The following is a 57,477-nucleotide window of genomic DNA, read 5'->3' as shown; positions in this document are numbered from 1 at the left end:
CGTCCGCTTCGCGCGCGGGCACCAGGAACCGCCCGACCACGACCGGCACCCCGTCGTCCGTCACCTCCGCGACGTCGTCCAGCACGTCCGCGCCCGAGCGGTGCGCTCCCCCGCCGAGCACCGCCCGGCCTGAGTGGTCCGCCGCTCGGGTCACGCGTCCTGCTCCGCCCTCGAACGGGGCGGGCCGGCAGTCCTGACGCCGGGCGAGCGGCACTGGTACGCGTACCGGGCGACGACGCCCAGGGCGACGACGGCCGGGATGAGCAGGTAGCGGCCCGCAGGGACGAGCAGCAGCGCGACCGCGGCGGTGGCGACGACCGACGACCACCACGACCGGCTCCAGGTCGGCAGCACCTTGATCCCGGCCGCGAGCCCGGCGACGTAGACCGGCACCTGCGAGCCGGCGCAGACGGACACGAGCTCACCGGTGCTGACCGACGTCAGGGCCGCGGCGGCGAGGCCGCCGGCGATGATGATCACCGGGACGACGAGGGCGCTCGCCCGGCCGGTCCGCGCCGCCCTCGCGCCCCGCGTCGGACGGGTGGTCGTGCCCATCTCGGCGAGGCTGCCGACGTAGGCGATGCTGTTCCCGGTGGCGATGACGACGGCGATGACGGCCGCCAGGACCGCACCTGCCGAGCCGGTGGCGATGCGCAGCATCGCGGCCACGGGAGCCTGCGTCCCGCCGGCGGTCGGCCCGAGCACGAGGATCTCGGGGACCGCGACGGCGGCGTAGAGGAGGGCGACGACCACGAGCGTCGCGCCGGTGACCCGCGGGAGCGTCCGCCGCGGGTCGCGCAGGACGTCGGTGAAGTTGGTGACGGCCTCCCAGCCCGTCAGCACCCAGGTGAGCACGAGGGCGGAGGCCGCCACCGCGGCGAGGCCGCCGGGTGCGAACGGCCTGAGGCTCGCGGTGTGCCCGTGCGGGAGCGCCACGACCGCGGTGCCGACGATCAGGACCGTGAGGGCGGCCGACAGGAGCAGCGTGAGCACACCGCTCCCCGGCCGGTGCAGGACGCTGGCCACGACGGCGACGGCGCAGATGCCGGCGGCGACGGTGACCGCGGTGGCCTTCCCCCCGCCGGTGGCCTCGGCGACGTACCCGCCGCCGATGAGACCGAGGGCGGGGACCCCGATGGGGACGCCAGAGCGGAACCAGGCCGAAACGAGGCGTCCGGCGAGCGGTCCGAAGGCGACCGTGGCGTAGCCGGCGACGCCCTTGGCGGCGGGCGCGGCGGCGTTCAGCGCGGCGAACGTGAAGGCGATGGGCGCCGAGACCGTCAGCAAGACCCCGAGGGTGACGAGCGAGGCCGGACCGGCCTCCCCGGCGGCGAGGGCGGGGAGGGTGAGGATCCCGGGCCCGACGATCGCCGCGACGAAGAGGGCGGTGCCGCGCACCGTCCCCACGCGGCTCTCGGTCACGCGGTCCGGGTGCAGCCCTGGAGCGGCGGCTCGGGCGGTGATGCGGGTCACGGTGCGGCTCCGGGGTCGGTGAGGGTCGCGAGCGGGGATCCGGTTCGGCGGACCAGCGCCCCTCGGTCAAGCCTGGCCACCGACAGGCCTCCCCAACAGTGGCTCGATCGCCACCGGCCAGCAGGATCGAGACAGTAGGGTCGGACGATGGACCCGCATCGCGTAGCCGTCCCGGTCCTGGACGGCATGCCGCTGTTCGAGATCGGCGTGGCGGGTGAGGTGTTCGGCATGCCGCGTCCCGACCTGCTCCTCCGGCCCTACCGCGTGCAGGTCTGCGCGGCCGGTCGGAGGCCCGTCCGCACCCAGGGCGCGGCGATCACCCTGACCGCCGACGCCGACTTCGACGAGGTCCGCCGCGCCGAGACCGTCGTGGTGCCCGCGCTCCCCTCCTTCGACGCCGCGGTGCCGCCCGAGCTCGTCGACGCGCTGCAGGACGCCGCCCGCCGTGGCGCCCGGATCGCGTCGGTCTGCACCGGCGCCTTCGCCCTGGCGGCGGCGGGCCTGCTCGACGGGCGCCGCGCCACCACCCACTGGATGTACGCGGCCGCCCTGGCCGAGCAGTACCCGGCGGTCGAGGTCGACCCCGCGGTCCTGTACGTCGTCGACGGCTCCGTGGCGACGTCGGCGGGGACCGCGGCCGGCCTCGACCTCTGCCTCGAGCTCCTCCGCCACGACCACGGCACGGCCGTGGCCGCGGAGGTCGCGCGCCGGCTCATCGTGCCGCCGCACCGCGAGGGAGGTCAGGCGCAGTACGTCTCCACGCCGCTCCCGGACCTGCCGGGCTCGGCCATCGGGCCCCTGCTCGACTGGGCGAGGTCGCGGCTCGACCGGGCTCTCACCCTCCGCCTGCTCGCGCAGCAGGCAGGCGTCACCACACGCACCCTCTCGCGCCGGTTCGCCGCCGAGGTCGGGATGCCCCCGCTGCAGTGGCTCACCGCCGAGCGGGTCCGCCGGGCTCGACAGCTCCTCGAGAGCACCACCCTGCCGGTGGAGCAGGTCGCCGAGCAGTGCGGGCTGGGCACCGCGGCCAACCTGCGCATCCACTTCGCCCGTCAGACCGGCGTCAGCCCGAGCGCGTACCGGGCGGCCTTCGCCGAGACGGGCGTGTGCGAGGGGCGGCCTGAGTCCTCACCAGCTGGTCGAGGCGACCGCCAGGTCGGCTGAGCCAGGTCGGCTGAACCGGCGAGCCGGGACGGCGAGGGACCTCAGTCAAGGAACGGGAGCACGTGCCCGGACAGCTCCTGGGGCTGCTCGTCGAACAGGTAGTGCCCCGCGTCCTCGATCACCACGCTGCGGACGTCCTCCGCGTAGCGGGCGAGCTGCTGCCCGACGGAGGCGCCGAGGCTGTCCGAGGCCCCGATGGCCAGCACCGGCATCGTGAGCGGCGTCCTCGCGTACGCGGCCATGTCGGCCATGTCGTGGACCAGCGCCCGGAAGGGACCGAAGCTCGCCGTCAGGTGCGCCTCGTCGGCGGCGAGGCAGCGGGCGTACTCCTCCAGGCTCCGCTCGTCGATCGCCTCCGGGCTCTTGGCCTGCGGGAGCATGTAGCCGCGCACCCACCCGAGCTCGCGGCCCCGCACCAGGCTCTCCGGGAAGTCGGGCACCTGGAACAGGCCGAAGTTCCAGTGGCCCGGCCCCTGCGGCGTCAGCACCGGCATGGAGTAGATGCCCTCGTCGGGGATCACGGCCTCGCAGAACACCAGCCGTTCCACGTCGTCGGAGTGCTGCGCGGCGTACGTGTAGGCCACCATCGAGCCGATGTCGTGGCCGACGACGCGGACGTTCCGGTCGAGCCCCAGCTGGACGAGCAGGCCGTGGACGTCACCGGCGAGGGTCTTCTTGTCGTAGCCGCCGGCCGGGGCGTCGCTGTCACCGGCGCCGCGCAAGTCCGGAGCCACGACGGTGTAGCGCTGCGCGAGCTCGGGCATCACCGCGTGCCACGCGTACCAGGTCTGGGGGTAGCCGTGCAGGAGCACGAGCGTCGGCCCCTCGCCGCCGCGTACGTAGTTGATCATCACGCCGTCGACGTCCGTCCGCTGCTCGGTGAACCCCTCCGGCGGACGACGGTCCCCCACTGCTGCCTTGCCCACGACCTGCTCCGTCCTCGTCCGTCTCGGTCGGCGCTCACGTCGTCGCGACGCCGTTCCGGCGCGGACGCTGTCGGTCCGCTGCCGTCCGACCAAGCGTGAAGCGAAACGCGTCGCTCGCCGATGGTGGCGACCACCGCGTTCGGCCCCGACCCGTGTGGGCGGCCACACCGGCTCGGCGGGCCTCGCCCGGTGCGCCGTGGTCGTGCTCGGCGGATGTGGGCCGCCACAGGCTGCGGGGCTCGACGCGGTGACCGACCCCATGGCCTGGTGGCCCGCGGGCCAGCAGCATCGACGCGGGCGCGTGGACCGAGCAGTCCTCCAACAGCTGGCCGCCCCACCCGAGCGGCAGACCACGAGCGGCAGACCACGAGACGGGACCTGAGGTGGGGCGGATGGGCGAGGAGCACGCGGCCACCGCGCGCCCCTGTCGGACCTCACCCGCGGACGAGGAGCGCGCCGTGCTCGTCGCCGCGGTCGACCGGTCGCTGGCGCGGCCGGGCGGACGGGCCCTGCTGGTCGGGGAACCGGGCGTCGGACGGACGACGGTCCTCGACCGCGTGGCCCGGCGCGCGGAGGAGGCCGGCGCCCGCGTGCTCCGGGTCCGGGGCCGGTCCTCTGCCCGCACACCCCTGGTCGGGCTGGCCGACCTCCTCTCCGCGATCACCGACGCCGAGCTCGACGGCCTCACCGTCACCCGGCGCGACGCCGTGGACTCCGTCCGCTCGCCCCGTCCCGGCCCTGCCCAGGTGCCGTCCGGCTTGCTGCTGCGGCTGGCGGTCGCGGACGCGTTGCGCGGCCTAAGCCGGCACGGGACCGTCGTCCTCTCCGTCGACGACTGGCCGCAGCTCGACCCGGAGTCCGCCGACGTCATCGGCTACGTCACCGGGCGGGGCGAGCGGGGACCGGCGCTCGTGGCGACCCAGGCCACCGACCCGCTCCTGTCCGGCCGCCCCTCCTCGATCGACCGGGCGCTCTTCCCGTCGGGCACGGTGCACCAGGTCCCGTCGTTGACCGCCCGCGCGCTGGGCGACGTCCTCGCGCAGCGGCGGGGACGGGCGACACCGCCCGACCTGCTCCTCGACGTCCACCGGGCGAGCGGGGGCAACCCGTCGTGGGCCCTGGAGCTCCTCGACCAGCAGCCCTCGCGTACGCCGCTGGCCCACCCCGGCCTCGGGCTGCCCGACTCGGTCGCCGGGACCGTGCTGGCCCGGGTGCGGCTGCTAGCGCCGCCGGTGGAGCGGGTGCTGGCGGTCTGCGCCGCCGTCGGCGGGGCGCCGGCACGGACGGTGGTGGCGCTCTCGGGGGCCGACCTCCTCGCCGTCGCGGCCGCCGTCGACGCGGGCGTGGTCGTCAGGGAGGACGAGCGGCTCGTCGTCGCGCACCCGCTGCTGGGCGCCGCGGCGCTCGGCGTCGTCGGCGTCGGCACCCAGCTCGGGATCCACGCCGGCGCCGCCGCCCTGACCACCGACCCGGCCGAGCGCGCCCGTCACCTCGACGCGGCGGTCCTGCCCGGGCCGGACGAGGTCGCCGCCGCCGCGCTCTACGCGGCGGCGGAGCAGGCGTGGGCCGAGGGGTCTCACGACGCGGCGCAGGCGTTCGCCGCCCGAGCGCTCGCCCGCACCGCACGCGGCGCGCCGCAGCGGGCGGGCAGGACCGTCAGGCTCGCCGAGCTGGCGGTCGCCTCGGCGTCCTCCGCCCGTGCCGTGACGGTCCTCGGCGACCTCGACCTCGTGGGGCTGGCACCGACCCTGCTGGACCGCGCACTCCCTGTCCTCGTCGCCGCCCTCACGGCGGCGGAAGGTGGTGCGGGGGCCCAGCCGGCCCTCGCGACGCTGGCGGCTCGCGCAAGGGTGGGCACCGTTCGTCGAGCCGTGATCGACGTCCACCTGATGCGCGAGTCGGAGCCGGCGGCGTACCGCGCCGCCCGGGCCTGCGAGGCCCTGCGGCTGCTGTCCGGGCGCGAGGACCTGCCGGCTGCGCAGCACAGGGCGCTGGCGGTGCTGCTCGTCGCCCGGTTGGACGCCGGGCAGGGCCTCGACCCGGTGGTCCTCGGGCGCATGCGCGCTCTCGAGGAGTCCCTGCCGACGCTCCCGCTCGTCGACACGGCGGACGCGGCGGTCGGTCTGCACGGCTACGAGGTCGGCGAAGTCGCCGCCTCCCGTGTCGCGCTCGAGGTGCTGGCGGACCGCGCCGAGCGACGCGGGGAGACGACGGTCGCCCAGACGTTCCGGAACCACCTCGCCGTGGTCGAGCTCCTGGGCGGGCGGCCGCAGCACGCCGCCGCGCTGCTGCAGCGGCTCGACGACGAGGGCGTCGGAGCGGGCGCACCGTCGCCGGTCGTCGTCCGTGCACGGGCGTCCCTGGCGCTGGTGCGCGACGACGAGGCGGCTCTGGAGGCGGCTCTGGAGGCGGGGACCGAGCACGCCGGGACGGTGTCCAACCGGGTCGCCCGACTGGTCCTGCGCGGGGCCTGGGCGGCGGCGTACGAGCGCTGGACCGAGGCCGTGCCCGCCCTGTCGGAGGCCATCGACCTGAGCGCGGAGCACGGGTGCGACGAGCCGGGCCGGCGCCTCGGGGCCGACACGCTGATCGGTCCGGGCCTGGTCGCGCTCGGTCGCCCGGAGGACGCCGGTCGGGTCGCCGACCACCTCGAGTCGGTGGCGCGCGGCACGGGACGGTCCCCCCTGATCGGGCACGCGCTGCGCGTACGGGGACTCGTGTCCGCCGGGGAGGCGGATCTCGAGCGCGCGCAGGCGCAGCTCCGCGGGGCGGCGGACCTCCTCGCGCAGGGGCCGGTGCCCGGGGACCACGCCCGCTGCCTGCTGGACCTGGGCCGGTTGCTGCGCCGCCGACGGGCTCGCGAGGAGAGCCGGCGCGTCCTGGTCGAGGCGCTGGCCGTCGCCCGTCGCACCGGGGACCGTCCCCTCCTCGCCCTCGTCGAGCGGGAGCTCGCCGGGGCCCGCCGGGCGGGGGCACCGGACGTCCTGACCGTGGCGGAGCAGCGGGTCGCCACGGCCGCGGCCGACGGGCTCCGCAACGCCGAGATCGCGGCCGCCTGCTTCGTGACCGTCCGGACGGTCGAGACGCAGCTGTCGAGCGTCTACCGCAAGCTCGGCGTGCGCTCGCGCGTCCAGCTGGCGACGCGGCTCCGCGGCGGGGTCCCGGCCGCGAGCGTGTGAGCGCGCGGGCGGGGCATCACCCCGCGTGGTCGCGCTTCGCCTCGGCGAGCTTCTGGCGCAGCTCCTCGGCAGTGAAGCGGGCGGCGTAGCCCGGGGTGCCCGGGCCGAACCGCCAGCCCTCGGCGAGGGGGCCGGCGTCGACCACGTCGAAGCCGAGCTGGTCGACGAGGTCGGCGACGATCCGCTTCGCGGCCGCGTCGTCACCCGCGATCGCCACGGCACGACGGCGCTCGGCCCCGGCGGGCTTCGCGTCCTTGGTGAGGAAGCGCGACCCGATGTGGTTGAACGCCTTCACGACCCGCGCGCCGACGAGGTGGTCCGCCAGCAGCTCCGAGGAGGTCGTGGTCCCCTCGTCCAGCGCCGCGACGTGCCCGTCGCGCTGCGGGTAGTAGTTGTTCGTGTCGACGACGACCTTCCCGGCGAGGAGGTCGACGGGGAGGGTGCCGACGGCCGCGAGCGGCGTGGACACGACGACGACGTCGCCCGCCGCGGCCGCCTCCGAGCGGGTGGCGGCGCGGGCGTGGTGGCCGAGCTCGGCGACCAGGTCGACGAGGGTCTCGGGGCCGCGCGAGTTGGCGAGGACGACGTCGTGCCCGGTGCGGACGGCGAGCCGGGCGAGCTGGGAGCCGATGTTCCCGGCTCCGATGAAGCCGATGGTCTGGTCAGGCATGGGGACGCCTCTCTGGCGGTGGCTGGGCTGGGCTGGGCTGCGTACGGGGGTCGTGCGGGCGTGCCCGCGGGCCAGGACCACTCGGTCCTGGCCCGCGGGGGTGTCGTTCGAGGAGCCGTTCGGCGCGGCTCAGGTGGTGGCGTGCACCGCCTGCAGGATCACCGAGGTGACCGTGTGCGGCCTCTTGATCATCGACAGGTGCGGGGCGTGCACCGTCGTGATGCGGGCGTGGGCGTTCCTGGCCATGGCCAGCTGCTCGGCGGGCGGGATGGCGTGGTCGGCGGTGCCGACGACGGCCCACGACGGGATGGTCTTCCACGCCGGGACGCCCGACACGTCGGTCAGGGCGACGGTCGCCAGCGGACGCTGCGCGGCGGCCAGCTGCCGGGCCTTCTTGAGGGGCAGCCCGTTGGCCATGCACCCGGGGAACGCGCTCTGCTTCAGGTACGCGGCCTGCGCACCCGCCGGGGCGCCGGGGTAGGGCGCGAAGGTCAGGTTGGGCCCGCCCGTGCAGCTGCCGGGCACCGCGGTGGCCAGCTGGGCGAGGGTCTGGCCCTGGTCGGGCACGAAGGCGTCCACGTAGACGAGCGCCTTGACGTTCGCGTTCCCGGTGGCCGCGTTGGTGATGACCTCGCCGCCGTACGAGTGGCCGACGAGGACCACCGGGCCCGAGATCGTGCCGAGGAAGTCCTTCAGCGTGGCGGTGTCGTACGCCAGCCCCAGCTGCGGGTTCGGCGGGGCGTCGACGGTGTAGCCGTCGTGCTGGAGCCGGCTGATCACCCCGTTCCAGCTCGAGCCGTCCGCCCAGGCGCCGTGCACCAGGACGATGGTCGGCTTGGCCCCGTTCTTCGCCGCGGGCTTCGCCGCGTGCTGGACCGCACCGGCGGTGGTGGTGCCGGGGGCGGCTGCGGGGGCTTTGGTGGTCGGTACGGAGGCCCCGGCCACCGCCGTCTGGCTCGTTGCGGCCGTCAGGGTGGCTGCGACCAGCGCCCCGGCCAGGGCGGTCGCGCGCAGGGCACGTCCCGCCGTCGTGATTCTGAACATCTGAGCTCTCCTGGACCGGGATGGCGATGGTGGAGGTCGCGGGCCGGTCAGTCCGCTCCCCGCGCTCCAGCCTGGTGCGACCGACGCCGCGCGCCGATGGTGTCGACCACCGCGTTCGGACCCGGTCCCTGTGGCGGGTCACAGCCGCCGGGACCCGTCAGACGCCGTCGGGCAGCGGCGGGTTCGCCTCGACGCTCTCGAGGGCGAGCAGGGTCTCCGCCGCCGCGCGCGGATCACCGAGCAGCCGCCCGGTGAGCCCCTCCAGCCGGCGCAGCCGCAGCCGCACGGTGTTGGGGTGGCAGAACAGCTGCTTGGACGTGGACTCCGTCGACCCGCCGTTGTCACGCCAGGCTGCGAGCGTGCTGAGCAGCACCGCCCGGTCCTCGCCGGGCAGGTCCAGGACGGGCCCGAGGACGGTCCGGACGATCCGGTCCATCGCCGCCGACGCGTTCACGGCGGCGACGCCCAAGGGGTGCTCGTCGAAGACCCGGACCTGGACCTCCCCCGGTGCGGCGGTGGCCAGCGCCATGCGCGCCAGCCGGAGGGCGACCGCCGTGTCGTTCAGCCGCGGGTACGCCGGGCTGATCCCGACCCGGCCGCGTGCCGTCTTGGCCAGCTCGTCGCTCAGCCGGTGCACCTGCGCCTCGTCGGTCAGCCGCACGATGCCGACGTGCAGGTCGGGCAGCAGCCGCCACGCCGAGCTCATCCCGCTCAGGCGCAGCCGAGTCTCGGCCCCGGGCACGGCCTCCTTCGCCAGCTCGGCCACCTCGGCCGCCACCACGACGAACGGGCCCTGGCCGGGCAGCCGGAGCAGGTCGGCCGCGTCCCAGCTGGTCAGCTCGTCGCTGATGCGGCCCTCCAGCAGGACCCCGACCAGGGCGGAACGTTCCTGCTCGGTGCGCAGCATCTCGCCGAAGACCGCGTGGCGGTAGCCGTCGGCCATCGCCTGGGAGAACGTGTCGTGCGCCGACCAGATCTGCGACGCCGCCTCCACCAGCGCGTCGCTGGTCACGCCGCCGCTGCGCGCGCGCTCCAGCAGCCGGGTCCAGATCTCGTGGAAGCCCACGCGGTAGGCGGCCATCACGATCGGCAGCGGGACGCCCTGCTCGCCCCGCTCCCGGCCGGTGGCCCGCGCGGCCGCCACGTCGGGCGGACCCTCGAAGACGAAGGACCGCAGGACGCTCTCGACGTTCGCGCCGACCCAGCGGTTGGTGTCGCCGAGCGCCAGGTGCTCGGGGCCGCCGTAGTACGGCACCCGGAGGCGGATCTGCTCCACGACGAGCTCGGTGAAGTCGTCCACCCCGCTCAGCAGCTCACGGGCGAGCTCGACCAGCTCCGGAGCGGGGTCCGGCGCGAGCTGCACCTGGGCCATGCGCGCACCCTAACCAACGCCCCGTCGCCCGGGAAGGGCCTCGGCTGCCGGTGACGACCGCGAACCTGATCATGGTGGTCCTGTTCGCGTCGAGCGGGACGGTGAGGCGGTACGGGGCCGCGCCGGCGTCGTGCGGCGCGGCCCCGGTCGGGTCCGTCAGGCGCTCGTCGCCCGCACAGCGTCGCGGAGGAGCTCCACGACGGTCTTGGGCTCGGCGAGCATGACGAGGTGGGAGGAGTCGACCTCCGTGACGTTCATGCCGGCGCGGGAGTAGCCGAACCGCTCGACCTCGGGGTTGATGGCGTGGTCGCTCGTGGCGACCAGGCCCCAGGACGGCCGGTCGCGCCACGCGGCGGTCGAGGCCTTCTCGCCGAAGGCCACTCCCGTGAGCGGGCGCTGCGACACGGCCAGCACCCTGGCCAGCTCCGGGTCGACCCCGCCGGCCATCACGTCGGGGAACCGGGCGACGTCGACGTACACGTCGGTGCCGTCGGCCTGCCCGGCCTGCGGGAAGGGCTTGTAGACCAGGGCGGCGGCGAGGGCCGGGTCGTCGAACCTGCCCTGCAGCTCGCCGAGGCTCTCGCCCTCGTCCAGCGCGTAGGCGGCCAGGTAGACCAGACCGACGACGTTCTCCTCGGCACCGGCGACGGTGATGACCGCGCCGCCGTACGAGTGGCCGACCAGCAGGACGGGGCCCGCGATCTGGCGCACGATCGAGGCGATGTAGGCCGAGTCCGCGACGAGGCTGCGGTTCGGCAGGGCCGGCGCGACGACGGACAGCCCGTCGTCGAGCAGGGCGGGCACGACGGGGCCGAAGCTCGAGGCGTCGGCGAAGGCGCCGTGCACGAGCACGACGGTGGGGGCGGTGGGCATGGGTGGGCTCCTGCTTCCTGGGTGCCGGCCGGGCGGCCGGGGAGGCTGCGTGCCGGGTGGACCGGACGCGATCGACGCTAGGAGCGGAGCGCCCTGCGGGCATCCGTGGTTCCCACGATCTTTCGGGCTCGGCGCGACCGGCCGGGTCGCCCGCCGACGTCCTCGGACTGCGACACTGCTGCGGTGTCCAGGAAGACGGGGGTCGTCCTCATCGTCGTCGGCGCGGTCCTCGTGCTGGTCTCGCTGGCCCTCGTCTACCTCTGACGAGCCGGCGACGCCCGTCGGCCTGGACGGCTCCTCGTCGGGCTCCGCACGACGGGTGTGAGGCGGCGACCGCCGGTGAGGATCGCGAGGAGAGGACGGACGGCCTGGTGTCGGGACGCCCGAGGCGCGCGCTGCCGGACGCCCGCGACGAGGCGTACCGGTGACGGCCTCTGCGGTGGTTCCGCGGCGGGCCTTCGGCCGGGCCTGGTCGCACCGCGGCTACCGGGGCGTCCTGCTCAGCCTCGTGCTGTCGGGGGTCTCGGTCTCCGCGTACGTGCCGCTGATGTCGCTGTACCTCGTGCAGACGCTGCGGGTGAGCGAGGGCACGGTCGGGCTGTTCGCGCTGACCTCGCTGGCCTCACCCGTCGTGGGGATCCTCGTCGGACGGCTGTCGGACCGGATCAGCAGCCGGCTGCGTCTGCTCGTGGTGGTGAGCGTCTGGCTCGCCGTCGGCCGCGTCGCCATGGGGCTCGCTCCGACGTTCACCGTCGCCGCCGTCGCCGGGATCGTGTTCGGGGCCTTCGGCGGGGTCGCCGCCGCGCAGGTCTTCGCGCTGCTGCGCGAGCTGCTCGAGCGGGAGCACGAACCGCGCCAGAGCACGATCACCAGCACCGTCCGGACCGGCTACTCGCTCGGCTGGGCCGTCGGCCCGGTGATCGGCACCGCGCTCGCCAGCGTGCTCGGCTACCGCGGAGCCCTCGTCGCGTCCGGGCTCTTCGTCCTGCTGCCGCTGGTCCCGCTGCGCTGGTTGCGCACGACCGGGCCGGGACGGGACGAGGGCCGCGACCGCACCGGCGCGGACGAGCAAGCCTCGGCGCGGACCGCGGCTCGCCCGGCCCCTGCCCTGGACGGGCCGGCCCGCACGTCCTGGGGCGCGAGGTCGCTGTGGCTCTTCGCGGTGGTCTGCCTGCTGGCCCTGACCGGCGAGTCGCTCCGCATCACCTACCTGCCGATCCTCGCGGTCGACCGCCTGGGCCTGTCGCTCTGGCTGTTCGGGATCGTGGTCTCGGTCGCGCCCGTGGTCGAGCTCGTGGCGATGCCGGCCGCCGGTGCGCTGGCCGACCGGTTCGGCCTGAAGCGCGTCATCGTCGTCGGGCTGGTCGTCGGCGCCGGGGGCTTCGCGGCCTTCGCCACCAGCTCGAGCGTCGTCGGCCTCCTCGTCGGCCAGCTCTGCAACGCCTGCTTCATCGCCGTCGTCCTCGGTCTCGGCGTGACGTACGCCCAGCGGCTGCACCCGGACGGCGCGGGCTTCGCCACGTCGGTGTTCTTCGCCGCGCAGAGCCTCACGATCGCGACCGGCGGTCTCCTCGGCCTGGCCCTGGCCGACCGGCCGTACGGCCTGCCCGAGCTGTTCCTGACCGCTGCCGCCCTCGACCTGGCCGCCGTCGTCCTGCTGCTCCTCACCACGCCGCCCCACGACCGGGCCGACCACCCTGGTGACGGATCGTCGGGGAGGTCCTGACCGGCTCCGCCTGCACCGAAAATGGCCGCGCTTCCTGAGGCGGTCGGGCGAGGATGCAGGGATGCCGCTGAACGACGTGCCGGGCCGTGCCGCGGACCTGGTCGGGGGTCCGCGTGGCCGTCAGGCGTGCTTCGAGGTGGCGCGCCTGGTCGATCCGCAGCTGCTGACGGCCGGGGACGCGACGGACGAGGTCGGTCGGACCCGCCTCGTCGAGCAGCTGGTGGGGATCGACGTCCGGGCGATCGCCGCGCTCCACGACCCGCTCTCGCTGGTCGACGTGCTCGCCACGTCCGTCGACTCGGCCCGCTACTGGCAGGAACCGTACGAGCACGACGCGGTGCTGGCCGACCCCCGGCTGGTCGGTCAGCTCCACCGCGTCGCGCGAGCCCTGGCCTCGGCGCCGGCAGCCGGGTGGTGGTGGTCCCCGGCCGACCTCACGCGGCAGTCCGTGGTGCGCTGGGACCACCGGCGTGGACGCACCGCGAAGCCACCCCTGCGCGGCGCCGCAGCACGGCTCGAGAAGTGGCGCGACGACACCCTCGCCGAGGAGGCCAGGGCGATCGTCGAGCGACCGGACGACCCGACGGCTTCCTGGACCGGACGCTGGTGGTCGACCCCCACCCACGCCGGCCTGGTCACCACGAGCCGGCAGCTCGGCCGGCTGCCCGCCGTCCAGCTCGAGCTCGTCGAGGACGGCATGGGCTGGGAAGAGGCACACGTGGCCGACGTCCGACCCACCGCCGACGCCCGGGTGCACGAGATCGCGACACCGTCGGACTGGGCCGCGCTGGTCACGAGCCACCCCCTCGACGTCGACCGGTCCCGGCGTCACGACTGGTACCGCACCACCGGCAGCACCGGCCCGTGGCAGATCCCGGACTGGGCCGCCGTCAGCCGCGACCACGACGCCGTCCACCTCACCGTCGCCGGCTACCTCGCCGCCGCCGGTCGAGCGCTCCCGACCGAGCACGGGTGGACCGTGCTCGCCGGCTTCGACCCCGACCTCACCTACTGGCTCACCGACAGCGTGGACTCGGTCGGGACGTTCGCCCCCTGGACCAGGACGACCGACGACCAGGGTCTGGGCGTGTGGGTGCGCGACACCACGCACTGAACGCCGGTCCCCGGCCGAGCCGCCCGTGCTCGCCAGAGGCCGCCCTGACGCTCGCCCCCAGCGCTCACCCAGGACCTTGACGGAACGCCTCCAGCTCGTCCGCGGCGCGGTGGCCGCGGGCGACCACGTCGGCGACGACGTCGTCGCGGCCGAGACGGGTCGACCACGCGAGCTGGAGCAGGACCTGCGTCGTGACCAGGACCGCCGCCCCCTCCCCGCCGACCAGGTCGACGATCCGCGTCCACAGGCGCCGACGCACGCCGTCGAGGGACCCGTCGAAGGTGTGCCACAGCAGGGTGGTGAGGTCGGTCGCCCGCGTGCCGCTGCCGGCGTTCTCGATGTCCACGACCGCGACGACCACCCCGTCCCGGACCAGGACGTTGCTCGGGTTGAGATCGGCGTGGACCATGTCGCGCGCATCCACGGGCGGGCGAGCGGCGCCGCGCAGGAGCGGGAGGCGGCGGACCAGGTCCGACACCGCGGGCGAGTACGCCGAGAGTCCCAGCACGGAGGCCTCCCGGCCGGTGGCCACCTGCCACGCGTACGCCCAGTGGTCGTAGGGCTCGGTGGCCTGGCCGGCCTGGAGGTCGTTGATCTCGATGAGCTGCACCACGACGGCCGGGGTCAGCGCTCGCACGGGAACGCCGTCGACCAGGTCCATCATGTGCCACACGTGGGTGGCGGTGGCGCCCATCCCCAGCCAGGCCGGCGTCGGGTAACCCCGTCCGCGCATGTGCTCGACGATGCGCCTCGCCCGCGACGTCGCCGCCAGCTCCTGGGGGCGGGTCGAGCGCGCCACCTTCAGGACGGCGTCGGCTCGCCCGGCGAGCCGGACGTGCACGGCGCCCGCGTTCGAGCCTCCGGCCAACCGCCCGACCACGGTCGCCTCGGCCCCGACCACAGCGGTCACGTCGTCCAGGACCTCGACCGGGACGTCCTCAGCAGGATCGGTGGTCACACGGCGACTCCGAGGGTGGGGCGGGTGGACGCGCGTTCAGGCGTCAAGCACGTGCTCGTAGTGCTCGACCGTGGGGAACGGTTCGTAGAAGTGGTGGAGCAGGTCGCGCCACTGCTGGTACTCGGCCGACCCACGGAACCCCTCGACGTGGTCCTGCAGGTCGCGCCACCGCACCAGCAGCAGGTAGGTGCTGGGACGCTCGACGCACCGGGAGAGCGTCAGCCCCTCGAAGCCCGGCACGCCGGCGATGATCGCCCTGGCCGACCCGAAAGCAGCCTCGAAGTCGGCCTCGGAGCCGGGCCGGACGGGAAGCAGCGCGTGCTCGAGGATCACCGGCCGATCCTCACAGACGTGCCGCGCGGACGTCGACCTGCCGCTACGCCGTGCGACGTCCGGGCCTGGTGCGCATCTCCGTCGGCGCGCGCCCCGGTCACGAGAGGCCGCCGCCGCTCGCGGAGGACGGTCGACGGGAACGGGGCTCCTGATACGGGCGACGTGGAGAACGGGGTCCAACTGGCGGCGGCACACGCTCGCCCAGAGGAGACGTCGTGCGGCTCGACCCGGTCAGCGAAGACTTTCGCCTGCGTGTCGACGACACCGCCGACGCGATGCGGCTCGTCGGCCGCTACGCCGCACGACGCGGGACGGTGCTGGAGGAGAGCGCGTCCCAGGTCGTCTTCCGCGTGGGCTCGCCTCTCCTCTTCCTGCTGCTCGACACGTTCTCCGCGCGGGGCCGCCGCTCGCTGCCGGTCAAGATCACGGTCAGCGTCCCGGCCCACCAGACGTCCCCGTGGCTGCACGTGACGATGGAGTCGCAGGAGCGGGGCTTCGTCGTCCGCGCGCGCTGGTTGGTCGCCGCCTTCCAGGGCTGCTTCTGCGTCCTCCACACTGAGCTCCAGGGCGTCACGAAGCCCGAGGCACCCGACGCCTGAACCGGCCTGCCGCCTGCCCTCCCGGTGCGCCGCACACGAGGGCCGGGCGCCGCGGTCAGGCCGTGCGGCGCGGGCGTCGCCGGGTGGTCGTGATGAGGGGCACCGACAGGTAGGCCACGGCGAAGCTCACCGCGGCGGCGACGAGCACGAGGGCGACGGCGGTCAGCAGCTGGAAGAGAGCGGCGGTCGCGACCACCGCGAGGGCTGCGGCCCCGCTCCCCGCGAGGCGCGCACGTCGAACGCCTCTCGGGCGCTGCCACTCCCACACCGCGACGGCGAGCAGGGCCGGCAGGAAGCCGACCGACGCACCGATCGGCACCGTGACCACCAGCCAGGACCACCACGTCACCGCGAACGACGCGTCTGACTCGGAGAGCGACCGTCCGACATCGGGCGGCAGGCCCATCAGCGCCCCGAGCAGGCCGCCTGCGCCCACGCCCACGAGGAGGGCACGCCACAGCACCGCCTTCGGCGGTCGCAGGTCGTCGGCACCGTCCGTCGCCGCCCCGTCGGATGGGCGATCCCGAGGCTCTGGCGGGGACACGGGGCGATCGTAGAGCGCCCCCTTGCGCCGGGGCTCGCCCCTGCCGCTGGTCAACCGGCGCGTCCCGCCCGACCGCTCGCGTGCTGCGCCCGTCCTCGATCACGACGTGCGGTCGCGGGGACCTCGTCGCGCGAAGCCGTGGCAGCGCGCCGGGCGGCTGCCACCCGGTGAGAAGCTCTGGGGCCTAGTCCTCGGACACGCCTGCGTCGCGCACGACCGTGACGCCATCGTCCGGCCGTGGGAGGAACCACCGTCGCCGGTCGTCTGGTGAGGGTCAGGTCTAGTCGGCGAAGATCCCGACGAAGCGGCCCCTGGCGGCGAGCAGGTCGTCGTAGCGTCCCTCCTCGACGACGCGTCCGTGGCCGAGGACGGAGGAGTGCCGAAGAATCAGGACCGGCTGAGGCGCGCCGTCGTCAGACGTCAGCCAAGGCGTCAGGTCACGAAGTCTGTCCACGAATTCTGGTCACGAAGTCTGGTCACGGCGCGCGTCGCGTGAGACCTGCTCGCGTCGGTCGAGGGGAGATCGCTCGGGCCCACGCGCGCCGCGGTGGAGCGCGACGGCCAGGAGCACGAGACCTGTGACCATCAGGCACAGGGCCCAGGTGGGCGCCCAGGGCAGTCCGACGTGGTGGAGGACGAAGGCGACCACCGTGGCTGCGGGGACGCCGACCGCCCACCAGGTCAGCGGGTACCTCCGCGTCGGATCGCGTCTCGCCATGGCGGCAGCATCGCGCAGGCGGGGGCCCGAGGTGCGTCGAACAGCGAAGGACTGCCGGACGTTTTCCCGATGAGCGGGCGGCGAGGCGCGGGTCTTCGTGAAGGACAGCCACCGGAAGTCAGGAGCAGCCCGTGGGCGCCACCGTCCTCTCCATGTCCATCTCCCTCGACGGTTTCGTCGCGGGGCCGAACGTACGACCCGACAACGGTTTGGGCGACGGCGGCCCGCGGCTCCACGAGTGGGTGCTCACCGGGGAGGAGGGAAGCCCCAGCGGTCCTCCCCCGCCCGTGTCCGGCGGCGTCAACGGCCAGGTCGTCGACGAGTTCCTGGCCACCGGTGCCGTCGTGGCCGGACGAGGCACGTTCGAGCCGGCGAACGGCTGGGGAGGTGATCATCACGACGGCGTCCCGATCTTCGTCCTCAGCCGTACCGGGCCGGGCATCGACATCACCGCCTGGCCCCGCGTCACCTACACCGACGACGTCGAGGTCGCCTTCGCCCGCGCACGCGAAGCGGCCGGCGAGCGGGACGTCCTGGTGCACGGGGCCGCGACCGCCCAGCTGGCCCTGGCCGCCGGCGTGCTCGACGAGCTCGAGCTGCACGTCGTCCCGGTCCTCTTCGGGCAGGGCCGCCGACTCTTCGACCACCTCCCGGCCGGCGTCGTCGAGCTGGAGCGGACGCGGGTCCTCGCGGGTGAGGACGGCGTCAACCACCTCCACTACCGTGTGCTCCGCTGAGCGCCGCGCGTTCCTGGCACCTCGACCCACGAGGAGGAGATGATCGGTCGTCAGCCGCGACGACCGACCGCGCCCGCGCGGTCACGGCCGAGCACGGTGGTACGCCTCGAGCGCCGCCGGGACGCCCTCGGACAGCATCTTCTTGCGCACGTCGCCGAGCAGCCTGGACATCGCGAAGCCGCCGATCCCGGTGAAGCCGGTGTGGTCCCAGGTGAAGCGGGTGCCCTGCGGGGTCTCCTCGAGCAGGTAGGTGACGTCGGTGACGGCGTCGCTGTGCTGGTCGCCCCGCCACGTGTAGTGCATCGAGCGGGGCGGGTCGACCGCGATCACCTCGCAGTGGACGACGCCGGCCCAGCCGAAGGTCGGCCGGCCGACGAACCGGAACCGGGTCCCCGGCACAGCCGCGAAGCCCTCCGGTCGGCCACCCCGTCCCGTCGTGGTCCACCGGGCGACCTGCTCCGGGTCGGTGAGGACCTGCCAGACCTCCTCGACGGGGTACGGGTACGTGCGGACGACGGTGTATCCAGCCATGCTCTCTCCTCGGTCTGCCGATTACCTACCAGTAGGTAGGTAAGTAGCCTAACGCTCGGTAGGTAGAGTTCGGCCATGGCGGAGAAGCAGAGCGCCCGGCCGGGTCCACGCGGTACGCAGACCCGCCGCCAGGCCCAGCGCGTGGCGCTGCGGCTGTTCACCGAGCAGGGCTACGAGGCGACCTCGCTGCGCCAGATCGCCGACGAGGTCGGGATCAACAAGGCGTCGCTGTACTACTACTTCGACGGCAAGGAAGCGATCGTGCAGTCCCTGCTCGACGAGCGGGGCGACGAGGCCGAGGCGCTGCTGGCGTGGGTCCGCGAGCAGCCACCGTCACCCGACCTGCTCGGCGCGGCCGTCCTCCGGTGGGTCGACACGTTCACCGAGGACAAGCTGCAGGGCATCCGGTTCCTCGCCGCCAACCCGCTCCTGCTCGCCAGCCTGACCCCGACCGACGAGGCGCCCCGCGTCGGCGCCGCCCTGACGCGGCTCGCCGACGAGCTGGGCACGCTGCAGCCCGCCCGTACGCCGGAGTCCGTCGTCCTGCTGCGCATGGCGCTGCTGTCGATCAACGCCGCCGTGCAGGCCGGCGCCGGCGCGGGCGTGCCGGACGGCGCCGTGGTCGCCGCCGCTCGTCAGGCGGCGCGCGCCCTGGTCGTCGAGCTCGCGCCCTCCGCCGGGGAGCGCTGAGGGCAGCGCCACGGTCCGCGCCGACTCGCTTAGGCCAGCACGCGCTGGAACATGCTTGCCACCGAGCCCGGCGCGTCGTCGCCGAAGAACTGCACCAGGTGGGACGCGCTCGCCGCGGCGAACGCCTCGCTGCGGGCGAAGAGGTCGCGTTCGTACGCGGCGATCGCCGCCTCCGCGTCGTCGGGCGAGTCGACGATCGCGCGGGCGAGCTCGGCCCCGTCGAGCAGGGCGAGGTTCGCGCCCTCGCCGGCGAAGGGCGACATCAGGTGGGCGGCGTCGCCGACCAGGGTCACGCCGGGCGTCCGAGCCCAGCTGATCCCCACGGGGAGGGCGTGGATCGCCCGGACGACCGGGGCGGCGTCGGACTCGGTCACCAGCGTGCGCAGCGGGGGCGCCCAGCCCTCGAACGCGGTCGCGATCTCGCCCTGGCCGCCGTCGGGGTCGTCGAGGTCGACCGACGCCAGCCACTCCGCCGGGCGGGTCACGGCCGCGTACGTGGTCAGGCTGCCGTCGGCGTGCTGGTGGGCGATGACCGCCTGCCCGGGGGACGGGGCGATGAGCGTCCCGTCACCGACCATCGTCGCGGCCTCCGGGAAGCGCCCGGGCCCGTCGGCGAGGGTGGTCTCGATGAACGTGACCCCGCTGTACTGGGGGCGGGCCTCGGTCAGCAGGGGCCGCACCCGCGACCAGGCACCGTCGGCGCCCACGAGCACCTCGGCGACGGCCCGGTGCCCGTTCGCGAACTGCAGCTCGCGGCGCCCGTCGGCGTCGACGCCGATCGCGGTGAGCTTGTGCCCCCAGCGGATCGTGCCGGGCTGCAGGGAGTCGACGAGCATGCGCCGCAGGTCGCCCCGGTCGATCTCCGGGCGGGTGCCGTCCGTGCTGCCGGGGTGGTCGAACAGCACGGTCCCGTCCCGGTCGACGACGCGCTTGGCGTCCTCGCCGGGGCGGACGAGGCCGGTGAACGTGTCCCACAGCCCCGCCGCGCGCACGGCGAGCTGGCCGTTGTACGCGTGGAGGTCGAGCAGGCCGCCCTGGGCGCGCGCGTCGATCGAGGGCTCGGCCTCGTAGACGACCACCTCGATGCCGGCCTGCCCGAGGATCCGGGCGAGGACGAGGCCGCCGAGGCCGGCGCCGATGACGGTGATGGGTGAAGGCACGGAAGCGCTCCTGATCTGGAGCTCGCGGGCGAGCTCCGAGCGTGGCCCACCAGGGCCACTGCGGGGAGACGCTGAACCGGGTCGGGTGACCTCGGCCTGCAGGCGACGGCCGTCGACGCGGCCGTCGTTTTTCGCGACTCCAGGAGCGTACACAACGGTGGTCCAGCCGCGCCCCCATCGAGGAGCGGGTGCCGGTGTGTTCTCGGCGACAGCCCTCAGCTGCCCGTGGTCTCCTCGCCGACCGGTGACTCGTCGACGAAGCCGATCACGTCGGCGACCAGGCGGTCTCGTTCCTCGAAGCTGAGCATGTGGCCCGAGCTCTCGTAGACCTCGAACCTGGCACCGGGCACACCCCGGGCGAGCTCCTCGCCGGCTGCGGGCGGGTTCAGCCCGTCCGAACGGCCGGACACGACCAGCGTCGGCGCCGTGATCCTCGCGAGGTCGGGCCGCAGGTCGAACCCGGCCAGGGACTCCTCGACCGCGGCTCGTTCGTCGACGCTCAGCAGGACCTGGTCCGGAGCCTGGGCGGAGGCCATGATCTCCTCCCGACGCTCCGCGGACGTCGCCGGTGACCAGACCGCCCCCGCCATGAACGACAGCTGCTCCTCGGGCGTGGCCGCGGCGAGGTCGAAGCCCATCCGCTGGGCGTAGGCGACCGACGACGACGACGTGCCGTGCGCCTTGGGGACGACGAGGACGAGCCGCGAGACGCGGTCCGGCTCCAGGACGGCTGCCTGTGCGGCGACGTAGGAGCCCATCGAGACCCCCACCAGCACCGCGCGGTCGTAGCCGAGGGCCGCGACGAGACCGTTCAGGGCGCGGCCCTGGTCGGCCAGGGTGAAGTGGCGCGGGTGGGTCGAGCGCCCGTGGCCGAGCATGTCCGGGGCCACGACACGGAAGCGGGCGGCGAGCGCGGTGGCGAGGTCCTGCACCGTCGTCGAGTCCCCGTAGAGGCCGTGGACCAGGAACAACGGCGGACTTCCCGCGTCGCCGGTCACCCGGTGGTAGATCGACGCGCCGTCGATCTCGGTCGTGCTCATGCGCGCAGGCTCCTTCGACGTCCGTCGGTACGGCGTCCCTCACGTCCGAGCGTAGGGACCCGCCTCCTGCTCCCCGCGAGCCTCATCGACCCTGGTCGCGGCCGGCGAGGATCTGCTCGCGGAGGATGTCCGCGTGCCCGCAGTGCTGCGCGAGCTCGCGCAGCACCTGGAGGTAGACCCAGCGCAGCGGCAGCGGACCGCGACGGTTGCCGCGCAGCACGTCGTCGAGGTCGAGGCCCGCCACCGCTCGCCGTGAGGCGGCGCACGCCTGGACGTGGGCGCTGCGGACCGAGGTGATGGTGTCGTCGTCGACCAGGTCGAAGGACTCGTCCGGGCCGGCCTGGATCCCGAGCTCCTCGCGGGAACGGCCGGTGACGGCCTCGCCGAACCACACCTTCTCGACGAACGTCGCGTGCTTGACCAGGCCGAGCAGGGTCGTCTTCGACTCCACGAGGCGGCGCCGTGCCTGCTCCTCGTCGAGCCCGTCCAGGCAGTCGTCGAGCCCAGCCCGGTGCTCGTCGAGGAACGCCTCGATCTGGACCTTGGCCGGCTCGCCGATCACGTCGAGAGCCGTCGGGTTCGGGGAGGTGGGCACGCCCCGATGGTCCCAGACGGGGACGCGCCTCCGTTCGACGGCCGGGGTGGCCGACGGGCCCGGTGCCCCGGACTCCTCTCGTGACCTCGCCGAACCCTCAGCCGGGGGTATCAGCGGGGCTGCTCAGCGCTCCTGTCTGCCAGCAACCAGCCGCCGTCGGAAGGACAGAGCCGTGACCGACAACCCGTACGTGGGGACCGAGTGGGAGACGTCGTGGCAGGACGGTCACGACGCCGGCCTCGCCCAGCCCGGCAGCCAGGTCGATCCGCCCGCGGTGCTGGAGGAGAACCAGGCGCAGGCCTACCGCGAGGGCGTCCTGGCCGGGCAGCAGGACGCCGCGGCGGAGGGCACACCGATCCAGATCAACCCGATCACCCCGGCGGAGCCGGAGGACGGCAAGGGTGTCGAGCTGGCGGCCACCGCGGTCTTCGCCTTCGCCGGCTGGGCGGCCGAGTGGGCTGACGCGGGGTTGTCCGGGGGCATCGGGGTCGCCGTGCACCTGCTGATCGCGGTCGGGATCCCCGAGGGCGAGCCGCTCCCGGACCTGAGCGACCCTGCCGAGCTCGCAGCGGCGAACACGCGTTCCGTCCGAGCCATGGGCGCCGACGAGCTGTTCCTGCCCTTCTGCCAGAACCCGCAGCACTCGGCGACCGGCGACCAGGTCACCGAGCAGGGTTTCTGGCACGGCAACGCCTTCACCGACTACTGGGCGGCCTTTCCCGTGGCCGAGGAGCACCTCAAGGCCGAGCCGGACTCGCTCAGCCAGGTCGGCCTGCTCCACGCCAGGGCGGACTCCGACGGCGTGGAGTGGATCGAGCTCACCTGACCGGCGCACGGACCCCATCACCCTGACCTCGAGGAGCCGACCATGGCCATCCAGCAGATCCCGGTCCCGTACCGGACGGGCTACGACGTCGGACTGGGCGCCGACCTGCTCTCCGGCAGCCCGATGGCGACCGCCGTGACGGGCGCCGTGACCGGCGTCGACCGCGCCCAGGGCGCCACGGTGAACTTCACCGTGTCGCGCATCCACACGACCAGCGACCTCGAGCAGTCGCTCGGCATCGACGTCGACGCGAGCTACGGCTGCGCCGCCTTCGGGGCGGGCGTGTCCAACCGCTTCAGCTTCGCCCAGAGCTCGAAGGTGCAGTCCAGCTCGCTGTTCATGACGGTCACCGTGACCGTCGAGCTGGAGTTCCTCCAGATCGACGTCCCGACCCTGACGTCGGACGCCGCCGCCCTCGTCGACCGCCCCGATCTCTTCGAGTCGCGCTACGGCAACGTCTTCGTCCGCGGCCTGCAGCGGGGCGGCATGTTCGTCGGCGTCCTGCGGGTGGACACCCGCAGCTCGGAGGACACCGAGCACATCTCCGACGACCTGCAGGGCAGCTACGGGCTCTTCTCCGCCGAGGCCAAGCTCAACTTCAACAGCGTGCTGAAGAAGTACCAGAGCGAGGTCTTCGTGCAGATGTACCACGAGGGCGGTCCCACGGACCTGAAGATCACCGACCCGACCGACCCGCTGCAGCTGCTCGACAACGCGAACGCCTTCCTGCAGTCGTTCACCACCTCGCCGGACGCGGTCGCCAAGCCCTACTACGTGACGCTGGCGCCGATCGGGATCGCGCTGGGACCGCCACCACTCAACGCCGTCGACATCCAGCACGCCCAGGACGTGCTGATGTACTGCGCCCACCGGCGCAGCACGCTGCTGGACGACCTGAACCTGATGGAGTTCATCGGCGACCACACCAGCCGGTACGACTTCCCCGCCGGTGTCACCCCGGCCGACATCAGAGCCGCCGGCGCCGGCTTCCAGGCCGACCTCGACCTGATCGCCCAGGCGGCGAGCGCGGCCGTCAACTCACCGGCGGACGCGACGATGCCGGCCGAGTACGCGAAGGCGCGCGGCATCGTCTACCCGCAGGGCGTCCTGCCCACCGTGATGCCCGTGCCCAAGCCGGTCGCCGCCGACGACCTCGTGCCCGTGCCGCAGTGGGACACCGTCGACTACGTGCAGAACGGCGGAACCATCACCACCGGCGCCGGGAACGTCTACGTCCCCAGCGCCAGCCAGGCCGGATTCACGGTCAGGTACGTGTACGCCGACTGCCCCGGCTCGCGCGAGCCCGGCGACATGACCGGCGTGGTCGGCGACGTCCAGCCCAACCCGGCGCCGCCAGGCTCGACCCTCACCGTGACCGTCTGGAACTGAGCGGGCGGAGCGTGTCTACAGACGCACGGCCGTCCTGGTCGGAGCCTGCGGTGCCCGATCCCTGCGTGGCGCATTGAGGACCACCAGCCCGACGAGGCCGGCCACGAGCGCGTACCCGCCCGTCGACAAGCCGACGGCACGACGCGAGGCGCGGACGCACGGTTCCCAGAACCGGTAGAGCTCGCTGTCGTGGTCGCCGGGCATCACCGACTGGGCAGCGCCGCTGAGCGGGCACTCGACCACCCCGTTCACATCGTGCCGTTGGGTCGGGAAGACCAGGAAGAAGGCCGGGACGACGACCGCGAGAACCGCGGCGATCGACAGCGCCCTCCGTAGCCCGTCGAGCTGACGGCTGCGTCTCGCCGTGACCGCGACGACAACAGCAGCGACCGCGACGGCCATCGGCACCAACCAGACGAGCAGGACGCGCCACACGCTCGGGTCCGCCGGGAAGCCAGGAGCATCCATCTCAGGTGTGCACCCCATAGAACTTGTAGGTGTGGTTTCCGATGTTCTTGCGGACCTCGCGGGGCGGGACGTTGTGGCGGTTGCCGGACTTCTGCGAGAAGTAAGGGTGCTTCTTCGTGCGCTTCGTCACGATCATGACGTGGTCCATCACCCCGTCGTTGGCGGTTGCCCCACCGACGTTCCAGTCGAAGTAGCCGAGGTCCGCCAGACCGGCGTTCTCCATGTTGGCGAAGGTCAGCCTGTTCCCGACCGCAACCATCCGACGGTAGCTGTAGTGCGCTCGTGACCAGGTGTAGGTGTACTTCCCTGGCCCGCGGTAGTTCCAGTGCCAGCGACTCTTCCACTTCCGACCGGCGTAGGTCGTGTTGCGGGTCTTCCAGCCTCCTGAGTAGAGAGCCTGGGAGATGAAGTTCGTGCAGTTGTCCCCCGCGTCCCCGTACTTCGTGTTGATCTTGCCGGCGTGGTTGTCGTCTGTCCACAAGGATGCGTAGCTCGCGGCGGCGCGGAAGTTGAGAGAGGGGAAGTAGTTGGTCGACGACGCCCTGGCCGTCGTGTCGACCGTGTACTCAGCGGCAGCCGGATCGTCGGCGGCCGGATCGTCCGCGGCGTACGGGGTCTTGGAGAGGTCCAGGCGTTCGACCGTGTCCTCGCTGAACTGCGACCCGCTGGTCTCCTCGTCGGCCGCGATCCTGGACGCACCAGCACCCTGGTCGTCACTCACCTGCTTGAGCTGCAGCTGCCAGGCAGGCAGAGGTGCAGCCGTGGAGGACATGGCGGCGACCTGCGCGTCTTCCGTCGTGCCCGTCACGGCGACGAGCGGAGCGGTGGAGACGTCGAGGGCGCCGTCGCTCTGGATCGAGGTGGTCGTGGACGTCGACGCCGCGAATGTCGTCGGGTCGGTGATGGTGACGAGCTTGTTGACGGCCTGGATCGTGTGGTCGACGGTCTCCCCGCCCGTGAAGTCGGTGCCGTCGCTGTTGTCGTGCAGCTGGAAGCTCACGCGCACCGAGACGCGGTAGGTGATCACGCTGCCGGAGACGACCTTGAGCAGGATGGTCGGGGTGATCTGGACGCCCTTGATGACGACGTCGGGGTCGTCCGCGTACGACGCGTAGAAGTCCTGCAGGTACGCGTTGCCCACGCTCGCAGGTGCCTGCACGGTGGACGTGTTGAGCGAGGTGGGCTGGAGACCCTGCCCGATGACCTTCTTCGACTGGTAGTACTGCGCGATCGCCAGCTGGTCGGCGCTCGTGATCGCCGGGGAGGTGTCGGCGACGGCGGGGGAAAGGCCCGCCGCGCCCAGTGTCGACACGATGGCCGCCGCTGTCAGCCCGGCCGCGGCCCGAATTCTGTTCACACGACTCCGATCGTCTGGCGCAGTCCACGATGGTGAGGACCGCGGCGCCAGCAAACTATGACCTACCTGAGCGTTTCCTGGCAAGATCCTGTGAAGACTTGTTTGATCTTCGACAAGCAGGCCAAGAGCGCTGCGGGAGCGACGACGCCCGACTCCGCCTACGGGCCCCGCGCAGCAAGACGCTCGGTACCACCTCGCTCGTCGTCGGCGCCGTCGAACGGCTGGACGCGGAGCCCTCGCTGCGGCTGACCCGGTGTCTGAAGGCACGGCAGGACAGCCTGGAGGCGTCCGCCACCGCGGGCGCGAACACAGCCAGTTACGTGAACGCGCCGCTCCGCGCAGCCCGCGGAAGGACGCGGAAGGACGCGGAAGGACGCGGCGTCACACCCCGCCCGGTCGCGGGGTGGAGCAGCTGCACGCCTCCCAACCCAGCGCGTCGGACGTATCGGTCACAGCGTGCGGCGTGCGGCGTGGAGAACATGGCGGTCGACGACGCACACATCGCCCCGCCTGCGTTCGGACCTCGAGCCCTCGCCCCACGGCGCTTGAGCGGCAGGATGCGGGCGTGGCGTACGAGGAGCTGCCCGGCGAGAGCGAGCCCGAGGACGAGCTGCCGCACGGGGACGTGACCGAGGGCGTCGTGCGGGTCGGCGCGACCGTGCGCCGGCCGGTCCGGGCGCAGAGCGGGGCGGTGGCGGACTACCTCCAGCACCTGGAGGCCGTCGGGTTCCGCGGTGCGCCCCGCTTCCTGGGCCGGGACCGGGCGGGTCGCGACGTGCTCGACTTCGTCCCCGGCGCGGTCGCCGGCGACCCTCCCCCGGCGTGGGCGGCCGACGACGAGCTGCTGCGCAGCGTCGGTCGGCTGCTGCGGGACCTGCACGACGCCTCGGAGGGGTACGCGGCCGACCGCGGGTTCGCCGCGCCGACCGGGACGCAGTGGTTCCGCTGGCCGTCACCGTCAGAGGCGGGGCCCGCCGCCGTGCCGGTCGGACCGCCGCCGGAGCTCGTGGGCCACAACGACGTCACGCCGCAGAACGTCGTCGTCCGCGAGGGCCGCGCCGTGGCCCTGATCGACTTCGACCTGGCGGGCCCGACGACGCGGCTCGAGGACCTCGTCAACACCGCGACCCACTGGGTGCCGCTGCGCGCCCCCGCCGACGTCTGGCCGGGCTGGTCCCGCACGCGGCAGCCCGAGCGGCTGAGGGTGCTGGCGGACGCGTACGGGCTGGGCGCCGCCGAGCGGGCGTCGCTGGTCGACGTCGCGGTGGCCAGGGCCGACCGGATGTGGTGGGCGATGAGAGGCGCGGCCGAGCACCTCGGCGGCGGCTGGGCGCGGATGTGGGACCACGGCGTCGGCGACCTGATCCGACGCCGGCAGCGCTGGCTGCTCGACCACCGCGACGACCTCCGGGCCGCGCTCGCTTGAGCCGACCCCGCCCGACCGTGCCCGCTCTCGTGGTGGTGGAGCCCTGGTCGTGATGTTCTTCCGTCGCGGGTGACAACCAGCGGAGGGGTCAGCGCGTGGAAGGGGTGTGGAGGCGCTGAGTCCGGTGGACGCGACGAGGGCGGGCGAACCCGTGCCCGAGCTCTCGCTCGAGGCCCTGTTCGCCACGCACCACGTCCGCCTCGTCCGGGTCGCGTGGCTCCTGGTGCGGGACGTCGGTCGGGCCGAGGAGCTGGTGCAGGACGCGTTCGTCGACCTGCACGCACGGTGGTCGCGGCTGCGGCGCCCGGGCGACGCCGCGAGCTACCTGCACGTCGCCGTCGTCAACCGGTGCCGCTCGGCCCTGCGGCACCAGGCCGTCGTCCGGTCCTCTCCCGTGGAGAGGCTCGAGGACGCCGAGAGCGCCGAGGCGTCGGTGCTGCGCGGGCTGGAGCACCGCCGCGTGGTCGACGGTTTGGCGGGGCTGTCGCCACGCCAGCGCGAGGTGCTCGTGCTCCGCTACTACGCCGGGCTGAGCGAGGCCGAGACCGCCGAGGCGTTGCGGATCAGCCGCGGTGCGGTCAAGAGCCACGGTGCGCGGGGCATCCACGCGCTGCGCAGTCTTCTGGGAGGTCGTGATGAGGTCTGATCCGGACCCGAGCCTGGTCGACGCGCTCCGCGAGGCGATGCGCACCGAGGCCGGGCAGGTCGAACCGACGCCCGACGGGTGGGCCCGCCTCCAGCGACGGCTCGCGGCCGAGCGGGCCTCCACTGGACGTGCTGCTCCGCCGCGACCGCGCCGGCGGGCGTACGGGCGAGCGGCGGTCGCCGTCGCGTCGTTCGCGCTGGTGGTCGCGGCGCTCGTGCTCGTCACGACCCATGGCCCGCAGCGTGCAGCCGTGCCCGCGGAGAGCCCCACCGCGGTGCCGTCCTCGGCGACGCAGCCGCCGGGCGGCTACCGCCCGAGCCAGCCGCGGGTGGCGTGGACGCTCTACCGGCCCGGGGCCGACGGGCTCGTCGTCGACGCGGCCCGCGCGAGCGCCCCGTACGACCCGGCGCAGGCCGTGCGGGCCCTGTTCGAGCAGCCGCCGAACGTTCCGGGGGCGGTCGCCGTCCCGCGGAACGACGCCAACCGGGTCGCGAGCCTCACCGTCGTCGACCGGGCCGTGCACCTCGACATGGCCGCCGTCGACGACCAGACGCGGCCCACCGGGGCGGCCGGCCGGGCGGAGGCGCGGCGCTGGGTCGAGGCCTGGGTCCGCACGGCGGGGGCCGCCTTCGACACCCTCGGTCCCGTCGTGATCACGCTCAACGGCAGGCCGACCACCCTGTACGGCGTCGTCGACACGACTCAACCGCTCTTCGACCCCCGGACCACGGTGACGGCCCCGCGGACGATCTTCTTCCCCGCGGCGTCGGAGCGCGTGACCTCCCCCGTCGGCGTCGCCGCCATGCCCGGCGCGGTCGGTGACCAGCTGGCGGTGACCGACCCCGCCGGTCGGGCGGCGGCGACGGCGACCGCCGATGCCGCCAACGGCGGGGAGACGGTGATGTCGCTCGCGCCCGAGCTCGAGCCGGGCGACTACACGGTGGTGCTGCGCAGCCGCTCCGGGCAGGTCGAGGCGCAGCGTCGCTTCACCGTCACCGGCAGCGCGACGCCCGCAGGGCGTGAGCCGGTCACGGACCCACCCACCTCACCGGTCGAGACAACGCTCGTCTACTACCCCGGGCCGGCCCAGCACCTCCTCGCGGAGCCTAGGCCGAGGACGACCCTCTCCGACGCGGTGGCCGCGATCGGTGAGGAGCCGTCGGCCGAGGACGCGTCGTGGCCCTTCGGCTCGCTGAGGCTCGCCAGCGTGGTCGAGCAGGGCGACGAGGTCGTGGTCGACTACGCGAGCGACGAACGGGTCCGACCCGCCGAGCCGGACCGCGCGGTCGCGGCCTTCTGGGCTCAGAGCCTCGTGCACACCGTCGCCGCGTACGTCGGGCACCCGGTCCCCGTGCGGGTGACGATGCGCGGCGAGAGCTTCCGCCTCTTCGACCAGCTGGACACGGCCGAACCGATCGCGCTCCGTCGCGTCGAGGAGCGGACGACCGACGGCCTGACCCTCCCCGACGGGATCCCCGAGCCCGGTGCCCTGGAGGTCGTGGGCGCGCTCGAGCAGCACCGCGACGACGTCACCTGGTACGTCACCGACCTCGTCACGCACGATACCCTCTTCCAGGGGCGGGCCGCGGTGAGGTCGGACAACACCTACGCCTTCGCGCTCCCCCTGCCGCCCGGTATGTACAGGCTGCGTGTCGACGCCGCCCGGAGCGGGAGCGCACCCGCCCGGTCGTACGGCGGCCGCTTCGAGATCAGCCGATGACCCCGGCGGACGCGCACGGCCACCTCCTGCCCGACCCCGCCGGAGGACAGGAGGCGGCGGTCGAGCCCGAGGTGGCGCGCCGGCACCATCGGCTCCGCGCCGGGCTGGTCGGCCTCCTCGGCGCGACCACCCCGGCGGGGCACGAGGTCAGCGCGGCCTGCACCTGGCAGCAGGGCCCGCTGCTGGTGCCGCTGGACGTCACCGTGCACGCGGACCTCGGGCCCCACGGCCGTCTGCGGGCCGCCCCGGTCCTGTGCGTCGACCTCCTCGACACCGTCGACGTCGCCGACACCGGGCCGGTCGAGGACGCGGCACGGCGCCGTCGGCACACCCTCGGACGGCTCGGCGTCGACCACGTGTGGCAGCTCGACGTCACCAGGGACCGGCTCGAGGTCTACGTCCGCACCGACGACGAGTACCGCCACGCCGAGACGGTCACCGACGAGGACTGGATCGACTACGGCATCGGCCTCGTCCACCTGGACCTCGTCGTGCTCCTCGCCCAGGGGCGGTCGCCGGCCGGCGGGACCGGCACGCCTCCCGTACCGACCTCGCCGCTCGAGGAGGATGCGGAAGGTGCAGGTGCGGCCCGTCCAGGAGCGTTCGCCCGCTGAGCGCCGCCGGGGCGCTGCAGGCCGGTGGGTGCTGCTCGTCACCGTGATGGCCGTGCTGGTGACCGGCGCCGCGGTCGGGCTGCACCTGGCTGTTCCGCCCACGACCTCCTCGGTGCCGGCGGCGCCTCTCCCCTCCCCGTCCCCGTCCCCGGCAGCCCCGGGGGCGGCGCCCACCGCCGCGGTCCCGCCGGCGGGAGCGCCGGTCGTCGTCAGGGCCGGTGACGGGCCGCTGCTGCCCGGGATCGGCACGGGTCAGGTCTACGCGCAGTCCGCGACCGCGGTCTTCCGGGTCGAGCTCGCCACGGGGCGGATCACCCGGACCCCCACGCCGGACCTGCAGGAGCACACGACCTTCCTCGCGGGCCGGGACTGGGTGCTGGTCAAGCCCCGGTGGAGCCCCGGCGGCGTCCTCGTGCGCGACGGGCAGCCGGCGTCGCCGCTGCCGCACGCGTTCGACGCCGAAGGGTTCCTGCACGCGGGGCCGCGCGGCGACGTCTGGGGGGAGCCGGAGACAGGCACCGACCCGATGACGACCACCACCCTGCGGCTGGCCGCGCTCGACGGGCGCCGGGTCCCGGGGACGACGCTCACCGCACCCGGTTCGGCGGGGCCGTACGCGCTGCTGCCCGACGGCGACGGCGGCGTGCTGATGACCAGCGGCCGCGGCGTCCATCGGCTCGAGCCGAGCCGGGCGGGGCACACCGGCCAGGTCCGGCTGGTCATCCGGGGTGACCTGGTCGCCGCCGGCGGAGGACGGCTGCTGGTCAGCGGCGGCGACCGCTCCGGCCGCTGCCGGCTGGAGCTCCTCGACCAGCGGGACGCGCGACGCACCACCCTGCCCGCCCCCGTGGCGCGGACGCTCACGGCCAGGGGCGGCATCGGCACCGACCGAGACGCCTACGGGGACGCAGCGCTCAGCCCGGACGGGACCCGTCTGTCCGTGACGGCCTCCGAACCGGCGAGCGCTCTGCGCACCCACGTCGTCGACCTGCGCAGCGGCCGGGACAGCGTGCTGCCCGGGGCCGGCCCCGAGTTCAACGTCAACCGCCAGCTGGCCTGGTCGGGCAACGGCCGCTGGCTCCTCGCGCTCACCGACCATCGGCTCCGCGCCTACGACACCCGCACGCACGAGACCCGCGACGTCGCCCTCGGGGGCGAGCCGCTGCTGCACCTCACCACCACGCACGCCCCCGCCTGGTGAAGCGGGGTCCCCGCGGCCGGCCGTGCGCCTCGCGCGGCTACAGCGCAGGCACGATCCGCATGTCCCGGCGCGCACCGCCGTCGAGGGCGGCCAGGGCCTCCTGGTAGGCCGGGCTGTCGTGGGCGGCCCGAGCCGCCTCGACCGAGTCGAAGACCAGCAGCACGGTGCGGGTGGTCTCACCGGCCTCGTACGTCTGCTCGGGCAGCCCGCGGGCCAGGAACGTCCCGCCCGCCGCCTCGAGCGCAGGTCGGGCGAGCCGCGCGTACGCGTCGACCTTCCCCTGGTCGGAGATCTCCTGGTAGACGCTGATCCAGTACGCGGTCACGGCGCCATTGTGTCGGGCCGTCGCACGCCACGGACCGGCGGCTGCGTCAGAGCCTCAGGGTCCCGTCGGTCCACCAGGTCAGGTGGGTCGCCAGGTCGGGCGCGACCCAGGTGCGGCTGTCGTCCTCGGAACGGCCGGGGTCAGACGTCGGCGACCAGCGGGGCGACCTCGGTCCCGAGCAGCTCGATGCCGCGCAGCAGGTCGTCGTGGGCCAGGAGCGGGTTCGTCATCTGCAGGGACAGGCGGTCGACCCCGCCGACCTGCTCGGCGATGCGCCGGATCTTGTCCGCGACCGTCTGCGGGTCGCCCATGAAGAACGCGCCGTCGGGACCGGCGGTCGCGTCGAACTGCGGCCGGCTCGGCGGCGCGAAGCCGCGCTCCCGCGAGACCGTCGAGAACATCTTGTGCCAGCCGGGGTAGATCGTGTCCGCGGCCGCCTGCGTGCTCTCCCCCACGTAGCCGAAGACGTGCAGCCCGACCTGCAGCCGCTCCGGCGGGTGGCCGGCGTGGGCGCCGGCCCGGCGGTAGAGGTCGATCAGCGGCGCGAACTGGCGGGGCTCGCCGCCGATGATGGCGACCATCAGCGGCAGCCCGAGGAGCCCGGCGCGCACGAACGACTGCGGCGTCCCGCCGACGCCGACCCAGATCGGCAGCGGGTCCTGCACCGGGCGGGGGAAGACGCCCTGGTGGACGAGCGGCGGGCGGAACCGGCCCGACCACGTCACCTCCGCCTCGTCGCGCAGCTGCAGGAGCAGCTCGAGCTTCTCCTCGAACAGCGCGTCGTAGTCGCCGAGGTCGAGGCCGAAGAGCGGGAACGCCTCCGTGAACGACCCGCGGCCGACGACGAGGTCGATCCGACCGCCCGAGATCAGGTCGAGCGTCGCGAACTGCTGGAACACGCGCACCGGGTCGTCGGCGCTCAGCACCTTGACCGCGCTGCCGAGCCGGATGCGTTCCGTACGGGCGGCCGCGGCAGCGAGGATGACCTGCGGGGCCGAGTCGTAGTACTCGGCGCGGTGGTGCTCGCCGATCCCGAACGAGTAGAGGCCGACCTGGTCGGCCAGCGCGATCTCCTCGAGCAGGTGCGCCATCCGCTCGACGGGACCGACGACGTGATCGGTCTTCGGGTCGGTGACCTCGGAGACGAAGCTGTCGACGCCGATGTGCATGGAGGAACCCTCTCACGCGCCCGACCTCGGGCCGGCAGGCAGAACGCGGCCGAGAAGGCGGCGACGACGTGAGCCAGGGCCCCGGCTCGAGCGCGAGCGGTAGGTTGCGGCGCTCCCGGCACGGCGTGTCGGCGCGGCAACCTACCGCTCGGCGGGAGGAGTTCTCGGCGGGCTCCCGGCGGGGCCGTCCGGAGAACTCGTCACTCGGTACGGAGCCCGTCGGGGCTCGCCGCGGCGACGAGCCAGGGGCGGACGAGTCGTGAGGCGGTGCGCGCGGCGACCTCGATGAGGAGCAGGAGCACGACGAGCACGAGGACGCCGGTCCCCAGGAGGGCGAGGAGCGAGAGGTCGCCGTCGCCCGACGGGGCGGTCACCACCACCATGGCGGCGGTGCCGACGAGCAGGCCGAGCGTGGCGGCGGGGCGGGCGAGCAGGCGCGCCTCGGCGACCAGGGACCGGTGCAGCACCTCCAGAGACGCGCCGTCGGCCACCAGAGAGGCGGTCGAACGACGGTGCTCGGAGAGTGTCTCGACGCCGTGCGTGGCGAGCGCGAACACGACGAAGGTGAGGACCACAAGCAGCGCGATCGCGACGAGGCCGAGCGAGATGATGTAGAAGCCGTAGAAGTTCCCGTAGGCGATCAGGTCGAGCAGGAGCGCACCCGAACCCGCACCGACCAGCCCGACGACCGCGATCGGCGCCACGGCGCGACCGGCGGCCCAGGGGTCGGCGACGGCACGGCTGCCGGCCAGCAGCTCCTCGGCGCCGTCGGCACGCTCGGCCGCACGGCGTCCCGCCCGGAGGGCGATCCAGGGCCCGCTGAGCAGCAGCCCGAGCGCCGCCACCCCGATCCCCACGACCACGGCGAGCGTGTTCGCGAGCAGCGGGACGGTGAGGGCGAAGGCGGCGACGATCAGGAGCATGGGCCAGGGTCGGGGGCGCCGGGGCGAGGCCCGCCGCGAGACGGGGTGCGCGGACACGACGACGTCGCGGGAGACCAGCCAGCCGATCAGACCGCACGCGAGCGTGGTGACGGCGACCACGGCGAGGACGTCGACGGCACCCGGCGTGACCGTGACGGGAACGAAACCGTCGCCGGCGCCGCTGGGGAACGCTTCGCCCTCGACGCCGCTACCGGCCGGGGTGCCCCCGAACAGGGCCCGCAGCACCGCGTACGCCGCGGGCCCCAGGACGGCGGCGCCGAGCAGCGCGGGCACGACCAGCTCGAGGGCGGACAGGAGCCGCACCTGCACCGGCGTCGCCCCGGCGACGCGGAGCACGGCGAGACGCCGCATGCGTGCGGTGGTGCCGAGGCGGAGCAGCTGGTAGAGCAGCAGGAGCACCGGCGCGGTGAGCAGGACCAGGGACAGCACGTAGCCGGGGCGCAGACCAGGCTCGCTGAGCAGGGGGAAGAGGTGCTCCTCGACCTGTGACGGCAGCCGGAGCACCGCGACGGCGAGGAGCAGGAGCGCGGCGACGGCTCCCGCGCTGGCCGCCACCCCGATCGTCCGGACCGGTTGCTGGCCGCGGAGCAGCAGCAGGACCAGCGCGCTCACCGGGCGCCGGGCCCGGCGTCGTCGGCCTGCGTACGCCCGTCGGCGAGGACGACCTCGCGGTCGGCGAAGGCGGCGACGGTGTTGTCGTGCGTGACCAGCACGACCGACGTCCCTTCGCGCCGGACCGTGTCGACGACCAGCTCGAGCACCTGCTGCGCCCCGACCGTGTCCAGGGCGCCCGTCGGCTCGTCGGCGAAGACGACGCGCGGCCCGCTCACCAGCGCCCGCGCCAGGGCGACGCGCTGCGCCTCCCCGCCGGACAGCTCCCCGGGCCGGGCGCCCTCGAGGTGGTCGACCCCGAAGCGTTCGATCCACGTCCGCGCCGCGGCCCGGGCGTCGCGGCGGGGCCGTGCGTCGAGCAGCAGCGGCAGCGCGACGTTGTCGCCCACGCTGAGCTCGGGCAGGAGCTGGCCGAACTGCAGCACCAGGCCGAACTCCTGGCGGCGCAGGCGCGAGCGTTCCGCCTCCGACAGCCGGTCGACGCGCACGCCGTCGAAGACCACCTCGCCGCTGTCGGGCCGCAGGACCCCCGACAGGCAGAGCATGAGCGTGGACTTGCCGCTCCCCGACCGACCGGTCACGGCCACGATCTCCCCGGCAGCCAGCCGCAAGGAGGCGGCGTCCAGGGCGGCGGTCCGCTCGTAGGCCTTCCGCAGGTTCAGCCCGCTCAACAACGGCTCAGCCACGCTCGGTTCCTCTGCTCGCGACGTCAGGCCTCGAAGGGTCGTGGGGCTTTCCGGCGTCAGCGCCGTCCGGAGCGAGAGGTCCGTCGCCGCCGGGCTCGGCGGGCCGCGTGCGCGAGACCTCCACCGGCGTCGCGGCGGCGGTCTCGATCCAGCGCAGGTCGGCGTCGAGGTGGTCGATGGCGTACTCGAGGCCGAGCCGGACCGAGGGGTCGCGGGTCCGGCTGCGTGCCTGGACGAGCTCGCGCATCCGGCCCAGGTGGACCGCGCGCTGCCGTTGCAGGAACGTGGCCGCGTCCGAATCCAGGTGCAGGGCGACGATCGTCTTGCGGGCCAGCTCGCCCGCCGGGTAGGGACCCGCCGGCTCCGTCGTCGACAACCAGTCGTCGAGCGCGGTCCGGCCGGCGTCGGTGATGGCGTAGACGATGCGCTCGGGACCGCCGTCCTGGCTCACCTCCGCGACCTCGACGAGCCCGTCGCGCTGCAGCCGGGACAACGTCGCGTAGACCTGCGCGAACGGCAGCGGCTTCGAGCCCTCGAAGCGGCGGTCGAGGCGCAGCTTCAGGTCGTACCCGTGCGCCGGACCCTCACCCAGGAGCCCGAGGAACAGGTCGGCCAGCGCCATGCGCTGACTCTACACCAAGTGACTAATCATAGTGAGTACTTGCCGGTACAGGGCGAAGGGCGCCTCCGCGTGCAGACCGGGCCGTCCCTCGACCAGCCCCTCCCGGTGGATGACGCCGGCGCTGTGGAGGCCGAGCCGGCGCATCACCGCCACCGACGCGCGGTTGTGCACCTCGGTGTAGGCGACGACGGGGAGCTCGGGGAAGAACGTCGCCGCCCAGCCGAGCGCGGCCCGTCCGATCTCCGAGGCGTACCCCCGGCCGGTCAGCTCGTCGCGGACCACCCAGCCGACCTCGAGCACGGCCTCCCCGCCGAGGACCGTCCGGCTGAGCCCGCCACGACCCACCAGCGTCCCGCGGAGGCGGTCGTGCGCCATCCACTTCCCGACGCCGTCCTCGGCCCAGCGCCGGGCCATGCCCTGGGTCCACTCCCGAACGGCGTCCGGTGTCCACGGCCCGGTCCAGCGGGCGACCAGCGGGTCGGCGTACAGGCGCTCGAGCTCGCCGACGTGCTCGACGACGACGGGCGTCAGCCTTAGCCGCCCGGTCAAGACCGGGTCGTTTCCGCGAGGCGCTCCCACGTCTCCATCCAACCGCGACGGGTGCGGAGCACGACCGCGCTCCGACCTCGCCTGCGTGAGAGCGAGACCGCGGTGCGATGCGGGTGCCGTCGTGCTTCCCCAGGATGGGGGCGTGCCGACCCCGACGCCGCCCCCGACGACCCTCGCCGCTCCCCGCGTGCCCGGCGCCGCTCCCTTACGCGGGCGCCGGTCGTGGTGGGGCCCGGTGCTGGTGCCCGTGGTCGTGGGCGTCGCGCTCGGCCCGCTGGACCTGCTGCTGCAGCGGGTGCTGCCGTACCCCTTCGCCAACCTCGCGAACTCCCCCGCGGTGTGGGCCCTCGTCGCCTTCGCCCTCGGCTGGTCCGACCGGAGCCGCACCCGCTGGTGGCCCCCGGTCGCCTGCACCCTGGCCCTGGTCCTGGCCGTCGAGACCTACTACCTCGCCGCCGTGCTCGCCCTGGGCGACGACGTCGCGACGCTGACCAGCAGCGCCGCGCTGGTGTGGCTGGCCCTCGCCGTCGCGGCCGGGGTCGTCTTCGGCACGGCCGGGTCGTGGGCCCGTACGGGACACCCCTGGCGCGCGCCGGTCGGCACGGCCGCCGCCGTGGGCGTGCTGCTCGCCGAGGCGGGGCTCGACCTCGCCCGGTCCGCCGCGGCGCGCGACGACCCGGCGTACCGGCACGACCTCCTCCAGACCGCCGTGGTCCTGGTGCTCGGCGCCGCCGTCGTCGCGCTCGTCGCGGCACGGTCGGGCCGTCAGCGGCTCGTCGGCTGCCTGCTGGCCCTGGTGCTCGCCACCGTCGGGGCTCTGGTCTCCAGCGCCGTCCTGCTCTGAGCGGCCCCGCGCCGATCCCGGTCGGACGGCCGGAGGGGAGTAGCGTCCGGGCGTGGACGAAGCCGGGCTGACGCGGCGCCTGCCCGCTGTGCTCGTGCGGCACTGGGGCGTGGCGCCCGACGCGATCGGCCGGGTCGTGGGGCCGGTCGGCATGGGCTCGGTGGTGGTCGAGGTCCACCTGCCCGGCGCGAGCGGCGTCGTGGCCAAGTGGGTGCCGGCGCACGCGGCCGCCGCGTTGGACGCGGGCTCGGCCGTCGCCCGCGAGCTGGCCGGCCTCGGCCTGTCGACCGGCGCACCTCGACCGACCCGTACGGGCGTGCTGTCGGCGCCGCTGGGCGACGGCCGGGTGGCCCTGCTGCACCAGGTGCCGGGCCGCCCCCTGACGGGCACCGGCCCGGACGAGCAGCGGCGGATGGCGGCCGTGCTGGTGGCCCCGGAGGCGTTCTTCCACGACCCCGCGAGCGGCGTGACGTCGCTGATCGACTGGACGGGCGCCGGGGAGGGTCCGCTCCTGTACGACGTGGCGTCGGCCCTGATGTACCTCGGCGGCCCCGACGCCGGGCGACCCTTCCTCGAGCGCTACCTCGAGCTCGCGCCGGACGACGTCAGCAGGGACGCCCTCACCCACCTGCCGTCGCTGCGACGGTTCCGCGGGGCGGTGCAGGCCGCGTACTTCTCGATCCGCCTCGCCGAGGACGACCGCACCGGCATCGACGACCCGTCCGAGAACCTCCAGGGCCTCCACCACGCCCGCCGCATGCTGGGCGAGACGGGGCTGCTCACCTAGCCCGTACGGTCGACGTCCCCGGCGCACGGGACCCACCGGAAGGCTCGGCCGCCCGGGACGGGCCCGCGCTCCGGCGACCGGGGAGGTGCCGCGACCTCCCCTAGGGTGGCGCGATGGGCAGGGTGCAGACGCTCGGGGCCGGCCCGCTGGTGCTGGTCGTCGGCGAGCTCCTGCTGGTCGTCTGCAGCGCGTGCTACCTCGTCTGGTGGTCGGTCACGTACCGACCGGCCGGGCGCGCACCGTTCCACGGCGGCCCCTTCCTCGCGGGAGCGGTCCTCGCCGGCCTGGGCGGCATCGTGCTGCTGGGGGTCGGGATCGCGGTGCTCCTCCCGAGGGCCTCGGGCCTGGCCGTGGCGGCGACGGTCGTGGGCGGGGTGCTCGTCGGCGCGCTGCTGATCCACGTCACCTCGACGTACGCCCACCGCCCGGTGACCACCGAGCTGCCGCTGATCGTCCTCTGGACGACCGCCCAGGTCGCCGCGGGCGTCGCGCTGCGGAGCGCCGGGATGCTGGACCGGCCGGCCGCGCTGTTCTGGTTCGCGGCGACCGCGATCGCCGCGCTGGTGGGGCTGGCCTGCTACCTCGTCTTCTACCGGCTCGCCCCGGTACCCGCGTACTGGGTCGGCATGCTGCCGCTCGCCTTCGACGGTGTGGTGGCGGCCCTCCTCGCCGCGGTCGTCGCCCTGACGAGAGCCACCTGACGGGTCGTCCGAGGTGCCTGGCTCTCCCTCCTGATCCCTGCCGACCCCCCGAGCGGCGCAACGGTCGGAGACCCCTCGTTCTGCTATTTTGCTGGCCTCGGGCCGATTCACGCCTGGGCGTACGTGCGTGACGGTGCCGCACCCCGACGGAAGCGAACCGTTGATGTCCCGAGGTCGGTCCGTCCTCCCCCACTCCCTCCCGCTCGCGAGACCTCGTCCGCGGCACCGCGGCGCCACGATGGCCGCGGCGGCGGTGCTGTGCCTGCTCAGCCTGCTGGTCGGGGCCACGACGACCGCTGCGGCGGCCGGTCCGGCCCGCGCGGTCACCTCCTGGGGCGGCTACACCCTCGCGCTCCGGGCGCCGGCGTCGCTCAACACCGATGGCGTCACGGCCGTCTCCGCCGGTCAGTACTTCGGGCTGGCGCTGACGCCGCGCGGCCGCGTGGTGGCCTGGGGCCTGGACGAGCACGGGGAGACCAAGGTCCCCGCGTCGCTGACCGGGAAGACCGTGACCGCCATCTCCGCGGGCGGCGAGCACGCCCTGGCGCTGACCTCGGACGGGCGGGTGACCGCCTGGGGCAACGACGACCGCGGCCAGACCGACGTCCCCGCCTCGCTGACGGGCAAGACCGTCACCGCCATCGACGCCGGTGTGGGCCACAGCCTGGCGCTGACCTCCGACGGCCGGGTCACGGCCTGGGGCGACGACTCCGACGGCGCGACCGCCGTCCCCGCGTCCCTCGCCGGCAAGACGGTCACCGCGATCGCGGCGGGCACGCAGTACAGCCTGGCGCTCACCAGCGACGGTCGCATCACCGCCTGGGGGTGGGACGCGTGGGGCACGACAACCGTCCCGGCCTCGCTCGCCGGCAAGACCGTCGTCGCGATCTCCGCCGGTGACTTCCACGCCCTCGCCCTGACCTCCGACGGCCAGGTCGTCGCCTGGGGGGACGACGAGTACGGCCAGCGCAACGTCCCGTCGTCGCTGGCGGGCCAGAAGGTCACCGCGATCGCGGCCGGGGTGTGGCACAGCCTCGCCCTCACCGCCGACGGCCGCGTCACCGCGTGGGGCCGCGACGACTTCGGCGAGACCAGGGTCCCCACCTCGCTGACCGGCCAGCGGGTCACGGCCGTCGCGGTCGGCTTCTCCTGGAACGTGGTGCTCACCCGCGCGAACGCCCCGGTGGTCACCTCGTCGCCGGCGTCGGCGACGGTCAAGCCCGGTACGGCGGTGTCCTTCACCGCAGCCGCCAGCGGCTCCCCGGCCCCGACCGTCCAGTGGCAGCGCGCCGCGCCCGGCGGCAGCTTCGCCGACGTCCGCGGCGCCACCAGCCGGACGTACACCCTCACCCCGACGCGCAGCGACGACGGTGCCCTGTTCCGCGCCGTGTTCCGCAACCTGGCCGGGACCGCCACGACGCAGGCGGCCGCGGTGAGCGTCGTCAGCGGAGCCCCGACGGCGAAGGACCTCACCGTCGCCGTCGCGCACGACTCCCCCACGCCCGTCACCCTCGCCGGCAGCGACCCCGATGCCGACGCCCTCACCTACACCGTCGTGAGCCGCCCCGCCCACGGGACGCTGTCCGGCCAGGGCCCGCGGCTGACGTACACGCCCGCGCACGGCTTCAGCGGGACCGACGCCTTCACCTACCGCGTCTCCGACGGCACCTCCACCTCCTCGGTCGCCAGGGTCGCGCTCACCGTGGCCGCGCCGACCTGCGTCCCCTCGACCCCGAAGCGGGACTTCGCGGTGAGCGCCGACCGCCGCGACACCGACGGCGTCGTCCGCAGCCCGGCGTTCACGACCGCGCGGTCGCCGGAGCTGCTGCTCGCCTTCGTCTCCGTCAACCGCCCGGCCCACGGGTCCCAGTCCGTGACGCGCGTGAGCGGCGGCGGGCTGACCTGGACCCTGGTGCGGCGCGGCACCAGCGACGCGGGCAGCACCGAGGTGTGGCAGGCGTACGCCACCACGCGCGTCGAGCGGACCCGGGTCAGCGTCGACCTCAGCAGGCCCGGCGCGACGGTCGGCGTCACCGTCGCCGGGTTCCGCGGTGCAGGCCCGGCCGTCACGCGGACGGGCTCCCGGTCCGGGACCGGGTCGGCGCCGCAGGTGACGGTCAGGCCGAGGAGCTCGGGGTCCGTGGTCTGGGCGGTCGGGCGGGCCGATGGCTCGCGCTACGACCCGAAGCCGGCCTCGGGCCAGAAGGTCGTCCACGAGAAGACGTTCAGGTCCCCCCGCGGCGGCCTCTGGGTCCAGCGCGTCAAGGCCGCCACCACGGCGGGGACGGACGTGACGGTCGGCGACCGGGCCGCCGCCGCGAGCTGGGGCTACACGGCCGTCGAGATCCCGGGCGTGTGCGGCTGAGCGGCCCGCGCGGCCGCACGGCCCGTCGCGGCGGACCGGAACGACCCCGCTCGCGTGAGAGGCTGCGGTGATCATGTCGCCGACCGCAGCTCGGACGCCGCGCCGGCGCACCGCCCTGGGCTGGATCCCGCTCGTCGTGGTCGTGCTCCTGGTCGGGCTGGTCGCGGCGACCGGCGGGCTGGCCAAGGCACCCGGCGTCGGGCCCCGGCGCTTCGCGGTGGGCGAGCCGGTCGTGCTGGCGCGCTGGGTGCTCGTCGTCGACGGCGTCGACCTGGTCGACACGACGTCGTACGGCAGCCCCTCGGCCCCGACGCTCCGCGTCCGGCTGCGCGCGACCTGGACCGGTGACGCCACCGAGCCGCTGCTGAGCTCCGGGCTCGTGCACGTCGTCGTGCCCGGCGGTCCCCCGCCGGCCGCCGACGTCAGCTCCGTCGCCGCCGGCGCCTACTCGGGCGGGTTCGACCCGGACGTCGAGCGCCCGGCGACGCTCGAGGTGGTGTGGCCCGACGGGGCCGACGAGACCACTCCGCGGGTCCCCGCCCCGGCCACCGTGCAGGTGGTGGTCAGGGACGAGCGCGAGGCGCAGAACTTCCTCTACGCCGACCAGTGGCAGGTCACCGACCCCCTGGGCCACGTCGACGTCCCCGTGACCGACAGCCGCACGCGATGACGGCGCCGCCTCCCGAGGTCGCCGCCACGCCCGCCACGCCCGCCTCCTCGGTGCCCCGGCGGCACGTCCCCGCCGCGCTGCGACCCGTGCTCGGTCTGCTCGGTTGCGTCGTGCTCGCCGTGGCGGTGGCGGTCGCGGCGCCCGACCCGTCGGAGCAGCTGCGCCGTCGCTGGTCGGACGCCGGCCCCGGCGCCTGGGCCGTCACGCCGGACCGCAGCGCCCGGGTGACGTCGGTCGCGGTCGTCGGAACCGTCGACCCGGGCTACGGCGACGTGCTGGCGAGCCGCCAGGCCCTCGTGGTGGCGCAGGTCGACGTCGCGGTCCGGCACCGCGTCGCCCAGCTCAACCACGTCTACCTGCGCACGGCCGACGACAAGGAGTACGCCCCGCGCTCCGAGCTCTCCTCGGCCGGGCTGGCGCAGACGCAGCCCGGCTTCACGCGCCACGCCACGCTGGTCTTCGAGGTCCCGTCCGACCGGCTGCCGCGCGCCGAGCTCGTCGTCGACGCCGACGCCGCGTCGGTGGACGGCTACACCGACGCCATCCGCCTCGACCTCGGCCTGGGCCGTACGGTCCGGGTCAGCCCGGAGACCGTCACGCCCGCACCGGCCTCGGTGACGACGACGTGAGGCGACGCCGCGACGGGACCGCGTCGCGCTGGTCGGGCGGTCTCAGGCTCGCCGTCGTCGGCGGGGCCGCGGCCCTGGTCGTGGCGGGAGTGACGGGCTGGTACCCGTACGCGCAGCTGTCCCCGCACGTCCCGGCGGTCACCCTGCGCCCGGGGGCCGAGGCCGAGCTGGCCGGGGTGCGCTACCGCCTCGAACGCTTCGAGGTCGCCCCGACGCTGCCGGCGAAGGACCCGAAGGACCCGCCGGCGCAGGGGCCGCCGGGCTCCCTGCTGGTCCTGGTCGTCGTGAGCCAGACCGTGCTGGACCGCTCGGTCGCGCTCGACGAGCACTACTGCGACGCGACCCTGACCGAGGACGACGGCGCCACGGTGTGGCAGACCGACTCCGACTTCACGACCCTCGCGGCCCGCCCCGCCTCGTTCGGCTGCGCCGGCACCGAGGAGTCGCCGCTGCGCTACGACGTCGCGCACGAGACCGGCTTCAGCTTCGTCGTCCCAGCTGCCGCGGCCGGGCACCTGTCGGCGCGGATGGCGGTCCGGGACGGACCCACGGTCGCGTTCGAGCCCTAGGCCGTCGGGCGGGCGAGCGGCGGTGCGGTTCGTCGATGCCGGACGCTGACCTCTTCGAGGCCCTTCGACAGGCTCAGGGAGCGTTCGACAGGCTCAGGGAGCGTTCGACGGACTCAGGGAGCGTTCGACGCCGAGGCCCTTCGACAGGCTCAGGGGGCGTTCGACGCCGAGGGCGCGGGCGAAGACCGCGCCGTAGAGCGCGACCGACGTCGCGGTGACGACGGCGGAGACGAGGAGGTCCTCGACGGGTTCGAGCAGCAGGGTGCGGCCCACGGGCTGCGGACCGGCGAGCAGGGTGAGCCCGATCTGGAGCAGCCCGTCGAGCGCCTGCAGCGCGGTGGCGAGCAGCAGGTAGGCCCCGATCGTGCGGGCGCCGGCGCGGACGACGACGCGCAGGGCGAGCAGGACCGGCAGGTACTTCGTGCGCAGGTCGTCGGTCGCGAGCAGCAGGACGCGGCCCGACGGCGTCCTGGCGACGCCGGAGAAGCGGCCGACCCAGCCGGCGGCCCGGGCGCCGAGGGCGTCGGCGGCCGAGGCCTCGCGCCAGCCGAAGACGACGGCGGTCAGCGCCAGCCACATGAGCGGCAGCCCGACGACGGTGAGCAGCACGCCCGGGGCCTCCGTGACCACGGCTCGGGCGGCCTCACGGAGCGTGGGGCCGAAGGGCAGCGTGAGGTCGGGCAGCCACGCGAGCACGGCCTGCCCGGCGGCCGCGAGCTCCGCCCACACCACCCGGCCCTGCAGCCACTCGCGCGCGGCGCGTGCCGCGACCAGGAGGACCACGAACACGCTGAGCGCCCAGACGCCCTCCGCGACCAGCCCGACCACGCCCGCCACGGACGACGACTGCCGACGTCGCAGCCAGAGCCGGACGAGGGCGCGCAGCACCCAACCGCCCGCGGCGAGGCCGAGGTAGAGCGGCAGCCGTGCGGGGACCAGGCTGATCGACCAGTCCTGGACGCCACCGAGGCCCTGCACGACGTAGTTGCTCTGGAACAGCGCGGACACCTCGTCGTCGAGGAAGCCCCACACCGCGTACACCGCGAGGAAGGGACCGACGGCCAGGGTGACGACGTCGAGGGTGCGCTCCTGCGCGAGCAGGGACGGCGGCAGCAGGCCCGCCGGACCGACCGGGGTCGGCGCGCCGGCGTCGTCGTCCGAGGTCTCCGGGACGTCGAGCTCGGGTCGGACGCTGTGCACCATCACCACCAGGGCGACGAGCTCGGCGACGACGGCCAGGACGAAGACCAGGTTGGCGAGCACCGCGTGGTCGACGCCGAGCAGCGCCGAGACGAACAGCCCCGCTCGGTGGATGGCCCACCCGAGGCAGAACCAGCCGACGAGCACCGGGCCGCGGCGCCGCAGCAGCCGCAGCGTGCCGGCGGCCAGGCCCGCGACCTCGGTCAGCGTCTCGGTACCCAGGGCCGCCACGCGCGGCACGTTACGCGACCGGGCGGGTCTCCGCCCAGACCTCGTGCGGGGCCCCGGGCACCGGCCGGGTCAGGGCTTGCAGCTCCACGGCTTGAAGCCGCGCTTGGCGTAGAGCGTGTTGGCGACGTGCACCTGCTCGTTCTTGCTCGCCTTGTTCGGGTACTTCGAGAACTTGCGCCCGCCCGCCGACTTCCACGTCGACAGGCTGAACTGCAGGCCGCCGTAGTAGCCGTTGTGGGTGTTGATGTGCCAGTTGCCGCCCGACTCGCACTTGGCGATCTTGTTCCACTGCTTCATGCGCTTGAGGTTGAGCTTGCTGGTCCCGACCTTGACGATCTTGCTGCGCACCTTGCGGTTGACCTTGGTCGTCACGACCGTCGTCGCCTCGCCGTTGACCGTCGTGACCGTCGTCGTGGTGGTGACCTTGCCCGTACGGCCCTTGCGGACGGTCTTCTTGTGGCCCTTCATCATCGACTTGGTCTTCTTCTTGACCGTCTTGTACTTGACCGTCTTCTTGACCTTCGTCGTCGTCACGGTCACCACGTCGATCGTCAGCGACATGCCGTTGGTCACGGCCGTGCCCCGCGACGGCGAGACCCGGTCGTCGCCGTCGACCGCGAGGCCGAGCTGGGCGATCGCGTCGCCGACGGTGGCCGCGTCGGTCACCCTGACCGTCGAGTCCTTCGCCGCGTAGCGCAGGTGGATCGTCGCGACGGTCGCCGCGGGCGTGGACGTCGACGTCGGGGTGGGCGCAGGGCTCGGCGTGTCCGCGTACGCCGCGGTGCCGCTGAGGCCGCCCGCCAGCAGCGCGGTGGTCGCCGCCGCGGCGGCGAGGAAGGTCGTGATCCTGGGCATGCGTACCCCTGTGGGTCGTGTCCGGCAGGCCGTGCCGGCCCGTGAAGATCACGACTCGACCCTGAAGAAGGCCTGAGCCTGCCCTGATCGATAACGGTTTGGCAACTTCACGGTCTCGGGTCGGTGCGCCTCCTTGCGCCCTCCGATTTTGACGGCCTGCGTTCCAGAGAGCGGCCCAGGAACGGTCACCGCGGTCCGGAACCCGTGGCGGGAGGCTCGGCGGGCGGAGCCATGGGCCCGCCTCGGCGCGTGACCAGGGGCCGCCCGTACGATCCCCGGGTGTCAGACGCGGTGGTCAGGTTCGGGCTGGTCGGCTACGGCTTCGGGGGTCGCTACTTCCACGCGCCCCTGATCGCCGGCGCACCGGGCTGCGCGCTCGTCGGCGTCGTGACCCGCTCCCCCGAGCGCCGGGCCGAGGTCGCGGCGGAGCACCCCGGGGTCGCCGTCCACGACTCGGTCGACGCCCTGGTCGCGGCCGGGGTCGACGCGGTCGCGGTGAGCACGCCGGCGGAAACGCACTCGGCCGTGACCGACGAGCTGCTGCGCCGCGGCGTCCCGGTGGTCTGCGACAAGCCCTTCGCCCTGGACGCCGATGCGGCCCGGGCGACGGTCGAGCTGGCCGAGCGCGAGGGCGTGCTGGTGAGCCCGTACCAGAACCGGCGCTGGGACTCCGACCTGCTGACCGTGCGGCGGGTGCTCGACGAGGGACGCCTGGGCGAGGTCCGCCGCTTCGAGTCCGCGTTCGAGCGCTGGGCCCCGGACCCCGCACCGCCGGCGGCCGGTGGCGGGCTGCTGCGCGACTTCGGCAGCCACCTGGTCGACCAGGCGCTGTTCCTCTTCGGCCCCGTCGACCGCGTGTACGCCGAGACCCACGAGGTGGGGCCGGAGGCCGAGGACGACGTCCGGGTGCTGCTCCACCACACCAGCGGCATGAGCACGCACCTGTCGGGCGCCTGGCGCCAGGGTGCGCCGGGACCGCGGTTCAGGGTCAGCGGTACGGCGGGCAGCTTCGTGGTCACCGAGCCGATGGACGGCCAGGAGGCCGCGCTCGTCGCCGGACGCACCCCGGCCGGCGAGGGCGACGCGTGGGGCGAAGAGCCCGAGAGCGCGTGGGGCACCCTGCACCTCGGCGACTCCGACGAGGTCGTCGCCAGCGAGCGCGGGCGCTGGGACCAGTACTACGCGCAGTTCGCCGCGGCCGTGCGCGGCGAGGGGCCGGTGCCGGTCGACCCGTGGGACGCCGTGGCCACGGCGACCGTCCTCGACGCCGCCCGGCTCAGCGCCGCCGAGGGTCGGACCGTCGACGTCGCGGCGGTCGTCCGCTAGGTCGCGCCGCCCGGCTCCCCCGTCAGTGGCCGGCCACGTGGTTGTCGTGGATGACGCCGACGTTGGTGGCGGCGTCCGGCAGGAACTTGTTGCAGAGGTAGCCGTCGCCGTTCTCGTCCATCTCGACGAAGAACGCGTCCGGCGTCTGCTGCGCCAGGTCCTGCAGGACGGAGACGGCCGTGAGGGCGTAGCCCCGCGAGCACCCGTCCGTCGGTCGTCCGACGGCCTGCGCCGGTCCGGCTGCGACGGCGCTCACCGCCAGCCCCGCGAGCACCACACCCAGAAGACGCTTCATCGGATCCCCCTGTGCCTCGTCGGCGCCCGCCGTCCGCGAGACGCCTGAGCCCTTCGGAGACTGCCACCGTCCGGCGCCCGGGGGCAAGGGCCGGCGGAACGGTCGAGAGGTCGTTCCGACCGGGCTCAGCCGGCGCCGACGACGTCGGAGTCGGCGATCTTGAGGATCCCGTCGTCGCGGACCATCCGGAACGTGGTGCGCTCGACCGAGACGCTGCCGCCGCGGTCGTAGGTCAAGGTGGCCTCGACGCGCGACGGCGGGTCGGCCTTGACCTTGCTGACCTTCACGTCGTCGACCTGGCCCCAGAACCGCTCGTACGCCTGCCGCCCGCCGGACTTGGTGCGCTGGTAGTCCGACGTCATCAGCCCCCACGCCTCGTCGGTGTCGTCGGGCACCAGCCCGTAGTAGCGGGTGATGGCGGCGGAGAGCTCCCGGGCGGTGGGCTCGCCCGAGCCCTCGGTCGGGGTCGGGCTCGGCGACGGCGTCGTCCGGGACGCCGAGGGCGTCGGGGAGGCCGACGGCTCGTCGGAGGGGCTGCTCGAGGTCGAGCGTTCCGGGGACGGCTCCGAGCCCGACGGCGAACCGGCGGGCGAGGCGGCCGGCGCCGACGTCCCGCCGGTGGGGTCGGCGGCGGTGCCGGTCCCGCCGCGGCCGAGCTGCCCGGTCAGGACGACGGTTCCGAGCACGACCAGCCCGACGAGGAGCGCGACGGCCGCGACCACCCGCCCGGCACGCGAGCGCCGTACGGGGCCAGGCCCTCCCGGCGACGGCGGCCCGGCCGCCCGGACACCCGCCACCGGTGCCGGCGCCGGCGCCGCGGCGGCCGCTGCGAACGTCGGCGGTCCGGCCAGGGTCGGCGGCGACGCCGCGAGCGTCGGCGCGGGTTCCGCCGAGCGGGCTCGTACGGCGGTGGTCGCGTCGTCGGCCACGGGCACGCCACCCGCCGCCGGCGCGGTGGCGGGAGGTTCGGCGTCGCCGGCCTCGACCGCGGCCAGCCGCGCGGCGACCTCCCGCATGGGCGGACGGGCCTCGGGGTCGCTGCGGAGCATGTCGAGCAGCACGGGGGTGAGGGCGCCGGCCCGCGCCGGGGGCGCGAACTCGCCGGACGCCACCCGGTAGAGCAGGGCGATGGAGTTGGCGTCGGTGCCGAAGGGCGGCCCGCCCTCGGTGGCGGCGTACAGCGTCGCCCCGAGGGAGAAGACGTCCGAGGCGTGGCTCGAGTCGGCCCCGCGCGCGACCTCCGGCGCCAGATAGGCGGGGGTGCCGTGGACGAGCCCGGTGGAGGTGAGCGTCGCGTCGCCGAGCGCGTGGGAGATCCCGAAGTCGCTCAGCAGGGCGGTCCCGTCGTCGGTGACGAGGATGTTGCCGGGCTTGACGTCGCGGTGCACGATGCCGAGCTGGTGCGCCGCGGCCAGCGCCGAGGCGACCTGCGCCCCGATCGAGGCCGCCTCGTGCACGCCGAGCGGCCCGCTCTCGCGCAGCACCGCGGACAGCGGGACCGACGGCAGGTACTGCATGACCAGGCACGGCTGGCCCTCGTGCTCGACGACGTCGAAGACGGGCACCGCGTTGCGGTGGTGCAGCCGGGCGGTGATCCGCGCCTCGCGCATCGCCCGGTTCTTGGCGAGCTCCGCGTCCTCGGCGCTCAGACCCACCTGCGGCCGGAGCACCTTGACCGCGACGGGCCGCTCGAGCCGCTCGTCGCGGGCCTCCCAGACGACGCCCATGCCGCCCCGGCCCACCTGCCGCACGAGCCGGTAGCGCCCGGCCAGGAGGGCGTGCGGCTGGGCCACCGGCGCCCCCTTCGTCGTCCACCTGCAGAGCGGCCCGAGCCTACGGCACCGGCCGCCCGGGGTTCAGCGCAGCGAACGGCGCTCGTACAGCCGCAGCGACCAGACCAGCCCCAGGGCGGTGAGGACCACGCACCAGGCGAGCGCGAGAAGCAGGTCGGGGGCGGCCGGGCTGCCCAGCAGCAGGCCGCGCACCGTCTCCGTGACCGGGGTGAACGGCTGGTGCTCGGCGAACCACCGCATCCCGGCCGGCAGCGACGCCGTCGGCACGAACCCGCTGCCGAGCAGGGGCAGGAACGTCAGCAGCAGCGGCAGGTTGCTCGCGGTCTCGACCGACCGCGCCTGCATCCCCATGCCGACCCCGACCCAGCTCACGGCGAGGGCCACCAGCAGCACCACGCCGACCAGCGCGACCCAGTGCCCCGGGCCGGCCTCGGGCCGGTAGCCGACGAGCACCCCGACCCCGAGGACCAGGACCACGGCCAGCAGCGCCTGGACGGTGCCGCCGAGGACGTGCCCGGCGAGCACCGCGCCCCGGGAGATGGCCATGGTCCGGAACCGCGCCGTCACGCCCTCCGTCATGTCCATCGCGACGGTGATCGCCGTGCCGCCCGCGGTGCCCGCGATCGTCAGCGCGAGGATCCCGGGCACCACGTACGCCAGGTAGGCGCCGCGACCGCCGGCGCTCCCGCCGGGCAGGCCCGCGCCGAGCGTGCCGCCGAAGACGAAGACCGACAGCAGCAGCACGACCACCGGCGCACCGATGGTGAACACCGACAGGCCCGGGTAGCGCACCACGTGCAGCAGGGTGCGGCGCAGCATCGTCACCGCGTCGACGAGCGCGTACGAGCCGGGGCTCCGGCGCGCGGCCGGGAGGTGCGGGGCGAGCGAGGTGGTCACGAGCGGTCCTCCTGGGGCTGGGGCCGGCCGGTCAGCGCGAGGAACACGTCGTCCAGGTCGGGGCTGTGGGTGCTGAGGTCGTCGACCTCCAGGCCGGCGGCGTCGAGCCGGTCCAGGACGGCGCGCAGGGGCCGGACGCCCCCGGCCGAGGGGACGGTGAGCGTGAGCGCGTCGGTGTCGGGGGTGGAGCCGCGGAGCTGGGCCGCCGCCGCGGCGAGCACGGCCCCGTCGGCGAAGCGCAGCCGCAGGTGGCCGCCGGGCACGAGCCGCTTGAGCTCCTCTGGCGTCCCGTCGGCGACGACCCGACCGCCGTCCAGCACGACGACCTGGTCGGCGAGCTCGTCGGCCTCCGCGAGGTACTGGGTGGTGAGCAGGACCGTCGTCCCCCCGGCGACGAGCCCGCGGACGAGGTCCCAGATGGTCCGGCGGCTCCGGGGGTCCAGGCCGGTGGTGGGCTCGTCGAGGAAGAGCACCCTCGGCCGCGTGACCAAGGTCATCGCCAGGTCGAGGCGGCGGCGCATGCCGCCGGACCACGTCGCCAGCGGGGTGCGCGTGGACCCGACCAGGTCGAGCTGCTCCAGCAGCTCGGCGGCGCGCGCCCTCGCCCGGGCGGTGCCGAGGTGGCGGAGCCGGCCCATGAGGACGAGGTTCTCCTCGCCGGTGAGCAGCCCGTCGACCGCGGAGAACTGGCCGGTCAGGCCGATCGCGGCCCGGACGCCGTCGGGGTCGCGCACCACGTCGTGCCCGTCGACCACGGCGGTGCCGCCGTCCGGGCGCAGGAGCGTGGAGAGGATGTGCACCGTCGTCGTCTTGCCCGCCCCGTTGGGCCCGAGCAGGGCGGCGACGTGGCCGGCGGGGACGGTGAGGTCGACGCCGTCGAGGACGACCGTGTCGCCGCTCCGGCCGCGGTAGGACTTGCGCAGCCCGCGGACCTCGATCGCGGGCGCGCTCACGACGCCCGCCGGACGTCGATGTCGCCGAACTGGGTCCGGACGCGCACGGCCACGGCCTGCTCGCCCCCGCCCGGCGCGCGGTCGGCGTCGAGCCCGTTCCGCACGCGGCCGTTCTTCGAGGACAGGTCGAGCCAGGCGGCGACGCCCTCGCGGACGCCGACGACGACCTCGCCGAACCCGCTCTCGGCCTCGACCGCGCCGCTGGAGACCTCGCCCAGCGTGATGCTGCCGTACGCGGTCTTCGCCGTGACCGACGCGCCCGCCCGGGTGACGTCGAGGTCGCCGTACGACAGCCGGGCGTCGACGTCGCCGTCGGCCTCGCCGACGACGACGTCGCCGTGCGACGCCTTGAGCAGCGCGTCCCCGGCGACGCGGCCGACCGTGATCTTGCCGTGGTCGGCGGTGATCTCGGCCGTGCCCTCGACCGCCTCGACCGACGCGGCGCCGTGACCGGCCCGCAGCCACAGGTCGCCGGTGGTGCCGAGGTGCGCCCGTCCTGAGGAGGCCTTGACCCGGGTGGCGCCGAGCCGGCCGCTGGTCCGCACCCCGCCCAGCGCGAGCTCGGCGGTCAGCCGCGAGCCGGCGGGCAGCTCGACGCGGACGTCCACCGACTCGCCGGGCCCGACGAGGCTGAAGCGCGGCTTGGGCGTGACCACGGTGAGGCGCTGCCCGTCGAACTCGACGGCGGTGCCCTCGGCGCCGCGGCGGTCGACCTCCTTGTCGGGGTTGGTGGGGACCACCGTCACGACGGCGTCGGCGCGGTCCGAGGCGACGACCTCGAGGGCGCCGACCTGGATGTTCACGGCGAGGTCGACGGGTCCGGAGGTGGGGTAGGTGGGCATGGCGTTCCTTCCTGAGGGCGTGCTCGTCCCGCCCCGGGCGTTCCGGGGCTGGGGCCTTGCTGGGTCGAGGCGCTTCGGCGTGGGTCGCCGCGGCGTCAGGTGCGGGCGGGGCGGCTAGCGCGCCCATCCCGCGAAGCTGTCGCCGCCGGACCGTTTCCGGGTCGAGCGGCGCTGCCGGGGCTGGAGCGCGGCGGCGACCGCACGGACCAGCCAGGCGTTGACGGAGACGCCGTCGGCGGCGGCGGCCTCGTCGACCTGCGCCTTGAGCGCGTCGGGCAGGCGCAGCGTGGTCCGCGACGTGCTCACGTCGTCGAGGTCGACGCTGCTCGCGGGGCGTTCGTCGGCGCCGGCGTCGGCGGCCAGGCCGCTGACGACGAACTCGACGTCACGCCCCCGCAGCCGCAGGTCCACCGCGCTCGGAGCGAGGTCGCGGGTGATCTCCCCCGCCGCGGCGGACAGGGCGTCGAGCAGCACGACCCGGGTGGCGGCGTCGAGCTGGGAGGCCAGCCGCTCGGCCGCCGCCCGCACCTCCTCCGTGCCGTGCTCCGCCGTCCGCGCCAGCTGGCGCTGCAGGTCGTCGACGTACGTCCCGAGGTCCATGACACCATGATGACACCACGGTGGTGTCAGGTCAAGCAGGAGTGGTGTCAGCGCGCCTGTTCTCGCAGGACGCAGATCGACACGCCGCCCGTAGGAGGCCGGCCGACCAAGCCCGCCCGCACCGGCTGAGTCCTCTAGCGTGACCTGCGTCCGCTCGGGCAGGGGGACGGGATGGTGGCACGCGTCGGGCGCTGGCTCCGCTCGCGGCTGCGCGCGCTGCTCTGGTGGTGGTGGCCGACCTCGCCGACCACCTGGTCCCAGGTGCCGGGCCGCCTGGTCCCCACGGTCGTCCAGGTCGCCCGCCTGACGATCGCCGCGGTCGTCGCGTACGTGGTCGCGGGACAGCTCATCCCGGCCGGCGCGGTCGACCTGACCGCCCCGCTCACGGCCCTCCTCGTCGTCCAGGCGTCGACCGTCGGCACGCTGCGGATGGGGCTGGTCCGCGTCGGCGCCGTGCTGACCGGCGTCCTGGTCGCCGTGGCCGTCGGCGCCACGGTGGGGCTGACGTGGTGGAGCCTGGCGCTGGTCATCGCCGCCTCGCTCGTGCTGGCGAAGGTGCTGCGCCTCGCCGAGCAGTCGCTGGAGGCGCCGATCAGCGCGATGCTCATCCTCGCCGTGTCGGCGCCCGAGCTGGCCGCCGAGGTGCGCATCGGGCTCACCCTGGTGGGGACGGTCGTGGGGGTCGGGTTCAGCCTCGTCGCGCCGGTGGCCATCCCCAACGCGCGGGCCGCGGAGGCCGTGCGGCGGGTGGCCCGCTCGCAGGCGGCGCTGCTCAACGAGGTCGCCCTCGCCCTCGGCGGGAGCGCGCCCGACCCCGCGGAGGTGGCGGCGTGGTCCGACTGGGTCCGCGACATCGACCGCGAGATCGCCGTCGCGTCGACCGCCGTCCGCGCGACCGAGGAGAGCCGCACCCTCAACGCCCGGGCCCTGACGACCGCCCGGGTCCACGACCGGCTCCTGTCGGCCGTGGAACGGCTGGACCGCTGCCTGGCCGCGGAGCAGACCCTGATCGGCGCCGTCGCCGCGGCGCCGCACCCGTCCGCCGCACCCGGTGACTCCGCGGCGGCCGACCTGCGGCGGGCGTACGCCGTCGTCCTCGACGACCTCGCCGACGGCCTGCGCGCGCTGGGCGACGTGCTCGGCGCCCAGCCGGGCCACCGTCCCGCCCCACCGGGCCCGGTCGTGGACCGGCTCGCGGACATCGTGCGGGAGTCACGGGCGGTGCTCGCCGAGCTCCTGCTGCTCGACGTCGACCCGCGGCGGCACCCGGACTTGTGGCTCGTCCAGGGGTCGGTGCTGACCGCCGTCGACCAGATCCTCACCCAGCTCGACCTCGACCTGGTGCAGCCGTCGGCGCGACCGCGCCTGCGCTGGACCTCGGCACCCGACGTACCCCGCCGACGACGACACCGGGGCCGCCGCTGAGGGCCTGCCGGTCCGTGCCGCATCCGTCGTCAAACGGCTCGGCGGAGAGGTCTTCGTCACAGGCAGTTCATTTGTCAACTACCCAACCCCTTGTCATACTTTTCTCAGCATCCCGCAACTTTCGTGGGGTGTTTCGCGGCCTCGGGGGCGAGGCTGCACCACACTCTCGGGGGAGAACACTCGTATGCGCTCTGGCGCGCCCATGCACGCCTTCGTCCGACCCGCCCGCGGCCTCGTCCGTGCCGCAGTCGTGTCGGCCACCGTCGCCGGCCTCGCGATCGGCCTCGCGCCGTCCGCCTCGGCCGCCGACACCACACCGCCGTCGGTGCCGAGCAGCCTCAAGGCCGTCTACTACGGCGGGGTCGGCAGCCAGATCAGCTGGGGCAAGGTCTCGGCCTCCGACCTGGGCACCTACGTCGTCTACCGCTCGACGAGCAAGACGCTGGTCCCGGCCACCGACGCCATCGGCACGACGACGTCGCTGTCCTTCACCGACGCCAAGGCCACCGCCGGCACGACGTACTACTACGGCGTCGCCGCGCGCGACACGACCGGCAACACCTCGAAGCCGTCCAGCGTCATGACGCTCAAGGCCACCGACACGGCCGCGCCGAGCACCCCGAGCAGCCTCAAGGCCACCGCGACCAGCGGCGGCATCGCGCTCGACTGGGCCGACCTCGTCGTGCCGGACCTCGCCGGCTACAAGGTCGCCAGGTCCTCGAGCTCGAGCGGCACGTACACGACGCTCACGTCGTCGCCCGTCACCACCTCCGCGTTCACCGACGCGACCGCGCCGGCCGGCGCCACCTCGTACTACCGCGTCACCGCGGTCGACAAGACCGGCAACACCTCCTCCGCCGCGAGCGCCTACGCCAAGGCGTCCGCCGCCCCGGCCCCCAGCACCGCACCTGCGGCGCCGACCGGCCTGAAGGCCACGGTCAGCAGCGCGAACGCCGTGGCCCTGACCTGGACGGCCCCCAGCGGCAGCCTCAGCGGCTACACGCTGTCCCGCTCGACCTCGAGCACCGGGACCTTCACCACGGTGGCCTCCCCGGCGGCCACGGCCACGTCGTACACCGACACCACGGCCCCGGCCGGCGCGGCCGTCTACTACCGCCTGGTCGCGACAAACACGGTCGGGTCCTCCCCGGCCGCGACGGTCTCCGCGACGACGGCCAAGGACACCACCGCCCCGGCCACGCCGTCGTCCCCCAAGGCCGTCGTCGTCGCGAACGGCGGCGGCATGACGGTCTCGTGGACGGCCAACAAGGAGTCCGACCTCGCCGGCTACCTCGTGCTCAAGCGCAACGGCGCCGGCGACTACGTCACGCTGCTCGGCGCCGACAAGCCCTTCGTGCCGACCACCTTCACCGACCCGTCGGTGACCGAGGGCAAGGTCGCGTACTTCCGCATCCGGGCCGTCGACACCAGCGGCAACGTCTCGTCGTACGTCTCGCTCACGGCCAACAACCCGAACGTCGCCCCCAAGGCGCCGTCGTCGCTGAAGGCGACGGCCAGCACCAAGGCGGGCATCGACCTCACCTGGGCCGCGCCGACCGACACCGACGTCGCGGGCTACAACGTCTACCGCTCGGTGGACGCCGGCAAGACCTACCCGCTGCTCGCGACCGCCACGGCCGCCGCCGTGACCGCGACCCCGCGGTTCTCCGACACCAGCGCGCCGCAGGGCGTGAAGTCGATGTACAAGATCACCGCGCAGGACGTCGTCGGGAACCTCTCCTCGGCCTCCACGGTCGTCTACGCCACCTCGACGACGGCGCCCGTCGCGCTGCCGGTCGTCACGAAGACGATCACGGTCGGCCCCAACGGGCAGTTCGCCACCATCGGTGCCGCTCTCGCCACGATCCCCGCCACGAACCTCGAGAGCTGGACGCTCGACATCGCGCCGGGCACGTACCGCGAGAAGCTGCGCCTCTCGAGCCCGAACGTCACGCTGCACGGCACCGGCGCCGGGCCGGGCGACACGGTGATCACCTACGACGCCGCCTCCGGGACCATCGACCCCACCGACGGCGAGCCGTACGGCACCGCGAACAGCTACACCGTCTTCGCCGAGGCGAAGAACCTCAAGCTGGCCAACCTCTCGGTCGTCAACGCCTTCGACGAGGCCGCGCACCCCGAGATCACCAGCCAGCAGGCCGTCGCCCTGCGCGTCGAGGGCGACCGCTTCGTCGCCGACGGCGTCCGGCTGATCGGCAACCAGGACACCCTGCTCGCCGACACCCCCAAGCCGACCACGCGGATCCGGCAGTACTACGTCAACAGCTACATCGAGGGTGACGTCGACTACCTCTTCGGCGCGGCGAACGCCGTCTTCGACCGCGTCACGCTGCACTCCCTCGACCGCGGCAAGAGCGACAACGGCGCGATCACCGCGGCCAGCACCGACACGGGCAGCAAGTACGGCTTCCTGATCGTCGACAGCAAGGTCGTCTCCTCCGCCGCCGCCGGAACCGTGCACCTCGGCCGCCCGTGGCACCCGAGCGCCGACCCGAACGCCATCGCCTCGGTCGTCGTCAAGAACACCTGGCTGCCCAGCGCCATCGCGACCGACCAGCCCTGGGAGGACATGGCCACCGCCGACTCCTCCGGCACCAAGGTCAACTTCCGCTGGCAGGACGCCCGCTTCAGCGAGTACAAGAACATCGGCCCGGGCGCCCTGCCGGTCGGGACCGTCAACGCCAACCGCCCGCAGCTGACCGACAGCAACGCCGCCAACGCGACCCCGGCGAAGTACCTCGCCGGCAGCGACGGCTGGGCCCCGATGGTCGGCGCCTCCACCGCGGCCCCGGCCGCCCCGGCCGGTCTGGCCGTCACCACCGACAACCGCGTCGCCCACCTCACCTGGGCCGACGACAGCTCGGCCGACGTCGTCGGCTGGAAGGTCTACCGCTCGGCCGACGGCGTCGAGACCGCCCTGGGCACGGTCGACCGCCCCGCGTTCAGCGACACCACCGCGGTCAACGGCGCGACGTACGCCTACTCCGTCGCGGCGCTCAGCCGCAGCGGCGCCGAGTCGGGCCGCAGCCCGGCCGTCACGGCGACGATCGCCGCCGCCCCGCTGGTCGTCGACCTGACGGTGGACCCGGCCCACGCGGACGGGGTCAAGACCTTCGCCACCCTGGGCGCGGCGCTCGCCGCGGCCCCGGCCGGCACGGTCGCCGACCCGACGGTGATCTCCGTCGTGCCCGGCCGCTACGCCGAGTACCTCACGATCGCCAAGCCGTACGTGACCGTCGTCGGCTCGACCGGCACGGCCTCCGACGTCGTCATCACCGGCAACCGCGCGGCGGGCACGCCCACCGGCGGCAAGAACGACGACGGCACGCCCGCCACGTACGGGACGTCCGGCAGCGCCACGCTCCTGGTCACCGGCACCGGTGACTCGCTGCGCGACCTGACGGTCGAGAACGCGTACAAGGAGGGGACCTACGCCAACGGCCAGGCCGTGGCGATGCGCTCCACCGGTGACAAGCTCGTCTTCGACGACATCCGGCTGCTCGGCAACCAGGACACCCTGTACGCCAACAGCGCCGGGACCGCCGTGGCCTCGCGGCAGTACTTCCACGACTGCTACGTCGAGGGCGACGTCGACTACCTCTTCGGCCGCGCGACCGCCGTCTTCGACGGCTGCGTGCTGAAGTCGCTCGACCACGGCACCTCGCCGAACGGCGCGGTCACCGCGGCCAGCACGGACCTCAGCCAGAAGTACGGCTTCCTGATCACGCGGAGCCGCTTCACCGGCACCGCGCCGGACGGTTCGCAGAACCTGGGCCGCCCCTGGCAGCCCGGCCAGACGCAGGCCGACGGGACGTCGGTCGCCGACAAGAACGCGGTCGCCCAGGTCGTCGTCCGCGACAGCTGGCTCGGTCCGGTCGTCAGCACGACGCAGACCTGGACCGACATGGTCAACAGCGGCACGACGACGCACTGGCAGGACGCCCGCTTCGCCGAGTACGCCAACTCCGGTCCCGGCGCGCTGCCGGCCGGCGCCACGAACGCCAACCGCCCGCAGCTCGCCGCGGCCGACGCCGCGACGTACACGCCGGAGCGCTACCTGGCCGGCACCGACGGCTGGAACCCGGTCGTCGACGCCGCACCCGACGCCGCCCCGGCCCCGGTCACCGGCCTGGTCGCCGGCGCCGACGACGGGCTGGTCACGCTGAGCTGGGACGACAGCACCGAGCCCGACGTCACCGCGTACCGGGTCTACCGGGCCGAGGGCGGCGTGGTCGCCATGACCGACGCCGACCTCGTCGCAAAGGTGGCCAAGCCGACGTACGCCGACAAGGCCGTCGTCAACGGCACGGCGTACGCCTACACGGTCGTCGCGGTCGACGCCGCCGGCCACGTCTCCGGCGGCACCGCTCCCGTCAGCGTCACCCCGAACCCGCAGCCGCTCGTGGCCGACCTGACCGTCGCCAAGGACGGCAGCGGCGACTACACCTCGCTGCAGGCCGCCCTCACCGCCGCG

The 57,477-nt window shown here is 74.5% G+C and carries 54 protein-coding genes (2 of these 54 only partly in view); 25 read left to right on the top strand and 29 right to left on the bottom strand.

Features of this window, described 5'->3' with window-relative positions; translation table 11 throughout:
• Positions 1-133: the end of an HAD family hydrolase gene (locus BMY04_RS09560; RefSeq protein WP_170854066.1), read on the top strand. Its footprint begins 554 nt before the window's first position; the window shows 133 of its 687 coding nt (coding positions 555-687); its start codon lies beyond the left edge, outside the window; the stop codon is at positions 131-133.
• A gap of 17 nt (positions 134-150) precedes the next feature.
• On the opposite strand, the gene BMY04_RS09555 is transcribed toward BMY04_RS09560, so the two are convergent.
• Positions 151-1,473, bottom strand: coding sequence for an APC family permease (locus BMY04_RS09555; protein ID WP_091179195.1), 1,323 nt, complete (start codon positions 1,471-1,473; stop codon positions 151-153).
• Positions 1,474-1,620: 147 nt separating this feature from the next.
• Here BMY04_RS09555 and BMY04_RS09550 point away from each other — a divergent pair, with 147 nt between their 5' ends.
• Positions 1,621-2,637: a helix-turn-helix domain-containing protein gene (locus tag BMY04_RS09550; protein WP_091179192.1), complete on the top strand. Its 1,017-nt coding sequence runs from the start codon at positions 1,621-1,623 to the stop codon at positions 2,635-2,637.
• A gap of 41 nt (positions 2,638-2,678) precedes the next feature.
• Here BMY04_RS09550 and BMY04_RS09545 read toward each other — a convergent pair whose 3' ends face one another.
• A complete protein-coding gene (locus BMY04_RS09545; protein WP_198410035.1) occupies positions 2,679-3,563 on the bottom strand; it encodes an alpha/beta fold hydrolase in 885 nt (294 codons plus the stop codon).
• Positions 3,564-3,955: 392 nt separating this feature from the next.
• Here BMY04_RS09545 and BMY04_RS09540 point away from each other — a divergent pair, with 392 nt between their 5' ends.
• A complete protein-coding gene (locus tag BMY04_RS09540; protein ID WP_091179188.1) occupies positions 3,956-6,742 on the top strand; it encodes a helix-turn-helix transcriptional regulator in 2,787 nt (928 codons plus the stop codon).
• A 16-nt stretch (positions 6,743-6,758) separates the two neighbouring features.
• Here BMY04_RS09540 and BMY04_RS09535 read toward each other — a convergent pair whose 3' ends face one another.
• From BMY04_RS09535 to BMY04_RS09520, 4 genes are all read right to left on the bottom strand, one after another.
• Positions 6,759-7,493: an NADPH-dependent F420 reductase gene (locus BMY04_RS09535; RefSeq protein WP_269766213.1), complete on the bottom strand. Its 735-nt coding sequence runs from the start codon at positions 7,491-7,493 to the stop codon at positions 6,759-6,761.
• A gap of 48 nt (positions 7,494-7,541) precedes the next feature.
• The gene (locus BMY04_RS09530; RefSeq protein WP_091179184.1) at positions 7,542-8,456 is read right to left on the bottom strand and encodes an alpha/beta fold hydrolase; all 915 of its coding nucleotides are present in this window, start codon (positions 8,454-8,456) and stop codon (positions 7,542-7,544) included.
• A gap of 157 nt (positions 8,457-8,613) precedes the next feature.
• Positions 8,614-9,828: a PucR family transcriptional regulator gene (locus BMY04_RS09525; protein WP_091179182.1), complete on the bottom strand. Its 1,215-nt coding sequence runs from the start codon at positions 9,826-9,828 to the stop codon at positions 8,614-8,616.
• 156 nt (positions 9,829-9,984) lie between these two features.
• Positions 9,985-10,701: an alpha/beta fold hydrolase gene (locus tag BMY04_RS09520; RefSeq protein WP_091179180.1), complete on the bottom strand. Its 717-nt coding sequence runs from the start codon at positions 10,699-10,701 to the stop codon at positions 9,985-9,987.
• Positions 10,702-11,125: 424 nt separating this feature from the next.
• Here BMY04_RS09520 and BMY04_RS09515 point away from each other — a divergent pair, with 424 nt between their 5' ends.
• Complete coding sequence (locus BMY04_RS09515; protein ID WP_091179178.1) at positions 11,126-12,427, top strand: MFS transporter; 1,302 nt, start codon at positions 11,126-11,128, stop codon at positions 12,425-12,427.
• Between the two features lie 61 nt (positions 12,428-12,488).
• Positions 12,489-13,541, top strand: coding sequence for a hypothetical protein (locus BMY04_RS09510; protein ID WP_091179176.1), 1,053 nt, complete (start codon positions 12,489-12,491; stop codon positions 13,539-13,541).
• 64 nt (positions 13,542-13,605) lie between these two features.
• Here BMY04_RS09510 and BMY04_RS09505 read toward each other — a convergent pair whose 3' ends face one another.
• Entirely contained in the window at positions 13,606-14,499 is an 894-nt protein-coding gene (locus BMY04_RS09505) for a phosphotransferase (protein WP_091179174.1), read from the bottom strand.
• A gap of 36 nt (positions 14,500-14,535) precedes the next feature.
• Complete coding sequence (locus BMY04_RS09500; protein ID WP_091179173.1) at positions 14,536-14,832, bottom strand: antibiotic biosynthesis monooxygenase family protein; 297 nt, start codon at positions 14,830-14,832, stop codon at positions 14,536-14,538.
• A gap of 215 nt (positions 14,833-15,047) precedes the next feature.
• On the opposite strand from BMY04_RS09500, the gene BMY04_RS09495 reads away from it, so the two are divergent.
• Positions 15,048-15,431 (top strand): hypothetical protein, encoded by a 384-nt coding sequence (locus BMY04_RS09495; RefSeq protein WP_091179171.1) that lies wholly within the window; start codon positions 15,048-15,050, stop codon positions 15,429-15,431.
• A gap of 55 nt (positions 15,432-15,486) precedes the next feature.
• Here the strand turns inward: BMY04_RS09495 and BMY04_RS09490 are convergent, their stop codons facing one another.
• On the bottom strand, positions 15,487-15,867 hold the full coding sequence (locus BMY04_RS09490; RefSeq protein WP_139209812.1) for a hypothetical protein: 381 nt from the start codon (positions 15,865-15,867) through the stop codon (positions 15,487-15,489).
• 957 nt (positions 15,868-16,824) lie between these two features.
• On the opposite strand from BMY04_RS09490, the gene BMY04_RS09480 reads away from it, so the two are divergent.
• Positions 16,825-17,430: a dihydrofolate reductase family protein gene (locus BMY04_RS09480; RefSeq protein ID WP_091179165.1), complete on the top strand. Its 606-nt coding sequence runs from the start codon at positions 16,825-16,827 to the stop codon at positions 17,428-17,430.
• Positions 17,431-17,511: 81 nt separating this feature from the next.
• On the opposite strand, the gene BMY04_RS09475 is transcribed toward BMY04_RS09480, so the two are convergent.
• Positions 17,512-17,961, bottom strand: coding sequence for an SRPBCC family protein (locus BMY04_RS09475; protein WP_091179164.1), 450 nt, complete (start codon positions 17,959-17,961; stop codon positions 17,512-17,514).
• A 75-nt stretch (positions 17,962-18,036) separates the two neighbouring features.
• On the opposite strand from BMY04_RS09475, the gene BMY04_RS23525 reads away from it, so the two are divergent.
• On the top strand, positions 18,037-18,651 hold the full coding sequence (locus BMY04_RS23525; RefSeq protein WP_091179161.1) for a TetR/AcrR family transcriptional regulator: 615 nt from the start codon (positions 18,037-18,039) through the stop codon (positions 18,649-18,651).
• 29 nt (positions 18,652-18,680) lie between these two features.
• Here BMY04_RS23525 and BMY04_RS09465 read toward each other — a convergent pair whose 3' ends face one another.
• The 3 genes from BMY04_RS09465 to BMY04_RS09455 form a co-directional block, all read right to left on the bottom strand.
• A complete protein-coding gene (locus BMY04_RS09465; RefSeq protein ID WP_091179159.1) occupies positions 18,681-19,811 on the bottom strand; it encodes an FAD-dependent oxidoreductase in 1,131 nt (376 codons plus the stop codon).
• Between the two features lie 215 nt (positions 19,812-20,026).
• On the bottom strand, positions 20,027-20,851 hold the full coding sequence (locus BMY04_RS09460) for an alpha/beta fold hydrolase (protein WP_091179157.1): 825 nt from the start codon (positions 20,849-20,851) through the stop codon (positions 20,027-20,029).
• A gap of 82 nt (positions 20,852-20,933) precedes the next feature.
• On the bottom strand, positions 20,934-21,446 hold the full coding sequence (locus BMY04_RS09455) for a DinB family protein (RefSeq protein ID WP_091179155.1): 513 nt from the start codon (positions 21,444-21,446) through the stop codon (positions 20,934-20,936).
• 172 nt (positions 21,447-21,618) lie between these two features.
• On the opposite strand from BMY04_RS09455, the gene BMY04_RS09450 reads away from it, so the two are divergent.
• Together BMY04_RS09450 and BMY04_RS09445 are read left to right on the top strand one after the other, a co-directional pair.
• On the top strand, positions 21,619-22,272 hold the full coding sequence (locus tag BMY04_RS09450) for a hypothetical protein (protein ID WP_091179153.1): 654 nt from the start codon (positions 21,619-21,621) through the stop codon (positions 22,270-22,272).
• A gap of 42 nt (positions 22,273-22,314) precedes the next feature.
• A complete protein-coding gene (locus BMY04_RS09445) occupies positions 22,315-23,661 on the top strand; it encodes a hypothetical protein (RefSeq protein ID WP_091179150.1) in 1,347 nt (448 codons plus the stop codon).
• 15 nt (positions 23,662-23,676) lie between these two features.
• Here the strand turns inward: BMY04_RS09445 and BMY04_RS09440 are convergent, their stop codons facing one another.
• Entirely contained in the window at positions 23,677-24,096 is a 420-nt protein-coding gene (locus BMY04_RS09440; RefSeq protein WP_139209811.1) for a hypothetical protein, read from the bottom strand.
• Between the two features lie 34 nt (positions 24,097-24,130).
• Entirely contained in the window at positions 24,131-25,441 is a 1,311-nt protein-coding gene (locus BMY04_RS09435; RefSeq protein WP_091179147.1) for an amidase domain-containing protein, read from the bottom strand.
• A 610-nt stretch (positions 25,442-26,051) separates the two neighbouring features.
• Between BMY04_RS09435 and BMY04_RS09430 the strand changes: the two genes are divergently transcribed.
• The 5 genes from BMY04_RS09430 (at position 26,052) to BMY04_RS09410 (ending at position 31,093) form a co-directional block, all read left to right on the top strand.
• Positions 26,052-26,912: a phosphotransferase gene (locus tag BMY04_RS09430; RefSeq protein ID WP_198410034.1), complete on the top strand. Its 861-nt coding sequence runs from the start codon at positions 26,052-26,054 to the stop codon at positions 26,910-26,912.
• 124 nt (positions 26,913-27,036) lie between these two features.
• Complete coding sequence (locus BMY04_RS09425) at positions 27,037-27,558, top strand: SigE family RNA polymerase sigma factor (protein ID WP_232506224.1); 522 nt, start codon at positions 27,037-27,039, stop codon at positions 27,556-27,558.
• Positions 27,548-29,278 carry a hypothetical protein gene (locus BMY04_RS09420; RefSeq protein WP_091179145.1) on the top strand — a complete coding sequence of 577 codons (1,731 nt, stop codon included), beginning with the start codon at positions 27,548-27,550 and terminating at the stop codon, positions 29,276-29,278. Before BMY04_RS09425 ends, BMY04_RS09420 begins: the two co-directional genes overlap by 11 nt.
• Positions 29,275-29,892: a hypothetical protein gene (locus tag BMY04_RS09415; protein ID WP_091179143.1), complete on the top strand. Its 618-nt coding sequence runs from the start codon at positions 29,275-29,277 to the stop codon at positions 29,890-29,892. Before BMY04_RS09420 ends, BMY04_RS09415 begins: the two co-directional genes overlap by 4 nt.
• Entirely contained in the window at positions 29,855-31,093 is a 1,239-nt protein-coding gene (locus tag BMY04_RS09410; RefSeq protein ID WP_091179141.1) for a hypothetical protein, read from the top strand. The genes BMY04_RS09415 and BMY04_RS09410 overlap by 38 nt, the downstream gene beginning before the upstream one ends.
• Positions 31,094-31,130: 37 nt before the next feature.
• On the opposite strand, the gene BMY04_RS09405 is transcribed toward BMY04_RS09410, so the two are convergent.
• From BMY04_RS09405 to BMY04_RS22740, 6 genes are all read right to left on the bottom strand, one after another.
• Positions 31,131-31,418: a DUF1330 domain-containing protein gene (locus BMY04_RS09405; RefSeq protein WP_091179139.1), complete on the bottom strand. Its 288-nt coding sequence runs from the start codon at positions 31,416-31,418 to the stop codon at positions 31,131-31,133.
• A 140-nt stretch (positions 31,419-31,558) separates the two neighbouring features.
• Entirely contained in the window at positions 31,559-32,587 is a 1,029-nt protein-coding gene (locus BMY04_RS09400; RefSeq protein ID WP_091179137.1) for an Atu2307/SP_0267 family LLM class monooxygenase, read from the bottom strand.
• A gap of 200 nt (positions 32,588-32,787) precedes the next feature.
• On the bottom strand, positions 32,788-34,143 hold the full coding sequence (locus tag BMY04_RS09395; protein ID WP_091179135.1) for an FtsX-like permease family protein: 1,356 nt from the start codon (positions 34,141-34,143) through the stop codon (positions 32,788-32,790).
• The gene (locus BMY04_RS09390; protein ID WP_091179134.1) at positions 34,140-34,829 is read right to left on the bottom strand and encodes an ABC transporter ATP-binding protein; all 690 of its coding nucleotides are present in this window, start codon (positions 34,827-34,829) and stop codon (positions 34,140-34,142) included. Before BMY04_RS09390 ends, BMY04_RS09395 begins: the two co-directional genes overlap by 4 nt.
• Positions 34,822-35,451: a PadR family transcriptional regulator gene (locus BMY04_RS09385; protein WP_091179132.1), complete on the bottom strand. Its 630-nt coding sequence runs from the start codon at positions 35,449-35,451 to the stop codon at positions 34,822-34,824. Before BMY04_RS09385 ends, BMY04_RS09390 begins: the two co-directional genes overlap by 8 nt.
• A 9-nt stretch (positions 35,452-35,460) precedes the next feature.
• The gene (locus tag BMY04_RS22740) at positions 35,461-36,000 is read right to left on the bottom strand and encodes a GNAT family N-acetyltransferase (RefSeq protein ID WP_170854065.1); all 540 of its coding nucleotides are present in this window, start codon (positions 35,998-36,000) and stop codon (positions 35,461-35,463) included.
• 142 nt (positions 36,001-36,142) lie between these two features.
• Here BMY04_RS22740 and BMY04_RS09375 point away from each other — a divergent pair, with 142 nt between their 5' ends.
• The 7 genes from BMY04_RS09375 (at position 36,143) to BMY04_RS09345 (ending at position 42,565) form a co-directional block, all read left to right on the top strand.
• The gene (locus tag BMY04_RS09375) at positions 36,143-36,844 is read left to right on the top strand and encodes a DUF6518 family protein (RefSeq protein ID WP_170854064.1); all 702 of its coding nucleotides are present in this window, start codon (positions 36,143-36,145) and stop codon (positions 36,842-36,844) included.
• 52 nt (positions 36,845-36,896) lie between these two features.
• Positions 36,897-37,631 carry a phosphotransferase gene (locus BMY04_RS09370; RefSeq protein WP_139209809.1) on the top strand — a complete coding sequence of 245 codons (735 nt, stop codon included), beginning with the start codon at positions 36,897-36,899 and terminating at the stop codon, positions 37,629-37,631.
• Between the two features lie 113 nt (positions 37,632-37,744).
• Complete coding sequence (locus tag BMY04_RS09365; protein ID WP_139209808.1) at positions 37,745-38,332, top strand: hypothetical protein; 588 nt, start codon at positions 37,745-37,747, stop codon at positions 38,330-38,332.
• A gap of 238 nt (positions 38,333-38,570) precedes the next feature.
• Entirely contained in the window at positions 38,571-40,697 is a 2,127-nt protein-coding gene (locus tag BMY04_RS22735) for an RCC1 domain-containing protein (RefSeq protein WP_170854063.1), read from the top strand.
• A 73-nt stretch (positions 40,698-40,770) separates the two neighbouring features.
• Positions 40,771-41,367, top strand: a complete 597-nt coding sequence (locus BMY04_RS09355; RefSeq protein WP_139209807.1) for a hypothetical protein — start codon at positions 40,771-40,773, stop codon at positions 41,365-41,367.
• Positions 41,364-41,996, top strand: a complete 633-nt coding sequence (locus BMY04_RS09350) for a hypothetical protein (protein ID WP_091179118.1) — start codon at positions 41,364-41,366, stop codon at positions 41,994-41,996. Before BMY04_RS09355 ends, BMY04_RS09350 begins: the two co-directional genes overlap by 4 nt.
• The gene (locus BMY04_RS09345) at positions 41,993-42,565 is read left to right on the top strand and encodes a hypothetical protein (RefSeq protein WP_091179116.1); all 573 of its coding nucleotides are present in this window, start codon (positions 41,993-41,995) and stop codon (positions 42,563-42,565) included. Before BMY04_RS09350 ends, BMY04_RS09345 begins: the two co-directional genes overlap by 4 nt.
• A 93-nt stretch (positions 42,566-42,658) precedes the next feature.
• Here BMY04_RS09345 and BMY04_RS09340 read toward each other — a convergent pair whose 3' ends face one another.
• The gene (locus tag BMY04_RS09340; protein ID WP_091179114.1) at positions 42,659-43,996 is read right to left on the bottom strand and encodes a hypothetical protein; all 1,338 of its coding nucleotides are present in this window, start codon (positions 43,994-43,996) and stop codon (positions 42,659-42,661) included.
• A 69-nt stretch (positions 43,997-44,065) separates the two neighbouring features.
• Positions 44,066-44,851: a resuscitation-promoting factor gene (locus BMY04_RS23520; RefSeq protein WP_091179112.1), complete on the bottom strand. Its 786-nt coding sequence runs from the start codon at positions 44,849-44,851 to the stop codon at positions 44,066-44,068.
• A 279-nt stretch (positions 44,852-45,130) separates the two neighbouring features.
• Here BMY04_RS23520 and BMY04_RS09330 point away from each other — a divergent pair, with 279 nt between their 5' ends.
• Positions 45,131-46,177, top strand: a complete 1,047-nt coding sequence (locus tag BMY04_RS09330; RefSeq protein WP_198410033.1) for a Gfo/Idh/MocA family protein — start codon at positions 45,131-45,133, stop codon at positions 46,175-46,177.
• 22 nt (positions 46,178-46,199) lie between these two features.
• On the opposite strand, the gene BMY04_RS09325 is transcribed toward BMY04_RS09330, so the two are convergent.
• From BMY04_RS09325 to BMY04_RS09305, 6 genes are all read right to left on the bottom strand, one after another.
• Entirely contained in the window at positions 46,200-46,472 is a 273-nt protein-coding gene (locus tag BMY04_RS09325) for a hypothetical protein (protein ID WP_139209806.1), read from the bottom strand.
• 125 nt (positions 46,473-46,597) lie between these two features.
• The gene (locus BMY04_RS09320) at positions 46,598-48,265 is read right to left on the bottom strand and encodes a serine/threonine-protein kinase (RefSeq protein WP_198410032.1); all 1,668 of its coding nucleotides are present in this window, start codon (positions 48,263-48,265) and stop codon (positions 46,598-46,600) included.
• Positions 48,266-48,328: 63 nt separating this feature from the next.
• Positions 48,329-49,162, bottom strand: a complete 834-nt coding sequence (locus tag BMY04_RS09315; protein WP_232506223.1) for an ABC transporter permease — start codon at positions 49,160-49,162, stop codon at positions 48,329-48,331.
• Positions 49,159-50,115, bottom strand: a complete 957-nt coding sequence (locus tag BMY04_RS23280) for an ATP-binding cassette domain-containing protein (RefSeq protein ID WP_232506222.1) — start codon at positions 50,113-50,115, stop codon at positions 49,159-49,161. Before BMY04_RS23280 ends, BMY04_RS09315 begins: the two co-directional genes overlap by 4 nt.
• Complete coding sequence (locus BMY04_RS23275) at positions 50,112-50,957, bottom strand: DUF4097 family beta strand repeat-containing protein (RefSeq protein ID WP_232506218.1); 846 nt, start codon at positions 50,955-50,957, stop codon at positions 50,112-50,114. Before BMY04_RS23275 ends, BMY04_RS23280 begins: the two co-directional genes overlap by 4 nt.
• A 114-nt stretch (positions 50,958-51,071) precedes the next feature.
• Positions 51,072-51,557, bottom strand: a complete 486-nt coding sequence (locus BMY04_RS09305; protein ID WP_091179106.1) for a YlcI/YnfO family protein — start codon at positions 51,555-51,557, stop codon at positions 51,072-51,074.
• 171 nt (positions 51,558-51,728) lie between these two features.
• On the opposite strand from BMY04_RS09305, the gene BMY04_RS09300 reads away from it, so the two are divergent.
• Together BMY04_RS09300 and BMY04_RS09295 are read left to right on the top strand one after the other, a co-directional pair.
• Positions 51,729-52,982, top strand: a complete 1,254-nt coding sequence (locus BMY04_RS09300) for an FUSC family protein (RefSeq protein WP_091179104.1) — start codon at positions 51,729-51,731, stop codon at positions 52,980-52,982.
• A 184-nt stretch (positions 52,983-53,166) separates the two neighbouring features.
• Positions 53,167-57,477: the 5' portion of a pectinesterase family protein gene (locus tag BMY04_RS09295; protein ID WP_139209805.1), read on the top strand. The gene runs 3,861 nt beyond the window's last position; the window shows 4,311 of its 8,172 coding nt (coding positions 1-4,311); its start codon is at positions 53,167-53,169; its stop codon lies off the right edge, out of view.

Source organism: Microlunatus flavus (assembly GCF_900110855.1).
GTDB lineage: Bacteria > Actinomycetota > Actinomycetes > Propionibacteriales > Propionibacteriaceae > Microlunatus > Microlunatus flavus.
The sequence above is the reverse complement of the archived record's forward strand: the minus strand, read 5'-3'. Positions and strand labels throughout refer to the sequence as shown.

Bases quoted from the DNA above. Each gene is read 5' to 3' on its own strand.
- BMY04_RS09355 (WP_139209807.1), top strand. From the start codon at position 40,771: ATGTCGCCGACCGCAGCTCGGACGCCGCGCCGGCGCACCGCCCTGGGC.
- BMY04_RS09530 (WP_091179184.1), bottom strand. From the start codon at position 8,456: ATGTTCAGAATCACGACGGCGGGACGTGCCCTGCGCGCGACCGCCCTG.
- BMY04_RS09520 (WP_091179180.1), bottom strand. From the start codon at position 10,701: ATGCCCACCGCCCCCACCGTCGTGCTCGTGCACGGCGCCTTCGCCGAC.
- BMY04_RS09385 (WP_091179132.1), bottom strand. From the start codon at position 35,451: ATGGCGCTGGCCGACCTGTTCCTCGGGCTCCTGGGTGAGGGTCCGGCG.
- BMY04_RS09460 (WP_091179157.1), bottom strand. From the start codon at position 20,851: ATGAGCACGACCGAGATCGACGGCGCGTCGATCTACCACCGGGTGACC.
- BMY04_RS09300 (WP_091179104.1), top strand. From the start codon at position 51,729: ATGGTGGCACGCGTCGGGCGCTGGCTCCGCTCGCGGCTGCGCGCGCTG.
- BMY04_RS09525 (WP_091179182.1), bottom strand. From the start codon at position 9,828: ATGGCCCAGGTGCAGCTCGCGCCGGACCCCGCTCCGGAGCTGGTCGAG.
- BMY04_RS09510 (WP_091179176.1), top strand. From the start codon at position 12,489: ATGCCGCTGAACGACGTGCCGGGCCGTGCCGCGGACCTGGTCGGGGGT.
- BMY04_RS09325 (WP_139209806.1), bottom strand. From the start codon at position 46,472: ATGAAGCGTCTTCTGGGTGTGGTGCTCGCGGGGCTGGCGGTGAGCGCC.
- BMY04_RS09475 (WP_091179164.1), bottom strand. From the start codon at position 17,961: ATGGCTGGATACACCGTCGTCCGCACGTACCCGTACCCCGTCGAGGAG.
- BMY04_RS09415 (WP_091179143.1), top strand. From the start codon at position 29,275: ATGACCCCGGCGGACGCGCACGGCCACCTCCTGCCCGACCCCGCCGGA.
- BMY04_RS09305 (WP_091179106.1), bottom strand. From the start codon at position 51,557: ATGGACCTCGGGACGTACGTCGACGACCTGCAGCGCCAGCTGGCGCGG.
- BMY04_RS09550 (WP_091179192.1), top strand. From the start codon at position 1,621: ATGGACCCGCATCGCGTAGCCGTCCCGGTCCTGGACGGCATGCCGCTG.
- BMY04_RS09350 (WP_091179118.1), top strand. From the start codon at position 41,364: ATGACGGCGCCGCCTCCCGAGGTCGCCGCCACGCCCGCCACGCCCGCC.
- BMY04_RS23520 (WP_091179112.1), bottom strand. From the start codon at position 44,851: ATGCCCAGGATCACGACCTTCCTCGCCGCCGCGGCGGCGACCACCGCG.
- BMY04_RS09400 (WP_091179137.1), bottom strand. From the start codon at position 32,587: ATGCACATCGGCGTCGACAGCTTCGTCTCCGAGGTCACCGACCCGAAG.
- BMY04_RS23525 (WP_091179161.1), top strand. From the start codon at position 18,037: ATGGCGGAGAAGCAGAGCGCCCGGCCGGGTCCACGCGGTACGCAGACC.
- BMY04_RS09540 (WP_091179188.1), top strand. From the start codon at position 3,956: ATGGGCGAGGAGCACGCGGCCACCGCGCGCCCCTGTCGGACCTCACCC.
- BMY04_RS23275 (WP_232506218.1), bottom strand. From the start codon at position 50,957: ATGCCCACCTACCCCACCTCCGGACCCGTCGACCTCGCCGTGAACATC.
- BMY04_RS09420 (WP_091179145.1), top strand. From the start codon at position 27,548: ATGAGGTCTGATCCGGACCCGAGCCTGGTCGACGCGCTCCGCGAGGCG.
- BMY04_RS09445 (WP_091179150.1), top strand. From the start codon at position 22,315: ATGGCCATCCAGCAGATCCCGGTCCCGTACCGGACGGGCTACGACGTC.
- BMY04_RS22735 (WP_170854063.1), top strand. From the start codon at position 38,571: ATGGCCGCGGCGGCGGTGCTGTGCCTGCTCAGCCTGCTGGTCGGGGCC.
- BMY04_RS09365 (WP_139209808.1), top strand. From the start codon at position 37,745: ATGGGCAGGGTGCAGACGCTCGGGGCCGGCCCGCTGGTGCTGGTCGTC.